Below are 57,671 nucleotides of genomic sequence, written 5' to 3'. Positions count from 1 at the left end.
CTTGACGCCATTGACTGCTGCCTTGACCTGCAGCAAGTCTTGACAGGTCTCAATCAAAAACGCATCCGCGCCACCGGAAATCATGCCGAGTCCGGCCTCCGTGTAAGCGTCGCGAAGCTGAGCGTACGGAGCGTGCCCCAAAGACGGCAGCTTCGTGCCCGGGCCCAGCGAACCGAGGACAAAGCGTCGCATACCCTCGCGCCCCGGCCCCATTTCGTCAGCGACCTTGCGGGCGATTGCGGTGCCCTTGTGCGCTAGCTCCTGGATACGGTCTTCAATGTCGTAATCCGCGAGGTTCGGGAAGTTGCAGCCGAAGGTATTGGTTTCCACCAGGTCGGCGCCGGCCTCGAAATAACGCCGGTGAATCGTCTCGATGATGTCGGGACGAGTGTCATTGAGAATCTCATTACAGCCCTCGTAGCCGAGGAAGTCCGCGTCAACGTCGAGGTCAAAAGACTGCAGCTGGGTACCCATGGCGCCATCGCCAATGAGTACACGGCTGTGCAGTGCGGTGAGGAACTCGGAAGAGTGGCGATCAGTCATGAATAGACACCTTAGTCTACTTTCATAACCGCGCCGTTAATCGGGCTGGTTATTCCATCTCAAAGTAGCTTTCCGCCTTCACCGCAGGCAGGTCCAAACCGACAGCCTTCGTTGCGGAATTGATAATCGCGAGAATCTCGTCGAGCTCCTCATCAAAAATCGAGCCACCGTGCTCATGCTCAATCGCAGCCACGCGCTGTAGGCAGTTCTCTACCGCCTGCGTTGCGGCTTCTTCTCGCTTATCGACGGCCAGTTCCGCCGCCTGATCAATACCAGCGGCGGCCTCACGGAGGGCTTCCCCGACCTGGTCGGCTACCGATTCGTCAAAAAGTGGCTCCCAGAACTCGCGTTCCTCGGGCTGCAGGTAGCTGCCGGTGGCAAACATGCGCAAATCGGCAACTAGCTTATCGATGTTCTCTTGCGTTACTTCGACAGCAGACAGATCTGAGTTGCTCATGCTCAAATTTTAACGCCAAGCAGCGCGTCCAGCGCGGCGGCAACGAATTCTCCGGCACCCGCTGCGCCGGTTACTGTGCCAGCATCTGCCTTGTTGCTGGTATCCGAGGACCACTCCGCAGCCCAGGCATCGATAGCGGCCAGAGCAGCCGGCGTATCCAGGTCATTGGCCAGGCTTGCGCGCACATCGGCAACCAGTGCCGCTGCTGCGCTCACAGCCTTCTCATCGGTGGCAGTCTTTGTAGTTGCGCAAGCCGCACGCCAGGCCTCGTGACGTGCCTTGGCCGCCTCCAGCACCTCGTCCGACCAATCGCGATCAGAGCGGTAATGGCTGGCGAAGACGCCAATGCGAATAGCACTCGGGTCGACGCCGGCGGCCACCAGCTTGGAGACAAACACCAGGTTGCCCAGCGACTTGGACATCTTCACGCCGTCGAGCGCAATCATGCCAGCGTGAACATAATGGCGCGCCATACGTGCACAGCCAGTAGCGGCTTCAGCGTGAGCCGCCGAGAACTCGTGGTGCGGGAACGCGAGATCCGAGCCACCGCCCTGAATGTCGAAGCTCTTACCCAGGCGGTTGGTGGCAATCGCCGAGCACTCAATGTGCCAACCCGGCCGGCCCGCACCAAAAGGAGCCTCCCAGCTTGGCTCCCCGGGGCGAGCGGCACGCCACACCAGCGCGTCCAGTGGGTCCTCCTTGCCCGGGCGATCCGGGTCGCCACCGCGCTCCGCAAAGAACTCCGCCATCTGCTCTGCCGAGTAATTGGACTCGTAACCAAAGTTCTCAGTGGCACTCTTGCGGAAGTACACATCCGGGTACTCGTCATCGGTGAGCTGGTAGGCCGAGCCATTCTCCAGCAGCTTCTCGACCATTTCCACGACCTCGCCCACGGACTCAATGGCGCCGATGTAGTCGCGCGGTGGAATCACCGACAGGTTTTCCATATCCGAGCGAAACAAATCAATCTGCGAGGTGCCCAGCTCGCGCCAGTCCACCCCATCGCGCTCCGCACGTTCGAACAACGGGTCATCGACATCGGTGATGTTCTGCACGTAATGCACCGAGTGTCCATTATCCAGCAGCTGACGGTAAATCAGATCAAAGGTGAGGTAGGTTGCTGCGTGCCCCAGGTGCGTGGCGTCATAGGGTGTGATGCCACACACGTACATGGTCGCCTCCGGTCCCGCTTCCACCTGGGAGACCTTCTGATCCGCGGTGTCGTAGAGGCGTAGGGGTACCGATGTTGAGCTTTCGTCGTCAAGCGAATGCGCCTTACCTGTATTGCTGGCGCGGTTGAACACATCGAAACGCGCATCGCCGAGACTGGGAACCTGTGGTTGGGGCCACGAATGCATTAAATACTCACTACCTCACTAAACAGCGTTGATCGTGCCGAAGCCGAGCAACACCATAACAATCAAACCGACCGGGATGCGGTACGCGGCGAACCAAGCGAAGGAGTGGTTCGACACGAACTTCAGCAGCCATGCAATAGACGCATAGCCGACGACGAAGGCAATCAGCGTACCGATGGCCAATTGCGCACCACTAGCGGCCTGTCCCGCCGCAGGGTCAAACGCGTCTGGAAGCGAAAAAATTCCAGCAGCGAAAACAGCGGGGATAGCCAGCAGGAAGGAAAAGCGCGTTGCAACCTCTCGGTCCAAGTGCAAGAACAGGCCGGCAGACACCGTACCGCCCGAGCGCGACACACCCGGAATGAGCGCCAGGCACTGCGCGAAACCCATGACGATGGCATCTCGCATGGTCAGCTCTTCATAGTTGCGCTCACGACGGCCGAACTTCTCTGCGGCGATAAAGACAAAGGAGAAAAGCACCAACACAGCGGCTGTAATCCAGAGATTGCGCAGGTTATCGCGGATGAGGTCCTTCCCCAGCACACCGATGATGGCAATCGGCAGCGTACCGACAATCACCATCCAACCCATGCGGTAGTTGAAACCGCGGGCTTCCTTATTGAACAGACCGGCAAACCAGCCAGTGAGGATCTGCCAGATGTCCTTGGCGAAGAACACCAACACAGCCAATTCGGTGCCAAGCTGCACCACAGCGGTGAAGGATGCACCGGCGTCCTGGCCCCACAGCAGCTCGGAGACAATCCGAAGGTGCCCCGAGGAACTCACCGGGAGAAATTCCGTCAGACCTTGCACTACGGACAGGATGATCGTCTGGGCCCAGGTCATACCGGTGCCGGCGGTATCGGCAGCGGTATCCGCTGAGGCGCTTAGTGTCGTCATGATAGTCACGGCTGTATAGGCTACTCGTCCGGTTTGTGTTGTGGCTATAGCGAGGTTTCGGTGCGGCGATAGCGAGACCTCTCCCGCGGAACTTTTCCCGCGACCGCACACGGGTGTCCTAAAGTAAAAATCGTGCAACAACGAATTCTGGGCAACAGCGGTTTACGCGTCTCCGCCTTGGGGCTGGGTACGGCCACCTGGGGTGCGGGTACCAGGCAAGACGAGGCCGGACGCATCCTGACGGACTTCCTCGACGCCGGAGGCAACCTTGTCGACGCTTCCCCACTCCACGGCGGCGACACTGTTGCCGACATGCTGGGTGCGGTCATCGCAAAGCGCGGCGTTGCCGACGAATTGGTGCTCTCGGTCGCATCTGGCATACACCCCGAGCGGCCCGTCGGCAGGCGCGTGGACTGCTCGCGTAAGACACTGCAAAAGGACCTCGACGAAACGCTCGGACGCCTCGGCGTCGAACACATTGACCTGTGGTCGCCCGGCTACTGGGATGGGCTGACCCCACCGGAAGAGGTCGCCGATACCCTGGAATGGGCTGTGCGCACGGGGAAAGTACGTTACGCCGGAGTGCGTGGATACAGCGGTTGGCAGGCAGCGGTGACGCATGCCGCCGCGGATCGAATCGCTCCGGTGTTCGCACAGCATGAGTACTCGCTGCTCCAGCGAAGCCCTGAGGCAGAACTGCTGCCCGCCTGTGAGCATTTGGGGCTCGGCTTTATCGGTGGCGCCCCACTGGCCCAAGGTGTTTTGACCGCCAAATACCAGCACATCATCCCCGAAGACTCCCGCGCTGCTTCCGAACACGCCGACGCAGAGGTACAGGACTATCTCGACACACGCGGCGTCACGGTTGCAGGCGCGCTGACCACCGCAGCCAAGGGGCTCGGCGTCAGTGCTGCCGTCGCAGCGATTTCCTGGGCACGCGATCGGCCGGGCGTCACCTCGATTCTCGTTGGCGCTCGAGACCGCGCTCAGCTACGCGAAAACCTCACCTCCGAACAACTCACGCTGCCACCGCAGATTTGCAACGCGCTTGACGACGTCACGCTGTAATCAGTAACGGCAGTCTTCTAAAGACTTATAAGGCACAACGAATGCGAGAACCTCCCACGGCTGGAGGCGTCCACAAAGTAATCAGGCCGGGGTGGTAGTTTCTATAGCGTGAGTGAAAACAGTCGTCGACGTGTCATAACCTCCCTTCTAGCGGGGCTTTCCGCTAGCGCAGTGGTCCTGGCAGGGTGCTCCTCCGATGTGGAAGGAGACATCGATGCCGGAATGGGCAACGCCACGCCAGTGCCGGCCGCTTCACCCGCTGCTCCCGATACTGCTATCGGTAGAGCCAAGAAGATTGATGAGGACGTTACCGATGCCGTGTTGGTCGGCGACCGAGTTGTCCTGAAGGCCGGGGACAAGATCTTTGCCGGTCCGCTGAATAACCCAATTGAGCGATCAATGAAGCTGGACGCGAAGTGTGGTGAGCTCGCGCCGGGCGGCCCTAACGCTCTGCTGCCGTGTGAAGATGGCATCCACGTCATTACTGACCAGGCTACGGAAACGGCCGTTGTCGGCCGTGGCACCAACTACTCCGCCGCAGTTGGCCTGGAAGGCGGCCGCATCATCGGTGCCCATGCGGATAGCAATGTCGTCGATGTGTTCGGCGCTGATGGCGAGTTGGCCAGTGACTTCAAGGCTGCCAATAACGGGTCGCAGCTCGTTGAGATTCCCAAAGCGGACAATGACGCGGACGTCAAGCTGTTAGAGGTCAACCGTCCGGAGACTTCGGTGCATGAGCTCAAGCTCGATGAGTCCCGCGCTGGCTCTGCGCTGCGTGCGGGCATCGGCGTCGGCAAGGTAGCTTCCGGTGATCATGTCATTGCTGCCGCAGACACCAAGGGCAACCAGCTTCTTATTTACACTGCCACTGACGTCATTCGCCTCCACCAGGCAGCTCCGGCCCCGGAGGCTCCGTGGGCGGTAGCGGTCGATGAATCGCGCGGAATTGTCTGGGTGACTTCGACGAAGGTGAACAAGCTGACTGGCTACGACATCAGCTCGGGTACCCCAGTCAAGGTCGCGGACATCAACACGGTTGCAGATCCACAGTCGATTGTTGCCACCGAGGATGGCCAGATTGGCGTCTTCTCGGCTACCGGTGACGGGGCCCAGATTTTTGACTCCGCGGACGTCGATAAGGCAATTGCTGATTTCAAGCAGGATGCAGAGAAGATCCGTGAGGAGATGTCGGTTCGGGAACCAGCCGATAAACTACCGACCGGTGCAGGTGACACCAAGGGAGCAGACGACTCCGAGGGAGAGACTAAGTAGATGCCTTCGAAACTTCGCGCCAAGTCTTATCAACTCGCGCTAAAGGCAATGTTCCAGGTTCCACCGGAGCAGATTCACGAGGCCATCTCGAAGACCCTGAAGGGGCTGCAGAAGTCGGAGAGTCTACAGCGGGCGGTGAGCAAGCTACTCGTTGTTGACGATGCTGTGCTGCGTCAAACCGTGTTCGGTGTGGACTTCCCGCGTCCGCTGGGGCTCGCCGCGGGCTTCGACAAGGCTGCTATTGCCCCGGATTGCTGGGGGCCAATTGGTTTTGGCTACGCGGAACTGGGAACCGTGACTGCCAAGCCGCAGCCGGGCAACGATCGCCCGCGTCTGTTCCGTCTGAAGGAAGACCGCGCCATTTTGAACCGCATGGGTTTCAACAACCCCGGCGCCGCTGCTGTAGCGGAGAACTTGCGGGCGCGTCGCAGTGACGACGTCATCGGTATCAACATTGGTAAGACAAAGGTGACTCCGCTGGAAGAGGCCGTCGATGACTATCGAGAATCGGCTAGCCAGCTCGGCGGCTTGGCGGACTACGTTGTTGTTAACGTCTCCTCACCGAACACGCCGCGTCTGCGCGACCTTCAGGCAGTGGAGTCACTGCGCCCGATTCTGGCAGCGGTGACTGAGGAGACCGACTCGCCGGTGCTGGTCAAGATTGCTCCTGATCTCTCCGACGATGATGTCATCGCAGTTGCTGACTTGGCGGTTGACCTTGGGCTGGCAGGCATTGTGGCTACCAACACCACCATTTCTCGCGAGGGCCTGCGTACGCCCGCGGATGAGGTCGCGGAGATGGGGGCCGGTGGAGTCTCGGGTGCTCCTGTGGCAGCTCGGTCACTAGAGGTGCTGAAGCTGCTGCACGAGCGCGTCGGAGACAAACTAGTTCTCATCAGCGTCGGCGGCATTGAAACTGCTGAGCAGGCGTGGGAGCGGATTGCCAACGGCGCTTCCCTACTGCAGGGCTACACACCGTTGATTTATGGCGGTCCGGACTGGATTCGTGACATTCACCAAGGGTTGGCTCGCCAGATTCGAGCTCAGGGATTCTACTCCATTTCGGAGGCAGTCGGCTGTGGTCTGCCGTGGCGTGGTTAACTGCTGAAAGCCGTTGAGGCTTCCTAACCCAATAAACACGTGACCCCGGGGCCAGCTGCCATGAAGGCGCTGGCCCCGGGTTTTCTGTATGAGTAGCGCGCCCGGTCGGTAGTTGCCCGTGTGGGCGTCGTATCCTTACTCCCCGACGTTCTCCCACCACGGCGTGATGATGGCACGCGCAATCGAGTGGAAGTACAGATTGAAGCCAAGCACGGTCGGCGTCGCATCTCCCGGAACTTCAAGCTTCTCCACGTCGACCGCGTGCACCGCATACATGTAACGGTGTGGGGCATGCTGCGCCGGTGGGTTAGCTCCGTAGTGACCACGCATGCCCGAGTCGCCGACAAGCTGGATAGCGCCTTCTGGCAGCTTAGAGCCGTCTTCGGAGCCAGCTCCCTGTGGCAGACCCTTTTCGGTCGCTGGAATGTTGAAGACAGCCCAGTGCCAGAAGCCCGAAGCGGTCGGAGCATCCGGATCGAAGCAGGTCACGGCAATGGACTTAGTGCCCTCCGGCAGATTTGCCCAATCCAGTTGTGGGGAAACATTCGACGGAGCGCGGAATTCATCCGCAATCTTCTCGCCGTCCTTGATATCTGGCGAGGACAGCTCGAAGGTTGGCAAATCCTTCAGCGGTGCGTACGGATCTGGTCCCGGGAAAACCGGAGCATTTGCGGTGTCGTTGGAATTCGTAGTCATAACTACCAGTGTGCCTACTTTATGAGCGCGCTGCAGGGACTTCACAAGACTCCCTATCTGCAGGGCCTGATTCTCAGTGCGAATCCAAGGCGGATGCGGGGCTAACACCGCTGATGTAATTACACCCAGGTTTGGCGCGCTAATACCCTGCTGACCTGCCAATTTGTGTTTCATTATGTAGTCGGGATACAGTATCACAGGTCAGCACGGAAGTGCTTCCTACCCGGTCCGGGTGGCGGAATGGCAGACGCGCTAGCTTGAGGTGCTAGTGCCCTATTAACGGGCGTGGGGGTTCAAGTCCCCCTCCGGACACAAGATAAATCCCGAGAAACTGCAATTAGTGCAGCTCTCGGGATTTTTGCTTTGTCTGTCGGACCAATGGGACTGCCCTATTGCAGCGCCGAGGTCAAGCGGAAAACAGAGTCCAGGTAGCGCTGGCGAAGGGGCCTGTCATTCCATTCCTCCTGGGTGAGCAGGAAAGATTTGTCACGGTACTCGTCGGCAAGCGTGATCAGTTTGTCCACGATGGAACCGGCGGCGGAAAGAAGCGTGATCTCGTAATTGAGGCCGAACGAGCGCATATCCAGATTGGAGGAGCCGAACATGGCCATGCGGTCGTCGATAACCATGAACTTGGAGTGCAGGACCGCAGGCGCCGGATAGCGGTAAATCTTCACACCAGCGGTTAGCAGTGCCTGGTAGTAGGACTGCTGCGCGTGGCCGACCATGAACTGATCGGACTCTTCGTTGACGTAGAGCTGGACGTCGATGCCTCCATATGCGGCAGAGGTCAGCGCCATGAGCATGGATTCGTCGGGGACGAAGTACGGGCTGACGGCGATAATCCGCTCGTGTGCCTGGTAAATCATGTTATTGAAGACGCGCAGGTTCGGCTCCGTGCTGAAGCCCGGACCCGACGGCAGCACCTGGACAACGTTGTAGTTGTCGTTGACTTCGGTGTTGTGGAGTGAATAGTCCCTGGTGGCGTCTGGGGTCTTGTATAGCTCGCTGGTCCAATCAACCGCGAAAATTGCGTCGAAGGCCAGCGCAATATCGCCCTCGAGTTCAATCCAGGTGTCCACCCATCGGCGGCCGATCTTATGGTTCTTTTTCTTCTGATATTCGGGCTCAATCAAATTCTGCGAACCCATGAATACAATGTCGCCATCAATAACTACGAGCTTGCGGTGATTACGCAGATCCAGGCGGCGCCAGGTGAGCTTCAGCAAGCTCACGGGCAGCATTGGGTGCCAGGAGATTTGGGACTGGTCCAGGCGCTTTTTCAACTTGTAGTAGCCGGGGTACTTCCACGAACCAATTGGATCGACCAGTACCTTGACCTCTAGTCCCCTGTCTTGCGCGCGCTCGAGAGCCTGTATGAAAGGCTCCGTGCTGTCATCCAGTGCAAAGATGTAGGACTGCACGTGGATAGATTTCTGAGCCGCATCGATGGTCTCAATCATGCGGTCAATGGAGGCATTGAATTCGGTGAAAAGTCCCTTTTCTGCGCTGGCAATTGCCGGCATTCCCGTGAGCTGACGCGAGAGCTTGAATACGTTGACAACATCATCTTCTATCTCGGCATCATCCGGTACGTCGGGAAGATGCTCGGTACGTTCCGCAATGAGCTCCTGCGCCAGTGCCTGTACCTCGTGCCTACGGCCCGTGATTTGCTGCGAGCCCAGGAAGAGGAACAGAGGTAGGCCGATAAATGGAATCAGCAGAATCAGTAGCAGCCACGCCGTCGAAGCCGATGGGCTTCGGTTTTCCGGCACCCACCCAATCGCGATGAACTTAATCGTGTAGTCGAGTGCGAAAAATAGTACTTGCCACCACGTTAAGTCCTCCACCAGCCACGGGAAGGTGCCCATCAACCAATCCATGCAGATGATATTACTGAAGGAATTTTCAGTACTTTTGGTCGCTGCCCCTTAGGTGCACTCTTCCCCTTTTCGTGACAGCCTATTGTGACATCTGAAATTGAATACTGGTATCAATACGTAGTAATGTTCAACTTATTGAACATAGTAAGCGTTTGGCATGTCGACTTCGAAAGGACTAACCCCTCCAAATGACTGAGAAGGCTCCTACGAGCACCGAGCTCGACGTTGCCACTAGCGTACTGAAGTTGATGGCAGACAAGACGCGTCTCTCCATCCTGTCGCTCCTTCGTGACGGGGAGATGACCGTCACCGCGATCGCTAGTACGCTCGATCGCCCCGTCCCCGCGATTTCTCAGCACCTGGCGAAGTTGCGCATGGCCAATATGGTGCAGACTCGCAAGGAGGGCACGTCTAGCTTCTACTCTCAGCCCGACGAGCACCTCACCAACCTCGTGGTCAACGCTCTCCACTTCGCCGAACACACGCTCTACAGCGATCCGCCCCATCACCGCGGTCAGTAGGCGCACACGGATACGCTCGCTTTACTCGCTTTACTCGCTTTACGACGAAAATCCCGCACCCTTCGGAACCTAGTTGGCGAGCCCGGCGTTCGATGCCCTTCCCTGGTCAAATGCCTCCATGATGCGCTGGGCGGCGAGCGTCGGTGTCAGCTGCCCCGAGCGGAGTTGTTTTTCCACCAGGGTGCTCTCTGTCTGCACAGCCTCGTTGGTGTTGAGTCGCTGCAAAAGCGTCTCGTGCACCATGGACCACATCCACTTAATCTGCTGGTTAGCGCGGTTTTCATCAAAGAGATGATTCTCATGCATAGCCTCGACATGGTCTTCGATGGCCTGCCAGAACTTGTCGATGCCGTCGTCTTCCAGTGCCGACATAGTCAGTACCGGTGGCGTCCAGACTTGGTCTGAGGAGCGAACCATCTTCATGGCCGTCATCAGATCACGCGCAGCGCGCTTTGCCGGGCGCAAGTTCTTACCATCCGCCTTGTTGATAGAAATCACGTCGGCCATCTCCAGCACACCCTTCTTGATGCCCTGGAGTTGGTCACCAGCGCCGGCGAGTGCCAGAAACGCAAACGTATCCACCATCTGGGCCACCGCGACCTCGGACTGACCGACGCCGACAGTTTCGACGATGACAATGTCGTAGCCTGCGGCCTCGAGCACCACCATGGCCTCACGCGTTGCCTTGGCGACACCACCGAGCGTGCCCGCAGAGGGCGACGGACGGATGAAGGCCTCATCCGCGGCCGAGAGCCGGGACATACGGGTCTTGTCGCCCAGAATCGAGCCACCGGACTTCGTCGACGACGGGTCGATGGCCAGCACCGCAACGCGGTGGCCTTCCTCGATCAGCTTTAGCCCGAGGGTTTCAATCGTGGTTGATTTACCGACGCCGGGGACGCCGGTAAGTCCGACGCGCATGGCCTTGCCGGAAAATGGCAGCAACTTCACCAGTAGCTCTTGAGCCAGCACCTTATGCGCCGGAGCAGTCGACTCCAGCAGCGTGATTGCCCGAGCCAACTTAGTGCGGTTTCCAGCCCGCACGCCCTCAAAGAGGTCGTCGACATCTATCCGTCGTCGCGCACGACGGACGACTTCGGGGGCTACAGCGGTCTTTCCCTCAACGACCGTGCCAGCGGTAGTGACGAGGGTGCCCAGGTTTTCTTCAAGATACTCGTTCATCGCTACTTCTCAATTCCGACAACGCGCTGAGCTGAACAGTCAGCCCAGCGCGGATGCGGTAGTTATTTAGGACTCTTCGTCAACGGCAAGGTCGAGGCCCAGCTCGTTAGAGAGCTTGGTCATCATGTCGATTGCCGAATCAGCGATGACAGTGCCCGGCGGGTAAATAGCCGCGGCGCCGGCATCGTAGAGCTCCTGGAAGTCGCCCGGTGGGATAACACCACCGACAACAATCATGATGTCCTCGCGCCCCAGCTTTGCCAGCTCATCGCGCAGGGCAGGAACGAGCGTCAGGTGTCCGGCGGCTAGTGAAGAAACACCGACGACGTGGACATCCGAGTCGACTGCCGATTTGGCGGCCTCCTCCGGAGTCTGGAACAGCGGTCCCACGTCAACGTCCATGCCGAGGTCCGCGTAGGCGGACGCGATGACCTTCTGGCCACGGTCGTGACCATCCTGGCCCATCTTGGCCAGGAAGATACGGGGACGGCGACCTTCCTGCTCTTCGAACTTATCGGCCATGGCGATGGCCTTGGAGACGTTGGACACGGCTCCCTCCTTGCCAACTTCGTCCTTGTAGACGCCGGAGAGAGTACGGATCTCGGCCTGGTGGCGGCCAAAGACCTCTTCCATGGCGTCGGAGATTTCACCGATGGAGGCCATGGCGCGAGCACAGTCGACAGCGAGCTTCAACAGGTTCTTGTCCAGGTCCCCCGGTTCACCCGGGTTACGGCAAGCGTCGGTCAGAGCGGCCAGTGCCTTCTGAACCTCTTCCTCGTCGCGCTCGGCGCGCAGGCGAGCCAGCTTGTCAATCTGCTCTTGGCGTACGCGGGAGTTCTCAACCTTGAGAACCTCGATGGCCTCGTCCTCTTCGACCTGGTACTTATTCACGCCGATGAGAGCCTGACGACCCGAGTCAATACGGGCCTGCGTACGAGCTGCGGCCTCTTCAATACGCAGCTTCGGAATGCCTTCGATGGTGGCCTGTGCCATACCGCCGGCCTCTTCGACCTCGTCGATGTGCTGGCGTGCACGCTTGACCAGCTCATTAGTCAGCCACTCGATGTAGTAGGAACCAGCCCACGGATCAACCGGACGCGTGGTGTTGGACTCCTGCTGAAGCAGCAGCTGAGTGTTACGAGCAATACGGGCTGAGAAGTCAGTCGGCAGTGCCAGGGCCTCGTCCAGTGCGTTGGTGTGCAGCGACTGGGTGTGGCCCTGTGTTGCGGCCATAGCCTCAACAGCAGTACGCGCGACGTTGTTGTAGACATCCTGAGCGGTCAGCGACCAACCGGAGGTCTGCGAGTGAGTACGCAGGGACTGCGACTTCGGGTTCTTCGGGCCAAACTTGCCAACTAGCTCAGACCAGAGGATACGGCCTGCACGCAGCTTGGCGATCTCGGTGAAGGTGTTCATCGAGATGCCCCAGAAGAAGGACAGACGCGGAGCGAACTTATCAACTTCAAGGCCAGCGTCAATACCGGCCCGCAGGTACTCGATGCCGTCGGCAAGCGTGTAAGCGAGCTCAAGGTCGGCCGTCGCGCCGGCTTCCTGAATGTGGTAGCCGGAAATCGAAATCGAGTTGAACTTCGGCATCTTTGCCGAGGTGTACTCGAAGATTGAGGAGATGATTCGCATCGAAGGCTTCGGCGGGTAGATGTACGTGTTACGAACCATGAACTCCTTGAGAATGTCGTTCTGGATCGTACCGCGCAGCTGCTCGGTCGAAACGCCCTGCTCTTCAGCGGTGACAATGTAGAAGGCCAGAATCGGCAGCACAGCGCCGTTCATGGTCATAGACACCGAGACGCCGCCCAGGTCAATGCCCTGGAAGAGCTCACGCATGTCGTAAATCGAGTCAATTGCCACGCCGGCCATACCGACGTCGCCGGACACACGCGGGTTGTCCGAGTCGTAGCCACGGTGGGTAGCCAGGTCGAAAGCGACCGAAAGGCCCTTCTGGCCGGCCGCGAGGTTGCGGCGGTAGAAGGCATTGGACTCAGCTGCGGTGGAGAAGCCAGCGTACTGGCGAATAGTCCACGGCTGGTTGGTGTACATGGTCGGGTACGGCCCGCGCATGAATGGGGCGATACCCGGGAAAGAATCTACCGGGTGGCCCTCGGCAGCAGCGGCGTCGCGGTCAGCGCGATCGTAGACGCGCTTGACATCGATGCCCTCTGGAATGGTCCACACTTCACCAGCTTCCGCGGCAGCTGCCTTGTTAGTGGCAGCGGCTGCGTCGTCGGTGTTGCGGGAGATGTCAGCGAAATTTGGGATGGTGGTCATTACTTCCTTCACGCTCCCAGTTCGTTCAGCAGTCGGGACAGCTCCGCGACAGCATCGATGGTCATGTTCAGGTATCCGTCGGGACGAGCGTCCTCAGCGGCATTAGCGAAGCTCTTCTCGGAGCCGGCCACCAAGACCTCCTTAGCGCCGGCGGCGCGGGCGGCCTTGACAGCGTCCTGGCCCGAGGTCTCGTACTCGCTGTCGGCTGCGCACAGCACGACAATCGGAGAGGCCTTCACTGCCTCTTCGAAACCGGCCTCGCCCGGCACAACCTGGCCGGGGTTGGCGACGGCGATACCGCCGGAAGCCAGCAGGTTGGAGGTAAAACCAGTGCGGATGTTGTGCTTGGCCAGCGGACCCAGCGGCAGCATGGCAATCAGCGGACGGTTGCCCTTTTCAGCCAGGAAGTCATCGGAGCGGTTGCGCAGCGCCTCGAAGTCGCTGGCCCAACGGCGAATCGGGTCGCCCTCCGGGCGGGCCTCAGGAGCCAGTGGGGCTTCAGCCAGGTTCGGGAACTCGTTGATAGCGGTGACCTTGGTGCGGCGGTGTGCGATGTCGGCGCGGCGCTTTTCCCAGGTAGCGTCCAGGGCGGCGCGAATATCGGCCTCCGCGGAGGCGAAACCGCCGCCGGCCTCAGTGGCGGTAAAAATCTCCCATGCCTTGTCGGCCATTTCTTCGGTCAGGTCTTCGACGAAGTAGGAGCCACCTGCTGGGTCGGCGACGTAACCAAGGTGAGACTCTTCCAGCAGCAACAGGTTGGTGTTGCGAGCGATGCGAGCCTTGAAAGTCTTGGAGACGTTCGGCATGCCGCCGACAACTGCGTAATCAAACGGCAGAACCTCAACTGAGGAGGCACCGCCGACACCTGCGGCGAAGGAGGCGACAGTCACACGCAGCATGTTGACCCACGGATCGCGCTGGCTGAACATGACCGGGGCTGTCACGGCGTGCATCGGAGCGCGGCCAGCTTCAGGGGCGCCGATAACCTCAGCAACGCGGGCCCAGAGAACGCGAGCGGCGCGGAACTTCGCAATGGTGTCGAACTGGTCGTCGGTAGCGGCAAAGCGGAAAGCGATCTGGCCGAGGGCTTCTTCAGCGCTCAAGCCCGCGTCGGTCAGCGCACGCAAGTAGGCGACACCAACGGCGAGACTGTAGCCAATCTCCTGGATGTTGTTTGCACCCAGGTTGGAGAAAACAACGCCGTCGACAAGCAGGGCACGGACGTCGCCCGGCTGCTTAGCCGCCTTGACGGCCAGCTGCGTGGCCTCGTCGAGAGAAACATCGTCAATACCGGCAAAAGCGGAGGTCAGCGGAGCCGCGGAAAGCTCGACTGCGACGGCGTCCGGATTAGTCGGGTTTGCCTGCTCGATGTAGGACGTCAGTGCTTCCGCAACCTGCGCAGTCTTCTTACCGGCATGCACGGCAATCGGAGCAAGGTCGACGTAGACGTTGTTGAGCAGAGCCGGCACATCAGCGGCTTCGAGGGAGCCGGTGAAGTCCAGGCGGATGTCCGTGGTGCCGTTTTCCAGGGCAGTCAGCAGAGTCTCGTTGACGGCCTTTGGGTCAAGTGCATCCTCACCTGGGTACTGGCGACCGAAGGTTTCCCGAACGCCCCAACCGTTGGTGTTGTCCGAAGTGACCTTTGCGCCACGGACGAATGGGAACTGGCCCGGAGCTGGGCTTTCCGCGAGCTCGTCCGCGCGGGTGTAGAGCGGGCGAACATCGACACCGTCATAGGTGGTCTGAATCAGTCGTTTCCAAATATCGAGCGGTACATCTGCAACGTCTTGCTTGTGCACCCGCGCGAATACCTTGGCCACGCCCTGATACCAGGAATTCTGCAATTCCTCGAAGTTTGGTGGCAGCGTGGAAGGTGATTCGGGGGTCGTTCGGTCAGTCACGACAGACCTTCTCCCTTACATGTTCTAAGCAACGCCTCTATCAATCCATGACCGAGGAAATTCGGCTGCGACAATTTCCGAATTCTCCGCGACGGAAAGGGATCTAAAGGCGTTGGCTTCCTCCAATAGTCAATAAGAGCCACTAGTCAGACGCTAAGACTCACCCGAGTGTCCATGCACTGAACTTTTCAGCTATTTGTGCAATACCCTTACGTTCGGTTTTGTGCTGACGGGCACGTCAAGTGCTCGAGCCAAAGGCATAGTGACCTTGGTTCCCATCCTAGTGAAATAAAGGGCAAACGCCTTTAGCCGCTGACTGCCCCTCTTCGCAGAGCCTCCAACTCGCAGGTCACACGCTTCCCCGCAATCCCCGGTAACCTCAAATGGGTGAACGTATCCGATGTGCGAATTACCCCTACACTCAAAAAGGTTCTGCTGGTGCTAGCCGTAGGTGCGGGGGTCGTCGTCACGCTGTACGTCGATGTTCCCACCGTCGCTACCATCCGGCAGTGGTCCATCGATGCCGGTGACTGGTTCCCGCTCCTCTACTTTCTCGCATACGTTGCACTGACTCAGTTCCCAATCCCCCGCACCGTATTCACTTTGGCTTCGGGAATCCTCTTCGGGCCAGTGCTCGGTTTCCTGCTGGCAATTACTGCGACAACGGTGTCTGCCCTTCTCTCCCTCTGTATTGTGCGGTTTTTGGGACGCGATTGGTTTCGCACGCACCTGACCAACCGCCGTCTTCTCAGTCTCGACCATCGGTTGGAGCAACGCGGCTGGCTCACAGTGCTCAGCTTGCGCATGATTGCTGGCGTGCCATTTTCGTTTCTCAACTATGCCTGTGGGCTGTCGTCGATACGCATCGTGCCGTATATCATCGCCACTGCCCTAGGTTCGGCGCCGAACACACTCGCCGTCGTTCTGCTTGGCGACGCGCTGTTGGTCGGCTTCGACGTGCGCTTTGCGGTGGCCACGGGAATTCTGCTCGTGCTTGGCTTGCTGGGACTTCTTGCGGACGCCAAGTTCCCTGTCGTAACCGGTTCATCGAAACGTTAAAACACCGTTCGGCGCTCTTGAGCTAGGCGTGATTTTTCGGCGAGCTGGTGTTGGGCGCCCGTGAGTGTGCGGAGGGAAGGAACGTGTCTTAGCCCAACTGTCAAGGGGTGGGGCTAGACTAGAGCGTATGTACTCAGTCTTTGCCAGGTATCGCGGTCGATCTACTCGCAGGGCAGATCACGTTCAGGCCTCTGCGCAGGCACTTTCCGGCCTGGAAGGCGTAGGAACTGTTGAGGTTGCAGGTATCGAAGAGCTTCACGCAGCTCCTGAAAATGCTGTGGGAGTCACCACGCTTGTGCTGGCGCTATTGGCGGCAGGTGACTGGGCGATAGGTATCGGTGTTTGTCCTCAGGACGACATTGAGCAAGCGCATCTGGCATCGAGCTCAGTCATCGGTAAGGGAGGCAGGGCCGGCACGGTAAAAACCCGCATTCGGACTAACAATCCGCGTGGTAAGGATTACTCGGAGGATATTGGTGCAGCATTCACATTGCTGCACCACGTTATCTCTCGCAGGTCCCCCGAAGGCCGCGAGGCAACTGGTTTGGTTCGCGCTGGTTTTTCACAGGTAGAGGCCGCGGAAGAATTGGGAGTTTCAAAGCAGGCCGTCAATCAGCGCCTCGCAGCAGCTGGCTGGCAGGCGGAGCTGGCCGGATGGAACCTGGCCGTCCACCTGCTTCAGCGAGCTGATGAGTTATAAAAGCTTACTGCCCATTTTCTGGGGCGTAAGGGTCACGTGACCATCCTGAAAAATCTGGACGCTCGGCGGAGCGCGCACCGCCGCCTGCATTGGTATTGCCGGCGCCAGGAGCCGAGGGCAGGTCACGTTTGCCGGAAGGAACCGACGGCGCAGCCGGTGTGGCCGGCGCAGCGGGCGCAGCCGGTGTCGCAGGTTCAACCGCTGCCGGGCCGTTCTGGCCACCCAACTGTTCAGGCTGAGCGGGCTGAGCCGAATCAGCGCGGCGATTCTTCTTCCTCTCAGGGGTATTACCAGCTGCTGCAGCCACCGGATCATCAACCGGGCGGTTAGCGACCTCGTTCGCCGCGGCAACTGCACGAGCCAACTCCGGGTTAGTCGACATGTCGAACCAGTTCTCGTCGCGGCCCTGCTCAGCCTCTTCCTTGGTCTCTCGGCTCACGGCCGGAGGCTCGTAGCGGAAGACACCGTCGGCATCCTTCTTGCCGAAAGCCCTAGCGAAGCTCTCGAGACTGTCGCCGAACTGCGACGGAATCATCCAAACAGTATTGCCGTCCTTATTTGCCAGCTCAGGCAACTTCTCCAGGTACTGCCAGGCAAGAATCTCAGGTGTCAACTGTGAAGCCTTAACAGCTGCGTTGACCTTCTGGATAGCGCGAGCATTACCCTGTGCCTCAAGGTAGGTAGCGGCGCGAGTACCCTCAGCGCGCAGAATGGTTGCCTGACGCTCAGCTTCAGCAGCCAGAATTGCTGCGTGCTTGTTACCTTCGGCGGCCAGAATCTGTGCCTGCTTACGGCCCTCAGCAGTTTTAATATCGGCTTCGCGGGTACCTTCCGCAGTCAGAATCATGGCGCGCTTCTCGCGATCGGCCTTCATCTGCTTTTCCATCGACTGCTGAATCGACGGTGGCGGCTCAATGGCCTTCAGCTCCACACGAGCGATACGAAGACCCCACTTGGCAGTGGCCTCGTCCAGCTCGCCGCGCAGACGGCGGTTGATGTAGTCACGGGAAGTCAGTGTCTCTTCCAGTGTCAGGCCACCCACGACGTCGCGAAGCGTTGCGGTGGTGATCTGTTCGACGCCGAAGATGTAGTCATCGATACCGTAAATTGCCCGATCCGGTTCATTGACCTGGAAGGTCACGACGGTATCGATAGCCACAGTCAGGTTGTCTTCGGTGATCACTGCCTGTGGCGGGAAGGTAACCATACGCTCACGGGTATCGACCTTCTCGCGCACTCGGTCAATGATCGGGATGATGAAGTTCAGGCCGCTGTTCAGTGTCTGCGTGTATCGTCCCAGTCGCTCTACGATTGCCGCTTCACCCTGAGGAACCAGGACAATCGCTTTGAGAACCAAGGTAACAACCACGAGAATGAAAACGACGAGGATGATAAAGCCTTCCATGGGATTCCCTCGTAGCTAGAAACTGTGTGGTCAGTTATTTAATGGTCAGTAACTAAGAGTGCTCCGAGCGCCCTTTAAGTGAGTCGGCTGCTCAGAGCAGCTTGTCCACTACTGCGGTATTGCCCGAAATCTCTACAATCGTGACTCTTTCCTTCGCATCGAAGGTCTGCGCAGTCAGAAGACTGCGCGCGCTCCACAACTCGCCATTGACCTTAATCAGACCCGCTGACGAGGAAACTGGCTCGATGACCTCAGCATGACGGCCCGCTAGCAGTTCCGGACGCGACTCCAGTTCTGCGGACTTGTCCGGTTTTGCCATCTTTTTGCGCAACACAGGGCGAACTGTCAGCACAAGTGCGGCGGACACAACGGCGAAGATAACCACTGACAGCCAAAGCGGCGCTCCAAGCTGGCTCGCACCGGACGCTGCCAGTGCACCACCTCCGAGCATTAACAGTGCTAAATCTCCGACTGCGAGTTCACCGAGAACCAGTAGGAGGCTTGCTCCGAGCCAAAGGAGAGGAATCACGCCCTCACCCTACCTACTTTGCAGAACAAATGTGGGGCGAGTGGAGCCAGTATTCCGGGGTCAGTACTGCATATGTGGCTCAGTGACGAAGTCGACCAGGCGCTCAACTGCGCCAATCAAATCTGACTCCAGATCACGGTAGGTGTGTACACCTGCGTAGACACGTCGCCAGCCCTCCTTGGGGTCGTCTCCCCAGCCCAAGCGACGGCAGATTCCTGTCTTCCAGTCCTCCCCGTAGGGAACTTCCGGCCATGCCTCGATGCCTACCGACGAGGGTTTGACCGCTTGCCAGACATCGATAAACGGGTGGCCTGTGACCATCACGTGCGGGCCGAGCTGCTGAGTCATGCGGCTTTCCTTACTGCCCTCCACCAAGTGGTCTGCCAGGACTCCGACGCGGCGCTTCGGACCCGGACCAAATTCGGCCAAGCGTTCTGGAAGGTTGTCCAAGCCCTCCAGATACTCCACGACTACGCCTTCGACACGCAAATCGTGGCCCCATACCTTCTCGACAATTGCCGCGTCATGAATACCCTCGACCCAAATACGGCTGGGGAGAGCAACTTTCGCCTTGACGTTGTGAACCTTGCGCGAGCCCGATGCCGATAGATCCTGTGAGGGCTTTTTGGGTTGTGCCTTCGGACGCACCAGAGTCACAGGTTTGCCGTCGATGAGAAATCCGCGCTCGTGCATGGGAAATAGCCGCGACTTGCCGTGGCGGTCCTCCAGCCGGACGCACCAGCCGTCGAAAGTTTTCTCCAACCCGATAATCGCACCGACGAATCCGTCATAGGACGCCTCGACGACAACACCATTTTCTGCTGTCACCTCGCGTGCCGGCTGTGGGATACGACGGCGGTGGCCACGTGCGCCAGCGAACACGTCCTGATTGCGGTACGGGTCTTGAAAGCTCATGGGTACTGAGATTAACAGCATCGGTTACGGGACCAACGACACGCTGCACTAGGATGAGCTGCACTATGCAGCGCAGTGTTCTCGACCAGGTCTGGAGTCCAACTCAGCACATCGCCCTTTGGCTGGGCGCGTGGTTGTCGGGTTTGGAAAACTACGATCATCTCCTCGACGCGCTAGACTCGCTCGGCGGACCCACGTCAGTTCCGGGGACGTTCGTGCTTGCCGACGCCACGGTTCCGAATGTCATCGATTGCGACGCTGATCTCGATCGAAGCGACATGCTCCGCCTTCTTCGAGCGGTTACTGAAGCGGGAGATTGGCACAGTGACCACCGTCCCCTCGTCCGCCTCATTCTCTCCGGGCCCGGTGATGCACCTGCACTGCCTGCGGGAACCGACGCCGCTGAAGCTGCACGCGCAGCAGGCTCGGCCATTGTGATTGCGGATGCGGAGCCGGGCTGGAACCATGTGCTCATACCAGTGACAACGCCGGTGCCAGGCCTACCGCAGTGGCATTGGTACACACTGGAAGGCCACATTCCCGAGCCGGCCTATCTCTCCCCTGGCGAGGCGGATTTACAGCTGGCAGATGCGGCGCGGGTTGCGGCTGCCACGATTGCGGCGATGCCGCGTTCACCGCTGACGTCGTCAAGCAGTGGTGCCCCGAAAGTGGATCCCCGGCTGATGGTCGGCATGCTCGATGACCACCTGGACATGGCCTTTGTGCCGGATGATGTGCCGCGCCGTGCACTGGGAGTGCTCGCCAGAGCTGATCGGGTGTCGTCGATTCTGGCGGTGGCACAGGGCAGCGAGTCCGGGCACGGCAGCGCCGCGTTTGACGCGCAGCTCATCCCGCTGTGGCGAAAGATCCGGCAGGCGCGGATGAGCGCGGTGGAATACGCGATTCAGGAGTGGACCCGCTAGAGATTTGCCCTGCCCCGAGGCCCGATTGAAACCAAAGGAATCAGTGTGGGCGGCGCTTTGCCGGGGTACAACAGGATGCGGCGCAGGGGGCGCCGTTGCAGGCCGAGCCGAGTAGCGGTTCACTTCCCAGATGGCGGGGCTTGACATCTGCGATGCGCTCTTCGATGAGCTCCACGAGCATGTCAGTGAAAGTAGCCGTCGGACCAGGCGTTGCGACCCGCTCGATGACGATGTCGTGATGAGCCATTTCATCCTGAAGCTCAGCATCCAAATCCCAGGCGACCTCAACATGATCCGAGATGAAGCCAATCGGGCACACTATTGCGGATCGGAGGCCGTTGGCGACCTTCGCTTCAACGTGGTCGACGATGTCAGGCTCCAACCACGGCACGTGCTCCGGGCCAGAGCGGGACTGCCAGACGACGTCAAAGTCGGTGATACCCACTGCGTCGGCGACGAGCCGTGCTGCTTCGTTGACCTGGCGGGAGTAAAGATTTCCGCCGAGCTCTACCGGACCGGATGCCTTGTCCGCAGAGACCGGAATAGAGTGAGCGGTGAAAATAAGCCGGGTGTCCTCACGGCGGTCATCCGGTAGCTTGGCAAACGCCTCACGCACTGCGTCTGCATAGGCTTTTATAAAGAGCGGATGATCGTAGAAGCTCCGGATTTTCTCCATGTCAAAAGCACGGTCGCCCAGAGATTCGCGCATCCGAGCAATGTCTTCGTGATACTGGCGGCAGCCGGAGTAGCCGCCCCAGGCGCTAGTGGCGAAAACGAGCGCTCGCTTAACACCGTCATCAGCCATCTTTGCCGCGGTGTCTTCAGCCATCGGATGCCAATTGCGATTGCCGAAATAAACAGGCAAGTCATAGCCACGGCGAGTGAGCTCAGCCTTAAGGTTGGAGACAATTTCGCGGTTTAAATCGTTGAGCGGGGACTTACCGCCAAAGTGCGCGTAGTGTGCACCGACTTCGTCCAACCTCTCCGGCGGAATTCCGCGGCCGCGGGTGACATTCTCCAGGAAGGGACGCACATCGGCCATCTTTTCGGGACCGCCGAAAGACAACAGCAAAATAGCGTCAAAATTATCAGAAGACATAGCTAATCATGTTAGTAGCGCAGTCTGAGGACTCCATAAGACGACTGCTCAATGCCCCCGGCGTCTCCTGCCAATCGGGTTCCATACAAATCGCTTTACGACGGCACCCTAACCCAGCCCTACTGCGGAATTCGACGATTGGTCACAAGCAGTGAGCCCACGGTCACTAGCAGCATCGCGAAGGCTGCGATCAGATAGGGCCTCGGATTCTCGGCCCGCTTGAGTTCGTAACCGATGTCATCTTCCAGTGAGCCATAGGCATCGCGGAGCTGCTCGAGGGAACCAGCGCTGAAGAACTCACCTTTTGTTCGACGGGCGATCTCTCGCAGCGAATCGTCGTCGTTAGGCACTGGAATCAATTCGCCCTGAACCGTGATTGCGCCTTGCGCGGTACCGAACGAAATCGTGTTGACAGGCACCCCGGCCTTGGCGGCTTCGGCGGCGGCGGTATATGCGCCGCGGGGATCGTCGAGTTCTTGTGGGACGGTCTGTTTGCCGTCGGAAAGCAGCACGATTGTAGCTGGTGGGGCGCCTTCTCCCCCGCCCTGAACTGAGTCGCTGAACTGATTGATGGCATCCAGCGCGGCAGCGATAGCATCACCGGTCGCAGTCGCCTGATCTAACTCAGCAGCCTGGAGCGCTCGATTCACGGTGTCATGGTTGGTAGTCGGGCTGACAGCAGTGCGAGCACGACCAGAGAACGTCACCAGGCCGATATTGAGGTCGTCGGGAAGGTTCTCCACGAACTCTTGGCCGGCTTCTTTAGCTGCAGTGATGCGGTCTGGCGCAACATCTGTGGCCGACATGGACAGCGAAACGTCGACCACCAGCATAACCGTCGCTCGGTTGCGGGCGACTTTGGTCTCCGAAATCGGACCAGCCAATGAAATGATGACCAGAACAAGTGACAACAGCGCACTGATAGCTACGACATGGCGCAGGCGTGCCGACGACTTATTCCCCAGTGACCCAACGATGGTGAAGTTGCCAAAGGCAATGGCACGTTGCTTTCGCTGCTTAGTGCTGATCCAATAGGCCACGGCTGCCACGAGAGGCAGAGCGAGTGCGAGCAGCCACCCTGGGTGCGCAAAAGTTGAGTTTAGGAACGTCATCGCGGTATCAGTTTCCTCACATCCAGTCGCCTAAACAGTCGCGTATAAACCAGTGGCTATAGCCGGTTAGTCGGTGGCCCAAAAAAGATAGCACTAACAAGCGGTTACTCAGACGCTAATGTTGGCCAATTTGTCGAGCAAAATCCAGTACCCAATCGGAATCCGTACGCAAGGTAATAACGCGAGCACGGCATTTGCGCAGTTCATTGATTACACGCTCGTGGTGGGCACGAGCCTGAGCTGCATACTCGGCGCGGGTCTTGTCGTTGATGTTGAGTTCAATGGTCTCGCCGGTAGCTGAATCCGCCATGACCACCGGGCCTTCGCCGGGTAAGGCTTCATCGGCTGGATCTACCAGGCGAATCGCCATAATCTCTGTCGAGGCCGAGGCAACGCGCAGCGGGCGCGCCCAATCGAGTGATCCAAGGAAATCCGAGATGACAACCAACAGCCCAGCGCGCGGAGCCTGAGTCATTACTGTGTCAATATCCGCTGCGAGGTTATGCTCAGCAGTCGCGTCAGCCAACTGCTTGAGCAGCATCAAGCTGTGGGCACGGCCCTGGCCCGCGGGCACTGGAGTGCCACCGGCGATTAATCCAGTTCGGGACCCCGGGGCGTCGTTAAGCATAGTCACAGCGCCGGCAGCGGCGGTGAGCAGATGTCGTTTGGTGGTATCGGCCAATCCCGTGGACAGACGTGCGGCGGGTTCGGCGACAATCCAGCACTCCAGCTCACGCTCGGCCTCGGAGGTGCGAACATGCGGCACTCCAGTACGGGCTGTCACTGCCCAGTTCATCTGGCGAACATCATCGCCGATGACATATTCGCGGGAGCCAACCGGCTCAGAGCCATCTCCAGTAGCGGTGGAGAGAAAGCTGCCGCGCAAAAGTCCGTTGAGCTTACGCGTAACAGTTAGCTCTAAGTACGCCAGGACGCGTGCAAGATCGTCTTCACGAGCTGACATTAGGAGGCAGTGCCCTCATCGGAGCCAGTGCTCGCGCCTTGGGGAAGGCGCACGTGAGACAACACGATGTCAATAATCCGTTCGGGAGTAACGCCATCGGCCAGGCCCTCATAGGACAGGACCAAGCGATGACGCAGCACGTCGGGAAGCACGGAAACCACATCGTCCGGCACGACATAGTCGCGACCGGAAAACAGCGCGTGGGCGCGGGCAGCCGCGACAGCACCAAGAGTTGCACGCGGTGATGCGCCATAGGAAAGCCAGCGGTCGACATCCTTCAACTCCGCCCGCATCGGATTGCGGGTGAGTTCGATGACGGCCACGATGTAGTCAATCAGTGTGTGGTGGACAAAGACTTCGCGGGTAGCGCGCTGCAGTTCCCGAACACTCTCTGGGGTGAGAATCTGCTGCGCGACTGGAGGGGTGGCTCCCATGCGGTAGACAATCTCCCGCTCTTCCGCCGGAGTGGGGTAACCCACGAGGACCTTAAATAGGAAACGGTCCCGCTGGGCCTCCGGCAGTGGGTAGACACCCTGGTTTTCGATTGGGTTTTGCGTGGCCAGAACCAAAAACGGCTCCGGTACTGGCGTGGACTCCCCTGCGATGGACACCTGGTGCTCTGCCATGACTTCCAGCAGAGCCGACTGCACCTTCGCCGGTGCGCGGTTGATTTCATCAGCGAGCACGATATTTGACATGACCGGGCCGGGCTCGACAATGAACTCCGAGGTGTCCTGGCGGAAAATCCGGGTGCCGACAATATCTGATGGCACCAAATCCGGAGTGAACTGGATACGGGAGTAGGACCCACCCATCACTGTGGCAAAAGTAGACACTGCCAGAGTTTTCGCAACACCCGGAACACCTTCGAGCAGGACATGACCTCCTGCGAGCATCGCGATGAAGAGCTGCTTAATCAGGTGCTCCTGGCCAACCACAACCTTCCCCAGCTCCGCGTATGCGCGCTCGAGGTCCGTGTGGTCAGTGGGCGTTGGGTAGGTCACAGAGAAACCCTTCTTTAGGTCGGTTGCCCGACCTGTAGAACACGTCGTTAGAAACTAGACGAGGCGGACAACGTTCGGTGTCATTCCGTTATAACGGACTGGCGAAATCTTAACCACAGAACCGGACTGCGGTGCCTCAATCATCTTGCCATCGCCCAGGTAGATAGCGACGTGGCCATGACCATTCGGGCCCCAGAACAGCAGGTCACCACGCTTCATCTGAGATGCCGGGTAGTGCTTTCCGCGCTGGTACTGGTAGCCGGTGTAGTGAGGCAGGTCAATGCCGACAGCGGCGTAGGCGTACAGAGTCAGGCCCGAGCAGTCGAAACCAATCTTGTTGTAGTCGCCGTGGGAGTCAGCTACTCCGCCGTCACGGATGCCCTTGGTCGGGCCGTTGGCGTTGCCGCCGCCCCATGCGTATGGGACACCGAGCTGCCCCATCGCGCGTGCGATGACAGTCTCGACCTTCTGGCTGGAAGAACCCGAGGTGCTCTGACCAGTCTCTGGATTCGTCGGCGCCACAGTCTGCGCCGGGGTGCCGCTTGACGACGAGCTGTCGGTGCTAGAAGATTCCGAGGTCTCGGTGGACTCAGAGGAGTCCGAAGATTCGGTCGTCTCAGAGGAACTGGTGGAGCCAGTGGAGTCGGTCGAGCTGCTAGAACCAGTCGAGCCAGTGGAGCCCGTAGAACCAGTCGAGTCGGTAGAGTCAGTGGAACCAGTCGAGTCAGTTGAGCTAGTGGAACCAGTCGAGCCCGTAGAACCAGTGGTGCTAGAGCTTTCATCTGTGGACTCAGAAGAGGAATCCTCATCAGTCTGGTTCGACTGCGCCTCGGCGCGAGTCTTAGCTGCGGCTTCCTCAGCGGCCTTCTTGGCAGCGGCGTCTTCCGCTTCCTTGCGGGCCTGCTCGTTCTCGTAATTCTGGCGCTGGGAGTTCAGCTCGTTGACCGCGTTTCGGGCTGCATCCAAAGATGCCTTTGCGGCATCGCGATCGACCTGAGCCTGCTGGTAATCAGCTTGCTCCTTTTGAAGCTCCTCGTTTGCCTCGGAGTACGCGTTCTGAGCATCGGTGTTTCGCTGGTTTGCGGTGGCTTCCGCCTGCTGAGCCTCGTCACTCTTCTTGCGAAGCGTGGACTCCTGGTTAGCAGCCTCGGTTCGATTCTTATCCAGGGAGTCAACGGTCTGCTCTTGACGATCAGCTTCGCGACGCAAAGCGGACAGGCGGTTAATAGCCTCGGATGCATCTCGCGCACCTTCGAGAATCGAGCCGCTGGAACGTCCCTGGCGCATGATGGTGCGTGCTAGCTCGTCGAACTGCTTCTGGGCACTAGCGAGCTCAGCGCGGGAACGGTCGAGTTGGATCCGTGCCTCGTCGACCGCCTCGCGCGCACGGTTAGCGGCATCTCGAGCGTTCTCAAGGTCTACCATGGCCTTGTTGACATCCTCGCGGAGAGTGCCCATGCGTAGCTCGAGGTCAGATACCCGGCGCTCGCTGGAAGTTACCTCGGCGACCAGGGACTGCAAGTACGACTCGGCGTTAGAGGCCGCCTCGCGCGCTTGACGGATCTGGGCGTCGCTCGGATTTAGTGGTTGTGCAGCTGCGACCTGAGTGTTCGTCGCCAGAAGACCCGCCGTGATAATACCGGCAATTGGACGAGTCCAATATGATGCACGGACTTTGCGATTACTCGGCACCGCGTTACTCCTACATTTCTCCTATGGGTGCGTTCACGCCTCAGAATCGACACCAGCGACTTCCCCATCGTTGGATATCTTCCTGTTGTTGCCTCCAGGTCTTGAGTGGAACTTCGAAAAACGTCGAACCGAAACCAGAACCAAAAGCAACAGCGGCGCTCCCGCGAGTTTTTCATTGGTCAATACTGGACCCTTGAGTCCACTATTGGCATCACGAAGCACTTTACGGGTCAAAAAGCTCTAAAAAAACATAAGTAACAAAATTACCAACTGTCCCCCACTTTGTGACCGTTTCGTTATATGTCGTGGCCTGCGGTTATGGTGAGCCCTAGGTTTCTATGTGAATTATGTCACTATTAGATGACTTATCGGCGTGCCGGAGTGTCGTGGGCCTTTACCTGGGGTACCGGACATAAGAAAAGGTCAAGCTTTAATGCTTGACCTTTGTGAAAATCGTTGACACGGTTACGGTGGCTGCAACAGTGTTATCCAATTCAGATAGTGGCTGATTTCTCCACTGCTACCAGTTTTTGGGGCATTTGCCCTGTCTTTCGCCTGGGGGTGGAAAACCGGGGACGGTGAATGTATTCAGTGAGACCGTTAGCTTCAGCGTCCGTCGTAAAGCGAACTCTTAAGCGGTTGGGCGTGTGCGTAGCCAGTAGAACGTCAGTCCGACGAAGAGTGCGACGATAACGACGCCTGCGATGAGGCTGTAAAGAGTCCACGGAACGACGTAGTTAGTGAGCTCGTGCAAATAGGCATCGAGGCCCGCCGGATAGTCTCGTGGAGTCTCCATCATTGCGTGGTCGGCGCGTTCAATGGCTGCGCGGGGGAAATCGGCAGATGCGGTGGCCACATTGCCCGGTGTGCGCACGACAGTGGTGCCGCCGACTTGGTCCGCTACTTGGCGGGCAAAGGAAAAGATGTCGGTGTTCTTTTGTTCGGCGACGGGGTAAATCTTCTCGCTATCTAGGTAGATGATATTGAAATTGGGCACCCCCCGATTTGCTGCATCGTCGACAATTGGCTGGACCGCTTCTCGGAGCTGTGGGTTATTTGTCACGATGTTGTCGGTGCGTAGCTGAGCGACCACCTTCTCGACGGTTTCTTTCGCTGCCTGTGAATCTGCTGGCGTATGCATTAATTGCCTTCCGTATCGTGCTCCTGTTTTGCGTGAGAATGGTTTCCACGCGCCCCAATTTGGCGGAGATGCTGCTTCGTTTGTCCTATCTATAATGGCCTGCTCTGGATGTGAACGGGGGTAGCGTGACTCGGCGCGCCGCGAGCAATCTACATACAGAACGTTCGTACTGTTATTGTTGATGCAAGGACGGTAACGCTTCCTTAAAAACGTGTGTGTGGGCTCGTGTGCCCCGCGTCGTGATTATTGCTTTAATTGGTTGATAAGGGGCGGCGTGATCGCACCTATGCCTTGTGGAGAGCCGAAATTCGAGTGCCGGACTCTTCAGTTAAGGCGACAATTCACCCGAATAGAAATGGAGCTGACTGTGGCTGAAAGCAAGAACTCTTTCAACGCCCTGCGCAAGCTTGAGGTCGGAGACAAGTCTTATGACTACTTCGCTCTTGACGCCGTGCCGGGTATGGAGAAGCTGCCTTACTCGTTGAAGGTTCTCGGTGAGAACCTGCTGCGCAACGAAGATGGCGCCAACATCACTGAGGAGCACATCAAGGCTGTCGCCAACTGGGTTCCTTCGGCTGATCCGTCGATCGAGATTCAGTTCACCCCTGCTCGCGTTATTATGCAGGACTTCACCGGCGTCGCCTGTGTTGTTGACCTGGCTACCATGCGTGAGGCTGTTAAGACTCTCGGCGGCGACCCGGATCAGGTTAACCCGCTGAACCCGGCAGAGATGGTCATCGACCACTCGGTCATCATCGAGGCCTTCGGTAGCGAAGACGCTCTGGCTAAGAACGTCGAGATTGAGTACCAGCGCAATGATGAGCGCTACAAGTTCCTCCGTTGGGGTACTGGCGCATTCTCCAACTTCCGCGTTGTTCCTCCGGGAACCGGTATTGTCCACCAGGTCAACATCGAGTACCTGGCTCGCGTTGTCTTCGAGAACAACGGCCTGGCATACCCGGACACCTGTGTTGGTACTGACTCCCACACGACCATGCAGAACGGCCTGGGCATCCTGGGCTGGGGTGTCGGTGGTATTGAGGCTGAGGCCGCAATGCTTGGCCAGCCGATCTCCATGCTCATTCCGCGCGTCGTTGGCTTCAAGCTGACTGGCGACATTCAGCCGGGCGTTACCGCAACCGACGTTGTGCTCACCGTCACCGATATGCTGCGCCAGCACGGCGTCGTCGGCAAGTTCGTAGAGTTCTACGGCGCTGGCGTTTCCAAGCTGCCGCTGGCTAACCGTGCAACCATCGGTAACATGTCGCCGGAGTTCGGTTCCACCGCCGCAATCTTCCCGATCGACGATGAGACCGTCAAGTACCTGGCCCTGACCGGCCGTGACAAGGAGACCCTGGAGCGCGTCGAGGCTTACGCCAAGGCTCAGGGCATGTGGTTGGACGAGAACACTCCGGAGGCTGAGTACTCCGAGTACCTCGAGCTGGACTTGTCCACCGTCGTTCCGTCCATCGCTGGCCCGAAGCGCCCGCAGGACCGCATCGAGTTGGCTTCCGCCAAGGAGCAGTTCCGCAAGGACCTGCACAACTACTCCGACGGCGAGATCAAGGGCGCTGTCAAGGCTTCCGCACCGACCTCCGAGCTGGCTGCAGACTACAACGAGTCCCGCGAGGGCCACGGCGAGTCCGCCGCTAACGGCGCTGAAGGTCGCCCGAGCTCCCCGATTACCGTCACTTCCCCGAAGGGCGGCGAGTACACGCTCGACCACGGTATGGTCGCTATCGCTTCCATCACCTCTTGTACCAACACCTCCAACCCGTCGGTCATGATTGGTGCTGGTCTGTTGGCACGCAAGGCAGTCGAGAAGGGTCTGCAGGCTAAGCCGTGGGTCAAGACCATTTGTGCTCCGGGCTCCCAGGTTGTTAACGGCTACTTCAAGCGTGCTGACCTGTGGAAGGACCTCGAGGCTCTGGGCTTCTACCTGTCCGGCTTCGGTTGTGCAACCTGTATCGGTAACTCCGGTCCGCTGCCGGCTGAGATTTCCTCCGCCATCAACGAGGCCGACCTGGCTGCTACCGCGGTTCTGTCCGGTAACCGTAACTTCGAAGGCCGCATCTCCCCTGACGTGAAGATGAACTACTTGGCCTCCCCGATCCTGGTTATCGCTTACTCTATCGCCGGTACCATGGACTTCGACTTCGAAACTGACGCCCTGGGTCAGGACGCAGAGGGCAACGATGTCTTCCTACGCGACATTTGGCCGTCCACCGAAGAGATCGAAGCAACCATCGAGGCCTCCATCTCCTCCGAGCTGTACGACGAGGACTACAAGGATGTCTTCGCTGGTGACGAGCGCTGGCAGAACCTGCCGACCCCGGAGGGCAAGACCTTCGCTTGGGACGACAAGTCCTCCTACATCCGCAAGGCACCGTACTTCGACGAGATGGAAATGGAGCCGGCACCGGTTTCCGACATCAAGGGCGCTCGCGTCCTTGCTGCCCTGGGTGACTCGGTGACCACCGACCACATCTCCCCGGCTTCCTCCATTAAGCCGGGCACCCCGGCTGCTCAGTACCTCGACTCCATGGGCGTTGAGCGCAAGGACTACAACTCCCTGGGTTCCCGTCGTGGTAACCACGAGGTCATGGTGCGCGGCACCTTCGCTAACATCCGCCTGCAGAACCAGCTGCTTGACGGTGTTACCGGTGGCTACACCCGCGACTTCACCCAGGAGGGTGGCCCGCAGGCCTTCATCTACGACGCTGCCATGAACTACAAGGAGGCTGGCACTCCGCTGGTCGTCGTTGGTGGTAAGGAATACGGCACCGGTTCCTCCCGTGACTGGGCAGCTAAGGGCACCCTGCTGCTGGGCGTCAAGGCTGTTATCGCTGAGTCCTTCGAGCGTATCCACCGCTCGAACCTCATCGGCATGGGCGTTGTTCCGCTGCAGTTCCCGGAGGGTGAGTCCTGGAAGTCCCTGGGCATCGATGGCACTGAGACCTTCGACATCGCTGGTCTGGAGGAGCTGAACAACGGCTCCATCCCGAAGACCGTCAAGGTTACGGTTACCAAGGAAAACGGCGAGTCCTTCGACTTCGACGCTGTGGTCCGCATCGATACCCCTGGTGAGGCTGACTACTACCGCCACGGCGGTATTCTGCAGTACGTCCTGCGCAACATGATCAAGGGCAACTAGTTTCCCTTTGACTCGTGCGCGCTAGGGCTTGTTACAAGCAGCGCTTCTAGAGGCCGGTAGGTAGCGCTAGCCCGCGGATTCATACCCCACGGGCTAGCGCCCTGCCGGCCTCGGGTTTCTCTACCCCAACCAAAATGAGGCTTGGGAAGTATAGGAATGGCGCTGCCACGTCATGCAGTGAAACATGTCCCTGGGCGTCGCCGGCAAGAAAAGAGTTTCCTTATGCCAAAAGTGAGTAACCAGGATTTAGCTCAACGGCGGCACGAAATTCTCGACGGCGCTCGGCAGTGCTTTGCAGAATTCGGCTACGACGGCGCAACGGTCTCTCGTCTGGAGTCCGCTACCGGTAAGTCTCGCGGTGCTATTTTCCATCACTTCGGATCCAAAGAAGGTCTGTTCTTAGCATTGGCCGAAGAAGATGCCGCAAATATGGCGGAAGTCGCGGAGGCTTCCGGCTTAGTGGAAGTAATGCGTGACATCGTGGCGAACCCAGACAAGCATGGCTGGCTGGGAACTCGCCTTGAGATTGCCCGTCGCCTTCGCAGCGATCCGGAGTTTAAGGGCCAATGGTTGGGCCATCAGGATCAATTGGATGACGCTGTTGCCCACCGATTGACCCAGACATCCTCATCCGGCTCCCTACGGTCGGATTATTCGGTTCGCACGATGCAGCTTTTTCTCGAGCTGATGCTCGATGGCATCATCGTTCGTCTGGCATCTGGTCGCACTGTCGACGAATTGGATTCCGTGCTTGATTTAGTTGAAGACAGCTTACGGCGCAAGGACTAGCCACTCAGGCTAGGCCTGATAGCGTTACGTACCACCCGCTCCCCTAATACGGGAGCGGGTTTCGGCTTTCTGCCGTGCATTTACCCCGTTTGACCGGTGAAGATGCATAGATTTCACTCAATATGGACTAAGCTGTCTATTTATGAGTGTGGGTAAGTTTTTGTTGGTGGCGCTCCGCCCCGCAGATGGTGCGGGGCAAGCCGAGTACCAGGACTTTCTGGATTCCACCGGGCTTGAGCCCAGCCAGTTGGATCTGTTTACCATCGACGCTGTCGGCGCTAAGTTGCCCGACCTGACCTCCTATGACGGCGTATTTGTCGGAGGCAGCCCATTTAACATCACCGACCTTGAGCATTCGGGTTTGCAGAAGTATTCGCACGATGTGCTTTACGACGTACTTAGGAGTCCTGTCCCCGCACTGCTTATCTGCTACGGCGCTAGCTACACAGCCTTTACTTCGGGTGGTTTGGTTAACCTGCGCCACGGCGAAGTAGCGGGTTCTACCCGGGTAGAGCTCACCGAAGCCGCCACTCAAGATCCAATAGCTTCGGTGTTGCCTCCGGTTTTTTATGCGTTGACTGGCCACAAGGAATCCGTTGCGGAACTTCCCAATCACGCAACTTTGCTTGCCACAGGTCCAACCTGTCCGGTGCAGATGTACTCGATCGGATCGAATAACTGGGTTACCCAATTTCATCCGGAGATGAATGCTAACGGACTGCTCCGCAGAATGTCTTTCTACACCGACGTCGGTTACTTTGACCCGTTGGAAGTCGACGCGATTCGACTAAAGGTATCTGATGTGGACCTCCAGGCCGTCTCGTCAATCATCCCCCGATTTATGCACGTATGTACGCATGCAGCCAATCCGAGCCTGCTAGTGGTGCAGTAGTCTCCGTCCCCCTCTAGCTCCCTTTTTCACGAAATTTGTTCCCGCAAATGTCTACCTCCGCCAAGCCCTTCCTCTTGCTTTCCACACGCGGCGAAGATGCCGCAGCTCACGCTGAACATCTCTCATTTGCCAGGAGGTGTGCATTGGCGCCGGCAAAGTTGCATCAAATTCGCCTGGAACAGTCTCGTCCGGGGAATCTGAATCTAGATAACTACTCGGGCGTAATCGTTGGCGGAGGACCCTTTAACGCCTCTGATGACGATAAGAGCTATCTACAGAAGGAAGTCGAGACCTGGTTCGAGGATTTGTTGGCAGAAGTGCTCGAACGAGACTTCCCCTTCTTCGGAGCTTGTTATGGCGTCGGCCTGCTCGGTACTGCTGGCCATGGCCGTGTCTCCCGCAAGCACGGGGAGCAGGCAGCTGTAATCGAAGTAGCTGCAACTCCAGATGGCGAATCAGATCCAATTCTTGATGGTTTACCGGCCCACTTTCACGCCATCGTCGGCCACAAGGAGGCCATCGAAGAACTGCCTGGCGACGCTACGTTGTTGGCAACTGGTAAGGACTGCCCCGTACAGATGTTTCGGTTGGGCCGCAATGCATATGCGACGCAGTTTCACCCGGAATTAGATGCCAACACATTTGCCCAGCGTCTCCAGATTTACGCAAATGAGGGCTACTATTTACCAGGAACAGATCTTAAAGCGGTGTCGGCCGCGCGACAGTTGGATGTTGCTCGAAGTGGGCGTATTCTTCAGAATTTCGCTCGGCTCCATACCGCATGTAGAGACTAATTAGTTTTATCTAGTGGCAATAAGCAAAAGGAATGTGATTGTCGCATGGAGAGGTGGAATCCCGATTCGGCACTTGCCGGACAGTCACCATCAATTGAAATGTCTGTGCTGCGATCCGGCGCGATTATTATTGCCGTCACCGGCTTTTTGTGGCAGGTTGAATCGGCTGTTCGTTCTGTCCCCTTTGAAAACTTTCTGAGCCACTGGTTCCCTTTTGCATCACTGCTCATATTCATTCTCAGCGATATGTTGCTGATTTGGGCTGTGATTAATAATACGCGGCGAGGCCTTATTACCGCACTGCGTGTGCCGATGTACATCATGTTGGTTTTCCTGATGTTGGTTTCAACCTATTGGGATCTCCCTCATAACCTCGTTGGAAATGCGCTCTGGTATAGCCCATTTTCAGGTTTAGCCCTCGCTGCATTTGCTCTGACAGTGCCACTCCACATCAGTTTGTCCGTGATGGTATTTGTTCCCGGACTTATTGCGGTCATTAATTCGTGGTTGCTGGGACACACTTTTTGGCTCGACATGTTGTCGGATGTTGGTTTCAATCTCATCAACACTTTTCCATTTGTGATTATTGCAGGCTCTGCACAACCCGTCGCAAGGCTTATTGACTTCACCTACGAGAACTCTCGGAAGGTCAATGAGAGAGCGGAGCGTATGCGTGTCCGCGGCGAGGCGATGAGCAGCTTCAACGCCTATGTCCATGACTATGTATTGGCCGCACTGTCTGCAATCGGTAAGGGCTCTAAGATTGACTTCTCGCTAGACGAGCAGACTGGGCTGTTTTTCTCGCCTCGGCAAACAGTAAGCGGTAGAACTTTTGCTGAGGCTGTACGGGCGCAATTGATGTCGGTGAGCCCCGACATTTCGGTAACGCTAGACACCAGCGAAGAAGGCGGTCCAGTTCGGCTGCCAGGAGAAGTTGCTAACACGTTCCTATTAGCCGCAACCGAGGTGGCAAATAATGCCAAGCGTCACGCAGGTGCCGCAGCGGAAAAGAAATGCCACATTCGTGTTGCCTCGGGAGAGGTGTCCATTGATTTTCGTGACGATGGCACCGGGTTCGACCCCGAGGGAATTGACCCGCATCGTGCAGGTATCCGGTTGAGCGTTAAAGGGCGAATGGAGGCCCTTCGCGGTGGAGATGCTCTCGTTAACTCAAAGCCTGGGAAAGGTACTCAGGTTATTCTCAAATGGCACGGTAATACCTCTCCTGTGGAAGAGGAAGATGTAGTCGATTCCTCCGCTCACACGACATCGCTGTATGACCTCATGGGAATGTCAATTGTTTTTTCCTGGCAGTTCTACGGCGCGATCGTCGGCGTGTTGTTCATGGTTCTAGTCAGTAATGGACAATTATTTACCGCGGCCGGGCAAATCAGTCTGGCATTAGCGATCGGCCTTCTCGGGCTGATTATGTATGGCCGCCATTCACAATTGCCGTTAGCCCGTGCAATCGTAACTGGTGTCGCGATCGTTGTATTAGCTGTGGTGGGGCTCTACCAGCCCATTCCAAATAATTTGGAATGGTCGTATTTCTGGCACTTTAGCTTAATTTCTTTTGCATCTGCATTGCTCGCCATCCGCGGCCGCCCCTGGGTTGCGCTGAATTCAGTGCTCGGTGGCGCGATCATGGTGGAGCTTCTCAAGTTCTTCCCCTTTGCCCCCTCGGATACGACCCACATCAGTATCTCTGGAGTTGACCTGTTAGTTCGCTCCGTGATGTTGGTCGCGGGAATTTTGACGTCCATCATGGTCCGCTTTTTTATGCGCACCGTTCCGCAGTCTATTCAGGATTATAATCGTGCGCTGTACGCTGCCGGGGCCGCAAAAGAGTACGAAATTAGCAGCCAGAGTAACTACGAATGGCTGCAGCGCCGGGTCGGCCCCATTTTTAGCGCCGCTGCAGTTTTGGAAGAACCGACCCCGCGACTGCAGTTGCGTGCGCGGCTTACAGAGCAGCTTCTCCGAGACGTCCTACGTTCGCCGCATCTAAATGTTGGGTCCCTTCACCAAGCTGTTTGGGATGCCCGCGCAAGAGGTGTTCATGTCCGGCTCCTCGATGACCGCAATCACACGCAGGCCGTTTCCGATAGCACCGATGTGCGCCGTATTCCGCTTGTCGACGACGATTCCGCGGTGGCCAAGTTGATGCCGAACTTCCTCGAAGCAATCGATAACGCCGAAGAAGGATCGGTAACAATTCGCCTATTGCCCCCGGGCAGACGTGCATTTGCATCTATTTCTGATGACAATGGAGTGCAAAGGTTTGATGAAGCCGGTGAGAGGATAGTGATGTCACGTGACTAGGGAGAATATTGCGGGAATGAGCAATGCTTCCATCGACGTCTCGGCTGCAATTGACTCCGACAACATCGGAGATTACAGCGTGCAGTCGGATCGTTTGCTTCGCGTTGCTGCGATTGATGATCATGCCTTGACTCTGCAGGGGCTCGAAACCCTGCTTTCTGCAGAGCCAGACTTTGAGCTCGTCGGCTGTTATCAAACTGTGCCGGAGCTACTGGCCGATGTGGGCACCGATGACCGCCTGGATGTGGTCGTGCTGGATCTACGGCTGGCGGATAATTCAGATCCAGCGCAGAACGTTCTGTCGCTGGAATTGGTTACCGATCACGTGCTCATCCTCTCGTCAGCTGAAAGCCCATACCTTGTCCGAAAGGCAGTGCGTACCGGAGTGATGGGGGTTGTGCAAAAATCGGAAACCCCGGAGACAATCGTGTCTGCAGTACGGCTGGCGGCACTTGGCAAGGGTGCGCTGACTACAGAATGGGCATCGGTAGTTGACTCTGATCCCCTGCTCGACTCTGTCGATTTGTCAGAACGCCAGCGTGAGGTACTGGAGCTTTACGCCTCCGGTGAGTCGACGAAGCGAGTCGCGTCGATGACAGGGCTGACACCGAACACCGTGTTGGACTACTTGGGTCGTATTCGAGCCAAGTATGCGGCAGCTGGCCGGGCCGAGAACAGCCTTAACAAGTCGGAGATGTATAGGCTCGCTCAGCAGGACGGTTACCTGCCAGGGCCAATGGATCCGTCTTAAGCCAGCTCGACGATTTCCATGTAGTCGTCGCTCCAGAGGTCTTCGGTGCCGTCGGGAAGCACGATGACGCGCTCGGGCTCTAGCGCCTTGACCGCACCTGGATCGTGGGTAACCAGAACGACGGCCCCGGTGTAAGTGCGAAGTGCATCGAGAACCTGTTCGCGGGACTGCGGGTCGAGGTTGTTAGTGGGCTCGTCGAGAAGCAGGACGTTTGCGCGGGAGCTAACCAGCGTCGCCAGCGCCAGACGTGTCTTCTCACCACCGGAGAGGGTTCCCGCTGGCTGCTGCAGCTTGTCGCCGGAGAACATAAAGGCACCGAGCAGGCTCCGCAGTTCCGGCTCGTTGACGTCAGGGCAGGCGTAGACCGTGTTTTCCCAGACAGTCTTGTCCGGGTCAATCGTGTCATGCTCCTGGGCGAAGTAGCCGATGCGCAGGCCGTGGCCGGAGACAATGCCGCCTTCGCCATCGGTGCGCTCCACACCGGCGAGTAGCTTCAGCAGCGTCGTCTTACCAGCGCCATTGAAGCCGAGGACAACCACGCGGGACCCCTTGTCAATCGCAAGATCCACACCGGCGAAGACTTCCAACGAACCATACATCTTGGTCAGTCCCGTGGCGTTGAGCGGAGTCTTGCCACAGGGCGCCGGTTCTGGGAAGGAAATATGAGCGACCTTATCCTCGACACGGACCTCGTCGAGACTGTCCATCATGCGCTCAGCACGAGCCACCATCTGCTTGGCCGCACGGGCCTTCGTCGCCTTCGCGCCTAGCTTCTCGGCCTGCTTGCGCAGTGCGCTGGCCTTCTTCTCCGCGTTGGCGAACTCACGGCGACGTCGAGCCTCATCGGTCGCGCGTGCCGACAGGTAGTTCTTCCAGCCCATGTTGTACACATCAGCTTCGGCGCGCACCGCATCGAGGAACCAGACTTTGTTACACACGGCCTCGAGCAGCTCGACATCGTGCGAAATCATAATCAAGCCGCCCTCATGCTTACTGAGGAATTCGCGCAGCCAGGTAATCGAATCCGCATCGAGGTGGTTCGTCGGCTCGTCGAGAAGCAGCGTCGTGGCGGACTTGCCCGAGCCTTCGGTAGCGGCGAAGAGAATCTGAGCAAGCTCGACGCGGCGGCGCTGACCACCCGAAAGCGTCTTCAGCGGCTGGTCGAGTACGCGCTCCGGCAACCCCAGCGCGTCGCAAATGCGGGCTGCCTCGGCGTTCGCCTCGTAGCCGCCGAGGTCGTGGTAGCGCTCCTCGAGACGCGAAAACTTCCGAATCGCCGCATCGCGTTTCGTGTCAGTGGTCGCGGTCTCCATGATCTCCTGTTGGCGATCCATGCTGCGGCGGATTTGGTCAAGACCTCGCGCCGACAGCACACGGTCGCGGGCGGAGATGTCGATGTTGCCCTCGCGCGAGTCCTGTGGCAGGTAACCAATCGAGCCAGAGCGCACTACTGAACCGCCATAGGGTTCAGTTTCACCGGAGAGAATACGCATAGTCGTCGTTTTGCCAGCACCATTTCGCCCGACGAGTCCAATCCGGTCTCCCGGCTGGACGCGCAGCTGCTCACCCGGAGCAGTGAGCAGGGTACGGGCGCCGACTCGGACTTCAAGGTCATGGGTCACAATCACGAACGAGTAGCCTACCAGTTATGACTTCATTTCCCGTGACCGCCTCCGTCGTCGGCCTCGGGCCCGCCGGAAGAATCGCCGCCCACCGTGCATCCGCTCGCGGCTGGGATGTCACCGCTTATGACCCAGCCGGTGGCACACTGCCCTCGACGATTGGTCTCTGGTGCGACCAACTCCCCGACTGGTTGCCCAGCGACTTCCTCGCCGCCACTTTTCAACCCAGCGTCATTCTTGCCGACGGCACCGAACGTCAGCTTGCCCGCAACTACGGCGTTGTTAACAAGGACTGCCTGCAAGAACTTGGCGGTTTCCACATCGAACGCCGCGCACTCACCGATTCCGAAACCACGGGTACTGACATCACAATTGTCACCACCGGGCGCACGCACGCCGCAGTCGGGCGAGGTGGGCAGGTACGGCAGCTCGCCATCGGGCACATCTTTTCGCTTGACGACGTCCCCAGCGCCCACCGCCGCGCAGTCCTCATGGACTTCACTCCGGCCGAACCGGTTGACCCAGCGGCAGAGCCGGCTAGTTTCTCCTATCGCATTTTCTTGGATGACAGGACCTTCCTCATTGAAGAGACCATTCTCGCTACTCCGACTCCTATGGTTGACGGGTATCGTGGCGAAGCCGGTGCTGCAGTCCGGATCGGCGGTGAGGCCGATGACTCCGCACTTTTAGCGCTGTTGCGTAGACGCCAAAGTGCACGGTTGAAGTCCCTGGGGCTTTCGGAAGATCTGGCCATCGATGAAGAAGTGGTGTCCTTTCCCCTACTGGCAAACTTTCCCTCTCGCCGCGGTAACTTCTGGCACAGTGGACCATCCATGGGCACCCTCTTCGGCTTTGCTGGTGGTTGGATGCATCCTGCCACTGGTTACTCGGTGGGTTCGGTTATCGAAGATGTCGACCGCTTCTTGGCCGATATGGAAAAGAAGGGAAGCCGGACGCTGGGGACGTCGTTAAGCATGCGATTGCAGCGATGGCTACGCGAACGTGGGCTCGCGGCGTTGCTGGGGTTCGATGCACGACAGACGGGTGCGTTTTTTCGGGCGTTCTTTTCGTTGCCGGAAAAGGACGTGTTTGCCTATTTGATAGGGACATCCCCACTGACGACGCTTCGCGCTATGGCGAAAGTGGCCGTGCCTTTGCTGAAAATGAGTCCGCGTACGTGCGGAAAGCTCATCGCAGGGTTTGTGTGGGGACCTGGGAGATGGAGATCTCGTTGACCGGGAGCATATACATCAGCCGATTTGTGGGGTGATACCAACAATTAAAGCGGTGTGGTTTTTGCATTCACCGGAGTACAAACGCTTATGATAAATGAATGACTTCGACGCAATCTGAGGAGACTTCCTCACAAAACCATAAGCTTCAGCGCAGGCTGAGAGCTCGCCACCTGAACATGATTGCCATTGGTGGTGCCATTGGTACGGGCCTGTTTGTTGCCTCCGGTGCGACCATTTCGCAGGCCGGTCCAGGCGGTGCGCTTATCGCTTACGCTCTTATCGGCATCATGGTGTGGCTGGTTATGCAGTCTCTCGGCGAGATGGCCGCTTACCTGCCGGTGCCCGGTTCCTTCCAGGAGTACGGTCGCCGATACGTCTCAGAATCCTTCGGCTTTGCCATGGGCTGGAACTACTGGTTTAACTGGGCGATTACTGTGGCCGCAGAGCTCGTCGCTGCTGCGCTGGTGATGCGCTATTGGTTCCCGGATGTGCCTTCAATCATCTGGTCCGCGCTCTTCCTCGCGATTCTATTCGGGCTGAACGCCCTGTCCGCACGTGCATTCGGCGAGGGTGAGTTCTGGTTTGCGACCATCAAGGTCATTACCGTCATCGTCTTCCTCGTTCTTGGTGTCGGCATGATTTTCGGTATCTTGGGCGGCTCCTCCCCCGGCTTCGAAAACTGGACCACGGGCGACGCCCCATTCGTCAATGGCGGAATGGGACTGTTGGCTGTCTTCGTTGTAGCTGGATACTCCTTCCAGGGCACCGAGATGGTTGGCGTAGCAGCAGGTGAGGCTGAAGATCCTGAGCGTACGATTCCCCGCGCGATTCGCACTATCTTCTGGCGTATCCTGCTGTTCTACATCGGTGCCATCGCTGTTATTGGTTTCCTTATTGCGTACACGGACCCGAATCTTCTGAATGCCGCCGAGGACAATATTTCCATTTCACCGTTCACCCTGGTCTTTGAACGCGCAGGTATCGCGATTGCCGCTGGCCTGATGAACGCCGTTATTCTGACTTCGGTGTTGTCCGCGGGTAACTCCGGTATGTATGTGTCCACTCGTATGCTGTTTTCCCTGGCCCGTCAGGGACACGCTCCGCGTTACTTTGGCAAGCTTTCTGGGCATGGCGTTCCGCTGCGCGCTCTGATTGCCACCGCTGTCATCGGTATGGCTGGCTTCATTACCTCATTGGTAGGCGATGGTGTGGCGTACACCTTCTTGCTGACGCTGTCTGCGCTCGCGGGCTTTATCACCTGGTTTGGTATCTCTTTCAGCCACTACCGCTTCCGCAAGTGTCTGAAGGCCCAGAATATCCCGTTGGATTCGCTTCCCTACAAGGCGAACTTTTTCCCCGCCGGTGCTGTGCTGGCACTGATTATGTGCTTCTTTGTGGTGGCCGGACAGGCACTTGATCCGATTCGCACTGGCGAGAATATCTTCGCTATCCTCACTCCGTACCTGGGTATCCCGGTCTTCGTCCTGCTGTGGTTTATCCATAAGAAGGTCACGGGCTCCAAGCTCGTTGACCCGGCCACCGCAGACATGACTCGCGAATAGCTGCGAAGAGCTGTGAATAGATGCGAGTAGCTATGCATCTCGCATCTAACTCTCACAACTTGGATTAGCAGTCGAAGACAATAGCGACCCCGCTTGGCACTTTTCAGTGCCAGGTGGGGTCGTTTTTAACTCCGAGTCGGACAGCTTGAAAAAATTGCGGGGATGCTCGTGTGAATACGGGCTGCAGATGTGAAACTGTGCAAGTTTATGACGCTTTCAGGCCATTTTTTGAGCCATTTTTGACATAAATGCAGTCAGTAACTCGCATCGCCCTACCGATCCCGGCCATAAACGCAGTCAGCAACTCAAAAACAAACGAAAAAGTGCCTAGCTGAACGAGCCAGGAGCTCGTCGCCAAGCACTTTTAACGTAGCGGTTCCCTAATCACCGCTGTCACTGATCATCTAGACCGAGAAACCGAGAGCGCGCATCTGCTCGCGGCCGTCCTCAGTGATCATGTGAGGGCCCCATGCCGGGGACCAGACCCAGTTGAGGCGGAAGTCGCGGATACCCTCGACCTTCATAACCTCGGAGGCAGTCTGGTCGGTGAGCATATCAGTCAGCGGGCAGGCCGGGGACGTGAGTGTCATGAAGATAGCGGCAATGTCGCCTTCTTCAATCCAGATGTCATATACCAGGCCCAGGTCCACGACGTTGACTCCGAGTTCCGGGTCAACAACCTCGTACATTGCCTCTTCAACCTGGATGGCCAGCTTGTTATCGGCTTCGGTCTGCTCCGGTGCCGGCGGGACGGTGATGGACTCGTACGCATCCCCCTCATCAGTCGGAGCACCAGTGGTCATGGTGTCCTCGTCGACAGCATCAGGCTGTGCGGGCGAGGTGGCGTCATTAGCGATTGGTTCAGTCATGGCGATGGCCTTCCTCGTCATCGGTAACGGTTACAGTCGCGGTACCAACGCCGTTGCCTTCAGCGGCGTTGGCCAGAGCCTCAGCGGTCGCGGCCTGGAAAGCCTTCCAACCGAGAAGAGCGCACTTCACGCGGGCGGGGTACTTAGAAACACCAGCGAAGGCAATCCCATCGCCGATAAGGTCCTCATCGCCCTCAATCTTGCCTCGGGACGTTACCATCTTCTCGAACTCGGCAAGCTTGGCCATGGCCTCGTCGACAGTCTTGCCGACAATCTCCTCAGCCATAACTGAGGTAGAGGCTTGCGAGATAGAACAGCCCACGGCGTCATAGGAGACGTCATTGACGACAGTGAGGTCGTCGTTCAGAGTGACGCGAAGCGTGAGTTCATCGCCACACGACGGGTTGACGTGATGAACTTCCGTATTGAAAGGCTCCCGCAAACCCGCATGCTGCGGATGCTTGTAGTGATCCAGGATAACTTCCTGGTACATCTGCTCGAGCTTCATGTCCTTCTCCTTTCTTAAAGTTACGGGGTGACACCGAAGAACTTCTGTGCATGGCGCACTGCGTCGGCAAGCGCCTGAACGTCCTCTTCCGTGTTGTAGATGTAGAAGGATGCCCGGGCGGTCGACTGGGCGTTGAGGATTTGGTGAATTGGCCACGCGCAATGGTGACCGACGCGGATGCACACGCCTTGGTCGTCTAAAACCTGGCCAAGATCGTGCGGGTGAATGCCCTCGACCTTGAAGGAGACTGCAGAGCCACGCTGTTCTGGAGTAGTCGGACCGATGATGGTCACGCCATCAATTTCCTGCAGCTTCTCCAGTGCGAGCGCGGTCAGGTGGTGCTCATGAGCAGCTACCTTATCCATACCGATGGCATCCAGGTACTTCACCGCAGCCCCCAGGCCGACGACCTGGGAGGTCATCATGGTACCCGCCTCGAAGCGCTGCGGAGGCGCCGCGAAGGTGGTCTTCTCCATGGTGACGACCTCAATCATCGAGCCACCAGTGAGGAACGGCGGCAGTGCCTCGAGCAGTTCCCGGCGACCGTAGAGCGCGCCGACCCCGTTGGGGCCGAGCATCTTGTGGCCGGAGAACGCCAGGAAGTCCACATCGAGCTCCTTGACGTCGACAGGCATATGCGGCACCGACTGGCAGGCATCGAGGACTACCAGCGCTCCGACCTCGCGAGCACGGCGCACCATTTCCTTCACATCGGTTACTGCACCGGTGACGTTTGACTGATGGGTAAAGGCCACAACTTTGGTCTTCTCGCTGAGCTCCAGCGAGTCCATATCAATGCGGCCGTCTTCAGTCACGCCATACCAACGCAGTGTCGCACCAGTGCGGCGAGCCAGCTCCTGCCACGGCACCAAGTTCGCGTGATGCTCCAGCTCAGTGACGACAATCTCGTCACCCTCGCCGACCTGGTACTGACCTGCGCGGTCGTCGCCAAGCACGAATGCCACTGTGTTCAACGCTTCGGTGGCGTTCTTGGTGAAGACCAGCTCGTCATAGTCGGCGCCGATGAAGCCTGCAATGGCTTCGCGGGCATCTTCGTAGGCGTCCGTGGCCTCCTCAGCAATCTCGTAGGCACCGCGGTGCACCGGTGCATTGTGGTGGGTTAGGAACTCCACCTCAGCATCGATGACTTGCTTGGGGCGCTGCGAGGTCGCTCCGGAGTCCAGGTAGACCAGCCGCTTTCCGTCACGGACAGTGCGCGACAGAATCGGAAAGTCCTCGCGGAGTGATGGGCTGAGTAGTTCGGCGTTAGGCATTGATGTACTTCTCGTAGCCGTGCTCTTCCAGCTCGTCTGCAAGCTCCGGGCCACCGGAGGTGATGAAGCGACCATCGTGGAAGACGTGGACGAAGTCCGGCTTCACGTAGTTCAGGATGCGCTGGTAGTGAGTAATGATCAGAATGCCGCCGTCGTTTTCGTCCTGGTAGCGGTTAATGCCGTCAGAGACAACGCGCAGAGCGTCGACGTCCAGGCCGGAGTCGGTCTCGTCCAGGATGGCGAACTTCGGCTTCAGCAGGTCGAGCTGCAGAATCTCGTGACGCTTCTTCTCGCCACCGGAGAAGCCCTCGTTGACGGAGCGCTCGGAGAACGACGAATCGATCTCCAGGTCAGCCATTGCCTCACGGACCTCCTTGACCCAGTGGCGCAGCTTCGGAGCCTCGCCGCGGACAGCGGTTGCTGCAGAGCGCAGGAAGTTGGACATGGACACGCCGGTGACCTCGACCGGGTACTGCATTGCCAGGAAGAGGCCAGCGCGAGCGCGCTCGTCGACGCTCATCTCCAGCACGTTTTCGCCGTCGAGGAGAATCTCGCCCTCGGTGACTTCGTAACGCGGGTGACCTGCGATGGTGTAGCTCAGGGTGGATTTACCAGAGCCGTTCGGCCCCATCACAGCGTGGGTTTCGCCGGAGTTGATCGTCAGGTTGACGCCCTTCAAAATCTCCTTGGGCTCGGCGGACTCGTCGGTCGGCAGCACCTGCGCGTGGAGGTTACGGATTTCCAAAGTGCTCATAGTGAAATCTTTTCCTTTAATCGGTGTAAGTGGCCTGTCCCCCGGCACTTCCGGGGTGACAGGACGGAAAGGGTGAGAAAGAAGATAAGCGGTTAGAAGCCAGCGGTGTTGAGCTCTTCGTCAACGAGCTTTTCAAGCTTCTCGCGAACGGACTCGACCGGAATCAGGTTGATGACCTCGCTGAAGAAGCCGCGAACCACCAGACGGCGAGCTGCCAGCTCCGGAATACCACGCGAGAGCAGGTAGAAGAGCTGTTCCTCGTCGAAGCGGCCAACGGTGGCAGCGTGCCCAGCACCAGCGATTTCGCCGGTTTCAATTTCCAGGTTCGGAACTGCGTCGGCACGCGCGCCCTCGGTGAGCAGCAGGTTGCGGTTGAGCTCGTAGGTGTCGGTGCCCGTAGCTTCTGCACGAATGAGCACGTCTCCCACCCACGCGGTGCGGGCCTCACGATGAGCGACATTCGGCTCGCCCTGCAGCGCGCCCTTGTACATCACGTTGGAGCGGCAGTTCGGCACAGCGTGGTCGACCAGCATGCGGTTTTCAAAGTACTGACCGGCATCGGCGAAGTACACGCCCAGCAGATCGACGTCGCCGCCGGGTGCCGTGAAAGCAACGCGCGGAACGATACGGACAACCTCGCCGCCAAACGTTGCGACAGTGTGGCGCAGCGTAGCATCCCGGCCGACACGAACATGGTGCGCCGAACCATGAACGGCATCTTCGTTCCAGTTCACCATGGTCACGACGCCCAGCTTGGCGCCGTCGCCGATTACGAACTCGATGTTGTCCGCGAACGTGCCACCGCCTCGGTAGTTAATGACGCAGACGGCCTCGGCGTGAGACTGCACGTCAATGACGATATGGCCGTAGGACACGTTGTCCTCGCCCGGACCGTCGATGTCGATGACGACAGGCTCCTTGGACACCGAGTTCTTCGCGAAGGTCACGATGTGCGCATCGTCGAAGTTGGAGTACGCCTGTGCTGCCACGCGGTCCGTTGGGGCGCCGGCGCGACCAAGGCGCTCGTCGTCACGCTTGACGACGTCCACAGCGACGCCATCCTGACCAGCAGTCTCGACCGAAATTGAGGCTGCAACCGGCTCTGCTGCGGTGCCGTTGTGGAGACCGCGGAGCTTACGCAGCGGCGTGAACTTCCACTCTTCATCCTTGCCATGTGGCACGGCGAAGTCCTCCACGTTGAAGGATGAGAAAACGTCGCCCTTGTTCGCCAGCACGCGGCGGCTATGAGCAGCCTGGTTTTCGTTGTTAATCGTCGTAGTCATTGGTATTAACCGACCGAACCTTCCATCTGCAGTTCAATGAGGCGGTTGAGCTCGAGGGCGTATTCCATCGGGAGCTCCTTGGCGATGGGCTCGACAAAGCCGCGCACGACCATGGCCATTGCATCTTCTTCCTCGATGCCGCGGCTCATCAGGTAGAAAAGCTGATCGTCAGAGACCTTGGAAACCGTTGCCTCGTGGCCGAGGGTGACGTCGTCCTCGCGGACATCCACGTATGGGTACGTGTCCGAACGTGAAATCGTGTCCACCAGGAGTGCGTCACACTCGACGTTGGAGTGCGAGTGCTTGGCACCCTTGTTGACCTGCACCAGACCGCGGTAGGCAGCGCGTCCACCGTTGCGGGCCACGGACTTGGACACGATGTTGGAGCTCGTGTGCGGAGCCATGTGCACCATCTTGGCGCCGGTGTCCTGGAACTGGCCCTCGCCAGCCATAGCCACGGACAGCACCTCGCCCTTGGCATGCGGACCGGTCATCCACACTGCCGGGTACTTCATGGTGACCTTGGAACCGATGTTGCCGTCAATCCACTCCATGGTTGCGCCCTCTTCGCACTTGGTGCGCTTGGTAACCAGGTTGTAGACGTTGTTCGACCAGTTCTGGATCGTGGTGTAGCGGCAGCGGCCACCCTTCTTCACGATGATCTCCACAACAGCCGAGTGCAGCGAGTCGGACTTGTAAATCGGAGCGGTACAGCCCTCGACGTAGTGCACGTAGGCATCTTCGTCGACAATAATGAGCGTGCGCTCGAACTGTCCCATGTTTTCCGTGTTGATACGGAAGTATGCCTGCAGTGGGATGTCCACGTGGACGCCCTTCGGCACGTAAATGAAGGAGCCGCCGGACCAGACTGCGGTGTTAAGAGCGGAGAACTTGTTGTCACCGGACGGAATGACGGTGCCGAAGTACTCCTTAAACAGCTCCGGGTGCTCCTTGAGAGCGGTGTCGGTGTCCAGGAAGATAACGCCCTGGGCCTCCAGATCCTCGCGAATCTGGTGGTAGACAACCTCAGACTCGTACTGAGCGGCGACACCTGCGACCAGGCGCTGCTTCTCAGCCTCCGGAATGCCGAGCTTGTCGTAGGTGTTCTTAATATCCTCCGGCAGGTCTTCCCAGGTCTGGGCCTGCTTCTCGGTGGAGCGAACGAAGTACTTAATGTTGTCGAAGTCGATGCCCGACAAATCCGCGCCCCAGGTGGGCAGCGGCTTGCGGTCGAAGATTTCCAAAGCCTTCAAGCGACGTTCAAGCATCCACTCCGGCTCGTTCTTCTTAGCCGAAATATCGCGAACGACCGCTTCAGACAGGCCACGCTTCGCGGAAGCGCCAGCGGTATCCGGGTCGTGCCAACCGAACTGGTAGGCACCAATGGACTCGATAATCTCTTCGTCAGTCTGCGGAGTGGCAGCCTTCGTGGATTCAGCCACGTCGGTGGAGTTCTCATGGGCGAGGGTCATTCTCCGCTCCTTTCTTGTGGCGATTCAGTAAGTGTCTTTGTTACGGGAGTGAGTGGGATATTCGTAGTGCAGATACCGTTTCCATCAGCGATAGTCGCCAACGGTTGGGTGTGCTGACCTAATAATTTACTAACGGCTTCATGCTCCGCCGCGCAGAGCTCCGGAAACTCGGAGGCTACGTGGCTAATTGGGCAATGGTGCTGGCAAATTTGCACGCCGCCAGTGTTCTGGTTGATAGTTGCCGCGTACCCGGCCCGTCGGAAAGCATCGACGACGGCCTCTACGACCTCTTCCTTCTCTGCGTCCTGCCCCACTGGCGTGACGCCGAGCAGAATGTCATCAATGCGCTGACGGGCAAACTGGGCAACTGCCTGCTCACCACCGGCCTTGCGCAGTGCGGTCAGAGCTGCACTGGCAAGATCGTCGTAAGCGTGCCCGAATCTAGCGCGGCCCCGATCTGTCAGGCGATAGGACTTTGCTGGCCTGCCTCGGCCCCGGGGGCCGGTGCTGGGTGCCGGAGCGGTTTCGGCAAGACCTTCGTCCACCAGAATGTCAATATGACGGCGGACGCCTGCAGCGGATAGTCCCAGGGTGTCTGCGATAAAAGTCGCGGACGCCGGGTTGTGTTCCAGAAGCAATTGGAGAATGCGCTTGCGCGTATCACCATCATTGACTGTCGGCTTCCGATCTGCCATGACTGGTGAGTCACCTCCTGCGATTGGACTGCTGGATAATAATGGGTGTCTAGGTGGCTCAGCGAGGCAAGTATCCCACTTGCGCCGCTGGTGTATTAGACAACATAATTGTGTCGTAATTGGGTCACAATGTCCAACGCATTTAAATATCAATGCAACGTCGCTGATTAGAACGCCCTTTCGGCGTGTCGAATCGTCTACTATGTGACCTTGTGAAAACTAACCGACCTACCCCGCGCCGCTCGTCCACCTTCGACGACGCTCTCGGGGTGCGTGACGCCATTCCGAAGATTGGTCTGGCCGGTTCTAGGTCGGCAACCCTCCACCAGGGCTCAGAACAGCCGCTCCAACACCGCATCAATTACCGCGAACTCCGACGCTTCACCTGGCTGCGTTGGCTGGGTGCTCTCGGGGCGGTCTTTATTATGGTCGCCGGGATCGGCGCAGGCGCGACACCGGTGGTTGGAAATGAGTTTTGGGGTACACCACTTGGGCTAATCCTCGGTCGAATGTTGGTGGCAACGACAATCGTCACCTTCGTGGGCATTGGCATGTTAGTCACAGCCTGGTTGGGTGTCGGCGCTTTCGTTCTGGCCGGTGCGCGGACTCGCGTCACCGCAGTGACTACTCCGATGCTCATACGCACCTACGCGGCATGGGTATTGCCCTTGATGTTTACCGCTCCCCTGTTTACGCAGGATATCTATTCCTATTTGGCGCAGGCTGCAATTGTGGAGCGGGGTATGGATCCCTACCTCGCAGGGCCTGTTGACCTATTGGGAGCCAACGACCCACTTGCCCGATCGGTGCCATTGATTTGGTCGCACTCTCCGAGCCCATACGGTCCCACGGCCCTCGCAGTGGCATGGGGTATCGCCAAGATAACCAGCGACGGGGTGATCGCTTCCGTCTTTCTGCATCGACTCGTCGCCATTGTTTCGCTTCTCGTGGTGTCCTGGGCGCTGGTGCAGCTTGGTCGCCGCTGCGGCGTTAGCTCTCAGTTCACCCTCTGGCTGGGCACGCTCAATCCGCTGGTATTGCTGCACCTGGTGGGCGGTATCCACAATGAGGCCCTGCTGCTGGCACTCCTGCTTGTTGGTCTCGAACTGTGTCTGCGCGCTATCCACGGCCCTGCGCAATCGATGGTGCCCGATGAGCTGCCAGAACCCGGACCAATCGGACACGAGAACCAAAGCCGAGGTAGATCGTGGGCAATGTATGCAGGCGGTATTGTGCTCATCAGTCTCGCCGGAATGGTCAAAGTCACTGGTTTCGTGGCGCTCGGCTTCGCCGGCATGTGGCTGGCTCGAAAGTTTGGCAGTACCTGGAAGGCCGTTGCTCTTTCCGCGGTAGTGACGGGCGCAATGACCGTCGTCACGGCAGTCGTTGTTTCCTTAGGAACTGGTCTGGGCTTTGGTTGGATCACCGCGCAGGGTGGCGCCGCAACGGTGCGCAGTTGGATGTCGTTGACTACCCTGCTCGGGATCATCGCTGGTTTCTTCGGCAGGCTTCTGGGGCTCGGCGATATCAGCGACAGTGCTTTGCTGTTTACCCGCGGCATTGGCGTAGTGCTGGTGGCTGCCTGGCTCCTGCGCATGCTGTTAGCGACGTTCCGTGGGCGCATTCACCCGCTCGGCGGCTACGGCCTCGCGATGTTCGCTCTAGTAATCCTCTTCCCCGTCGTGCACCCCTGGTACCTGCTATGGGCCATCGTGCCCCTGTCCGCTTGGGCCAACCGGGTACAATTTCGCATTGCCGTGGTTCTGTACTCGGCAATTTTCAGTTTTGTAGTACTACCACGCGGCCTGGGGTTGCCTCCGGGCACCGTCGCTCAGATTTACCTACTGGCGTTGGTATTCTTCGTCGCAGTCATGTTCGTCATCTTGGCGTACTCGACGCGATCTAAGGTATTTCGCCTTCATTAAAACTGTGAGATTAGACTGACTAACCGTGAATAACGCTGCCAATTCTCCTGCTCTGCGCCTTGAGAACGTAACGAAGAAATTCGATGACGTTGAGGCTGTATCAGACCTTTCGCTTTCCCTGGATCGAGGTAGGGTTCTTGCGCTCCTCGGCCCCAACGGTGCTGGTAAGACCACAACCGTTGAAATGTGTGAGGGCTTCATCAAGCCGGATGAAGGGCGAATTCGCATTCTCGATCTCGACCCGGTCGCTCAAACCACAGCACTGCGCAGTCGCATTGGCATCATGCTCCAGGGCGGAGGCGCCTACCCCGGTGTTCGCGTTGGCGAAATGCTGAACCTCGTTGCCAGTTACTCCGCAAACCCGCTGGACACTGATTGGCTTCTTGAAGTCGTTGGCCTAGAACGCCATCGTAAGACGAACTACCGCAGGCTCTCTGGCGGTCAGCAGCAGCGACTGTCGCTCGCATGTGCCCTGGTCGGACGCCCGGAGCTTGTGTTCCTCGACGAGCCGACAGCAGGCCTCGATGCTCAGTCCCGTCTAGCCGTCTGGGATCTCATCTCGTCGCTGCGCCGTGATGGGGTCACCGTGGTCCTGACAACGCACCTCATGGACGAGGCCGAATCGCTTGCCGACGACGTTGCGATTATCGACCGGGGCCATTTAGTTGTGGCCGGTACCACCGAGGAGATCACTAGCGCAGGCGCATCGGCTCTCCAGGGAACGTCGTCAAGCACTGCTATGAAGATCAGCGTTCGAGGCAGCCTTGACTTCGAAGAGGTCAACCGCAACTTCAGCGAGTCCGGTCTTCCACAGCGTCTGCAGCGTTCTGGCGGTGGAGAGTTTTCCCTGATTGGTGAAGCTTCACCGCGCGCCTTGACTGTCTTGGCGCAGAGTTGCGAGCAGCAAGAGGTGTTGATCACCTCGTTGAATAGGGCGACGCAATCGCTTGAAGATGTCTTCTTGCAGATCACTGGAACGGAGATGAGGAGCTAATGACTACCGCACCGAGGGCCGATGCTTCCCGCTTTGCAAAGGGCACTTTCGCCCCAGCGCCACAGCGTTCGGACATGGCGAAGTTGGTCATGTCGCAGGCGTGGTTGGAAACGAAGCTCTTCTGGCGACATGGTGAGCAAATGCTCCTCACCATCATTATCCCGTTGGCGATGCTCATCGGCCTGGTGATGGTGCCGGTGTTGGAGCTCGATGATCCGCTCGAGCGTATCTTCCCCATGGTGCTGGCGATTTCCGTCATGTCTGCAGGGTTTACCGGACAGGCAATTGCCGTGGGCTTTGACCGCCGTTACGGAGCCCTGAAGCGCATCGGCGCCTCAGGCGTGCCACCCTGGGGCATTATCGCAGGCAAGATTGTGTCGGTCTGCACCACCGTCACGTTGCAGTACGTACTGTTTAGTCTCGTGGGGCTCGCCCTTGGCGCAGAGCTGTCGATTGGCGGCTGGCTGCTGGCTTATGTGGGGATGCTTCTGGGAACGTTCGTCTTTACCTCATTGGGCTTGCTCATGGGCGGTACGTTGGGAGCCGAGCTAATCCTAGGTCTGGCCAACCTGATCTGGTTCATCCTCATTGGTGCTACTACGTATGTGGCCGTTGCGCCATCGTTAGATGACATCAGCTCTGTACTGCTACACCTCTTGCCGTCCGTCGCGCTTACCGACGTGATCTCCGCGGCATTGGCCATGTCCGTCCATTGGTCAGCTGTCGGGGTGCTGATTGTGTGGGGTGTCCTTGGCGCTGCACTGGCGGCTCGCTGGTTCCGTTTTGATATGCCGAATGACTAGGAATCTATCGGGGAGTCTGCATAGAAAAGCGCAGCCCAACGCAGGGGTTTCGCTTATTACCATTTTCCGCCAGCATGGGTAGAATTTCTTAATGTGAATACTGCAGATCGAAGTTTGCCCCTATCGTTTTTGCCGCTGACACCAATCGGGCGCCAGAAGCTCTATGCCCTGCTGGTTTTGATTGCACAGGCGGCAATTGCGGTAACCGGTTCTATCGTCCGTGTTACTGGTTCAGGTCTCGGTTGTGCTTCGTGGCCTGAATGTCACCCAGGCAGCTTCGTTCCTGTCGCGGGGGAAGCAGAAATGCTCCATCAGATTATTGAGTTTGGCAACCGGCTGCTCACCTTTGTGCTGGTTGCTCTGACACTTCTGCTCTTTCTTTCGGTTATGCGTGTCGGTCGCCGTCAGGAAATCAAGTTGCTGGCCTTCCTCAACGGTCTCGGCGTTATCGTCCAGGCTGTTATCGGCGGTATCTCCGTTTGGGTTGACCTGAAGTGGTACGCCGTAGCGCTGCACTTCCTGCCTTCGATGATTCTGGTCTGGCTCGCTGGCATGCTTTTCGTCAAGATTTCTGAGCCTGACGACGGCACTGCTACCCGCATGTACCCGCGCTATCTGCGCTATCTGGCTGCCGCCTCCGGCTTGGCCCTGACGATGACGCTGATTACCGGAACTATGGTCACCGGTGCCGGACCACACGCTGGAGATGCTTCGGTGCTCCCGGAGGATCGCCTCCAGCTACCGATTGTTGACCTGGCGCATATCCACGCTGGTTTTATGTACCTCTACCTTGGCCTGGTTATCGGCCTCATTTTCGGTCTGCTGGCCTCGGAAGCCTTTGCACCTGTGCGTAAGGTTGCCATCGCACTCGTTGTGTTCATTTTGGCTCAGGGCGTAGTTGGAATGATTCAGTATTGGTCCGGTGTACCGGAGGCATTGGTGCCGGTTCACGTTGCCGGATCTGGTATCTGCACCGCTTTGACTGCAGTACTTTTCCAGCACGGTTACCGCACTGTCGGTGGGAGCGCAGAAGTCACTGGCTCGCTTGAAGGCGATGCGGCTGCCGCCACTGTTGCTTCGGAGAAGAACGTCGAGGTTACCGCGTAGCTAGCTGCCGGTCAGCGGCTGTATTAACCACTGTGGTTACCGGCTGTTGATTCCTGCTTGAACCGCCTAAACACGCGCTTTGGTTGTGCGTGTTTAGGCGGTTCTGCTGTCTGCTCGGCTCCGTGTGCTCGGATGTGCGTTTCCCAGTGGCTAGCGGGCTGCGCGGGCGGTGCGGGCTGCGCGGGCGGTGCAAGGGGGCGGTCTGCCCACCTATCGATCCGAGTTACTGACTATGTTTATGACAGAAATCGCGCGAAAAATGGCCTGAAAGTGTCATAAACTCGCACAGTTTCACATTTGCAGCCCGTGCCCATCTCCACACACAAAAAGAGGCCCTTCCCGCAACCGGAAAGGGCCTCTTCAAAGGAGCTCAGCAGCTGACCTAGAACATGCTCGAAATTGTCTGCAATCCGAGTACGGCATCGAGAGAAAGCGCCACACAGACGATAGACAAGTAGTTGTTCGACATGAAGAACAGCTTCATCGGCTTGATCTTGCCACCGGTCTTAACGTGGCGGTGCAGGTCAATGGCGCCCCACAGGAACCAGGCACCAGCGCCAACGGCGCCAATCAGATAAATCCAACCCGCGTACGGAACCAACAGCAGAGTGGTAATCACGGTCGCGGCGGTGTAGTAAATAATGCGCTTGGAAACGACGATTGCCGGCTTGACCACTGGCATCATCGGCACGCCAGCGGCCTTGTAGTCCTCCTTGTAGCGCAGGCCCAATGCCCAGGTGTGCGGCGGAGTCCAGAAGAAGATAAGCAGGAACAGGATGAATGCCTGCCACCAGTGAGCGAGCCCCGTAATCTCCGGGTTGTTGTCAGTGATTACGGCCCAGCCGACCATCACCGGCATACAACCCGCAGCGCCACCCCAAATTACGTTCTGATCAGTACGGCGCTTCAGCCACAACGTGTAGACGAAGATGTAGAAGGCAATCGTAATCAGAATGAAAACGGCGGCCAGCAGCGAGTTACACAGCAACCACAGCCATAGGAACGACGCAATCATCAAGACAGTGCCGAAAATCGCTGCCGCTCGACGGCTAACCTGGTTGCGCGCGAGCGGGCGACGGCGAGTACGGCGCATCTTCTGGTCAATGTCGTAATCCATGACCATGTTGAAGGTGTGCGCAGCTGCGGCACCCAACCAACCACCGAACAAGGTGAGAAGAATCAGTCCAACGTGAACATGACCGCGATCAGCCTGAAGCATTGCGGGAATGGCCGCGACGAGCAGGAGCTCGATAATTCTTGGCTTAGTCAGTGCAATATACGCCTTGACTGTTTCCAACAAAGCAATGTCCCTTTCACGCGCCATAAACAAACCCCCCGTTTACAGATAGTCGGATGTAACGGTCGGAAAGTTCCCGACGAGTTTTTCCGCAAAATTAAATGAGGGGCAGGCAATCAGTTTACCGGTAATCATAACGGTTCCAATAATGACCGTCGTAAAGCATGTGCGGCGCGCCCTCTGAGACTTATCTCTCAGCTATTCGGCCCGGTTTGAACCCGGAGCGCGCAATCCTAGTTAGTATGGAAGAGAATTTTACTAATCCATTTGGATACTAGGAGTCATTCACGTGACACTGTCGACTGAGCATGAAGCACGGGTTGTGCGCAACTACCCCTCGGACTGGTCTGACTTGGATACGAAGGCCGTAGATACGGCCCGTGTGCTGGCTGCAGACGCCGTTGAAAAGGCAGGTTCGGGGCACCCCGGCACTGCGATGAGCCTCGCACCGCTGGCTTACTCTCTTTACCAGCGCGTTATGCGCCATGACCCGAAGGATACGAAGTGGATCGGCCGTGACCGTTTCATTCTCTCCTGTGGTCACACCTCTCTGACGCAGTACGTCCAGCTGTACCTCGGCGGTTTTGGCCTGGAGCTCGATGACCTGAAGGCGCTGCGTACGTGGGACGCTCTCACCCCGGGTCACCCGGAGTACGGCCACACTGACGGCGTGGAAATCACCACTGGCCCGCTGGGTCAGGGGCTGGCGTCGGCTGTCGGTTTTGCCATGGCTTCGCGACGGGAACGTGGGCTGTTCGACCCGGAAGCTGCTCCGGGTGAGTCTCCGTTTGATCACTACGTGTACGTCATCGCTTCTGATGGTGACGTTCAGGAGGGTGTCACTGCCGAGGCCGGCTCGCTGGCCGGCACTCAGCAGCTGGGCAACCTGATTGTCTTCTGGGATGACAACGGCATCTCCATCGAGGACGACACCACCATTGCTTTCACCGAGAATGTCGCGGACCGCTACCGTGCTTATGGCTGGCAGGTCATTGAGGTTGACGGCGGCGAGGACGTCGCGGCACTCGAGGCTGCTGTCGAGGAGGCCAAGAAGGATACGGAGCGTCCGACCTTCATTCGCGTTCGTACTGTGATCGCTTACCCGGCTCCGACGAAGATGAACACCGGCGCATCGCACGGTGCTGCTCTTGGTGGCGAGGAGATTGTCGGCATCAAGGAAGCTCTCGGCTTCGATACCGACAAGAGCTTTGACGTCGCTGACGAGGTCATTGAGCACACTCGCAAGCTAGTTGAGCGCGGTGCTGAGGCTCATGCACAGTGGCAGGTCAAGTTCGACGAGTGGGCTGCGGCTAACCCGGAGCGCAAGGCTCTGCTGGACCGTCTGACCGCTGGTGAGCTGCCGGAGGGCTTCGACGCTGAGCTGCCGACTTGGGAGCCGGACGAGAAGGGCGTTGCTACCCGCAAGGCCTCTGAGGCCGCGCTGCAGGCACTGGGCAAGACCCTGCCGGAGCTGTGGGGTGGCTCGGCTGACCTGGCTGGCTCCAACAACACCGTCCTGAAGGGTGAGCCGTCCTTCGGCCCGAAGTCCATCACCACCGGTACCTGGACCACCGACCCGTACGGCCGCAATCTGCACTTCGGTATCCGTGAGCACGCCATGGGCTCGATCCTCAACGGCATTCTGCTCCACGGTGGCACCCGTCCGTACGGCGGCACCTTCCTTATCTTCTCGGACTACATGCGTCCGGCTGTCCGCCTAGCATCGCTGATGGGCATCTCCCCTATTTACGTCTGGACTCACGACTCCATTGGTCTGGGCGAAGACGGTCCGACGCACCAGCCTGTTGAACAGCTGGCTTCGCTGCGCGCTATCCCGGGTGTGTCCACTGTCCGCCCGGCTGACGCTAACGAGACCGCTCAGGCTTGGGCCGCTGTTCTTCAGGGCGAGGCAGGCCCGAAGGCTCTGGCCCTGACCCGCCAGAACGTTCCGGTCTTGGAAGGTACCAAGGAGAAGGCCGCTGAGGGCGTCCGTCGTGGTGCGTACGTGCTTGTCGACGGCGCCAAGGAGACCCCGGACGTCATCCTGATGGCTACCGGTTCGGAAGTTCACCTCGCTGTCGAAGCTGCTGACAAGCTGGCTGAGGAAGGCGTCAGCGCCCGCGTTGTCTCCGTTCCGTGTCTTGACTGGTTCGAGCAGCAGGACGATGCCTACCGCGAGCAGGTTCTGCCGAAGTCCGTCCGCGCTCGTGTCTCGGTTGAGGCCGGTATTGCAATGCCGTGGTACCGCCACCTGGGTGATGCTGGTCGCGCTATCTCCCTGGAGCACTTCGGTGCATCGGCTCCGTACAAGGAGCTGTTCGAGAAGTTCGGCATCACAGCAGAGGCTGTTGTCGATGCCGCCAAGGAGTCCATCGAGGCTGCTAAGTAAGTTTGTTAAAACCTGGCGCTATCGGCCGTTGTCGGGACGGGATTTGTGAAAACCGTACCGCGCTCCGGTAGCGCCAGTATTGTTTGTGACGCACAGTAGTTTAAGGACATACAACTTTTAGCGAAGTCTTTAGGCAACGAAGCGGTATTGACAGAAAGGCGTTAAACACTATGGGAAACACCACGATGGAAGCGCTCGCCAAGGTAGGGACTTCGGCGTGGCTCGACGATCTTTCGCGCCAGCGCCTCACCTCGGGCGATTTGAAAAATCTTATTGAAGAGCTTCGGGTTGTCGGTGTCACTACTAACCCGGCAATCTTCTCTTCGGCGATGACCGCCGGTGAGGATTACGACTCTCAGCTGGCGCAGCTCACTGCAGAGGGTGCGAACCCGGCAGATGCTGTGTTCGCGATGGCAATCGACGACGTCCGCGATGCCTGTGACCTTTTCGCTGGTGTATCCGAAGAAACCGACGGTGTCGATGGCCGTGTGTCCATCGAGGTCGATCCTCGCTACGCCGACAACTACGAGGCCACGATTGCGCAGGCCCGTAAGCTCTGGGAGCGCGTCGGCAAGCAGAACGCGATGATTAAGATTCCGGCGACCGATGCTTCCCTGCCGGCTGTCACCCAGGCTCTGTCCGAGGGAATCTCGGTAAACGTCACCCTGATTTTCTCGGTGGAGCGCTACCTGCAGGTCATTGATGCGTTCATCGAGGGCATTGAGCGTGCGAAGGACAACGGCGTAGACCTGGCTTCGGTTCACTCTGTTGCGTCGCTGTTTGTTTCCCGCGTTGACACCGAAATCGATGCTCGCCTGGACAAGATCGACTCCGAGGAGGCCCTGGCTCTGCGCGGCAAGGCTGGTCTGGCCAATGCCCGTGCAGCTTACGCCAAGTTCGAGGAGACTTTCTCGGCGCAGAATATTCGCTGGGCACAGCTGGAAAACGCCGGTGCTAAGCCGCAGCGCCTGCTGTGGGCTTCGACCGGTGTGAAGAACCCGGCTTACCCGGACACCCTCTACGTCACTGAGCTGGCTGCACCGCAGACTGTGAATACCATGCCGGAGAAGACGCTGCGTGCTGCCGGGGGCTTCGAGGGCGAGGTTCGCGACGCCGTCAGCGGCCAGGGGGAAGCAGCCAATGCCGTTATGACTCAGCTCAGCGAGATTGGCATCGACCTCGATGACGTCTTCGCTGTCCTGGAGCGCGAGGGCGTGGAGAAGTTCGTGGACTCCTGGCAGTCCTTGCTCGAGTCGATTGCACAGCGCATGGAGCAGCTGAAGTAAGCCTGCTGATTATCTAGGTGCCTGTTGGTAGTGGCTGCGTTTCTGGCTGGCGCCAGCAGGTCGCCTGGCGCTCCGAGTTACTGACTGCGTTTATGTCAAAAACGGCCCGGTAGGTTCAGGCGGTGAATGCATCACCACTTTCGACCAGGAGAAGTAGTGAAGCAAACCCGCCGAACGAAATAC

The 57,671-nt window shown here is 58.3% G+C and carries 48 protein-coding genes and 1 tRNA gene (1 of these 49 running past the window's edge); 22 read left to right on the top strand and 27 right to left on the bottom strand.

The window, feature by feature from the left end:
* The 4 genes in view from metH to QP978_RS07550 are tightly spaced (at most 49 nt apart) and all read right to left on the bottom strand, a layout consistent with a single transcriptional unit that may run on beyond the window.
* Positions 1-543, bottom strand: the beginning of a protein-coding gene (gene metH / locus QP978_RS07565; protein ID WP_187401165.1) for a methionine synthase. 3,117 nt of this gene lie to the left of the window's left edge; the window shows 543 of its 3,660 coding nt (coding positions 1-543); the start codon lies at positions 541-543; its stop codon lies beyond the left edge, outside the window.
* Positions 544-592: 49 nt separating this feature from the next.
* Entirely contained in the window at positions 593-1,000 is a 408-nt protein-coding gene (locus QP978_RS07560) for a hypothetical protein (protein WP_016422788.1), read from the bottom strand.
* A gap of 2 nt (positions 1,001-1,002) precedes the next feature.
* Entirely contained in the window at positions 1,003-2,358 is a 1,356-nt protein-coding gene (mshC, locus tag QP978_RS07555; protein WP_070604591.1) for a cysteine--1-D-myo-inosityl 2-amino-2-deoxy-alpha-D-glucopyranoside ligase, read from the bottom strand.
* Positions 2,359-2,376: 18 nt separating this feature from the next.
* Positions 2,377-3,258 carry an undecaprenyl-diphosphate phosphatase gene (locus tag QP978_RS07550; protein WP_040361409.1) on the bottom strand — a complete coding sequence of 294 codons (882 nt, stop codon included), beginning with the start codon at positions 3,256-3,258 and terminating at the stop codon, positions 2,377-2,379.
* Positions 3,259-3,390: 132 nt separating this feature from the next.
* On the opposite strand from QP978_RS07550, the gene QP978_RS07545 reads away from it, so the two are divergent.
* The 3 genes from QP978_RS07545 to QP978_RS07535 all read left to right on the top strand — a co-directional run bounded on the left by QP978_RS07545 (position 3,391) and on the right by QP978_RS07535 (position 6,699).
* Positions 3,391-4,326, top strand: a complete 936-nt coding sequence (locus QP978_RS07545; RefSeq protein ID WP_070429711.1) for an aldo/keto reductase — start codon at positions 3,391-3,393, stop codon at positions 4,324-4,326.
* Between the two features lie 108 nt (positions 4,327-4,434).
* Positions 4,435-5,598, top strand: a complete 1,164-nt coding sequence (locus QP978_RS07540) for a hypothetical protein (RefSeq protein WP_187401166.1) — start codon at positions 4,435-4,437, stop codon at positions 5,596-5,598.
* Positions 5,599-6,699, top strand: coding sequence for a quinone-dependent dihydroorotate dehydrogenase (locus QP978_RS07535; RefSeq protein ID WP_049193506.1), 1,101 nt, complete (start codon positions 5,599-5,601; stop codon positions 6,697-6,699).
* Positions 6,700-6,834: 135 nt separating this feature from the next.
* On the opposite strand, the gene QP978_RS07530 is transcribed toward QP978_RS07535, so the two are convergent.
* Complete coding sequence (locus QP978_RS07530) at positions 6,835-7,395, bottom strand: YbhB/YbcL family Raf kinase inhibitor-like protein (protein ID WP_049193504.1); 561 nt, start codon at positions 7,393-7,395, stop codon at positions 6,835-6,837.
* A gap of 226 nt (positions 7,396-7,621) precedes the next feature.
* On the opposite strand from QP978_RS07530, the gene QP978_RS07525 reads away from it, so the two are divergent.
* Positions 7,622-7,707, top strand: a tRNA-Leu gene (locus tag QP978_RS07525).
* A 77-nt stretch (positions 7,708-7,784) separates the two neighbouring features.
* Here QP978_RS07525 and cls read toward each other — a convergent pair.
* On the bottom strand, positions 7,785-9,278 hold the full coding sequence (cls, locus tag QP978_RS07520; RefSeq protein WP_042388706.1) for a cardiolipin synthase: 1,494 nt from the start codon (positions 9,276-9,278) through the stop codon (positions 7,785-7,787).
* Positions 9,279-9,466: 188 nt separating this feature from the next.
* Between cls and QP978_RS07515 the strand changes: the two genes are divergently transcribed.
* The gene (locus tag QP978_RS07515) at positions 9,467-9,799 is read left to right on the top strand and encodes an ArsR/SmtB family transcription factor (RefSeq protein WP_016422780.1); all 333 of its coding nucleotides are present in this window, start codon (positions 9,467-9,469) and stop codon (positions 9,797-9,799) included.
* A 69-nt stretch (positions 9,800-9,868) separates the two neighbouring features.
* Here QP978_RS07515 and meaB read toward each other — a convergent pair whose 3' ends face one another.
* The 3 genes from meaB to QP978_RS07500 form a co-directional block, all read right to left on the bottom strand.
* Entirely contained in the window at positions 9,869-10,981 is a 1,113-nt protein-coding gene (gene meaB / locus QP978_RS07510) for a methylmalonyl Co-A mutase-associated GTPase MeaB (protein ID WP_070547122.1), read from the bottom strand.
* A gap of 66 nt (positions 10,982-11,047) precedes the next feature.
* Positions 11,048-13,267, bottom strand: a complete 2,220-nt coding sequence (gene scpA, locus QP978_RS07505; RefSeq protein WP_005510731.1) for a methylmalonyl-CoA mutase — start codon at positions 13,265-13,267, stop codon at positions 11,048-11,050.
* An 8-nt stretch (positions 13,268-13,275) separates the two neighbouring features.
* Positions 13,276-15,168, bottom strand: a complete 1,893-nt coding sequence (locus QP978_RS07500) for a methylmalonyl-CoA mutase family protein (protein ID WP_088611541.1) — start codon at positions 15,166-15,168, stop codon at positions 13,276-13,278.
* Positions 15,169-15,555: 387 nt separating this feature from the next.
* Between QP978_RS07500 and QP978_RS07495 the strand changes: the two genes are divergently transcribed.
* Together QP978_RS07495 and QP978_RS07490 are read left to right on the top strand one after the other, a co-directional pair.
* On the top strand, positions 15,556-16,227 hold the full coding sequence (locus tag QP978_RS07495) for a TVP38/TMEM64 family protein (protein WP_070429713.1): 672 nt from the start codon (positions 15,556-15,558) through the stop codon (positions 16,225-16,227).
* A gap of 127 nt (positions 16,228-16,354) precedes the next feature.
* Positions 16,355-16,927: a DNA-binding protein gene (locus QP978_RS07490; protein ID WP_070429714.1), complete on the top strand. Its 573-nt coding sequence runs from the start codon at positions 16,355-16,357 to the stop codon at positions 16,925-16,927.
* A gap of 4 nt (positions 16,928-16,931) precedes the next feature.
* Here the strand turns inward: QP978_RS07490 and QP978_RS07485 are convergent, their stop codons facing one another.
* The 3 genes from QP978_RS07485 to QP978_RS07475 all read right to left on the bottom strand — a co-directional run bounded on the left by QP978_RS07485 (position 16,932) and on the right by QP978_RS07475 (position 19,776).
* Positions 16,932-18,332, bottom strand: a complete 1,401-nt coding sequence (locus tag QP978_RS07485) for an SPFH domain-containing protein (RefSeq protein WP_070429715.1) — start codon at positions 18,330-18,332, stop codon at positions 16,932-16,934.
* 91 nt (positions 18,333-18,423) lie between these two features.
* Positions 18,424-18,861, bottom strand: coding sequence for an NfeD family protein (locus QP978_RS07480; protein WP_042388696.1), 438 nt, complete (start codon positions 18,859-18,861; stop codon positions 18,424-18,426).
* Positions 18,862-18,921: 60 nt separating this feature from the next.
* Positions 18,922-19,776, bottom strand: a complete 855-nt coding sequence (locus tag QP978_RS07475) for a DUF3097 domain-containing protein (protein ID WP_048734135.1) — start codon at positions 19,774-19,776, stop codon at positions 18,922-18,924.
* A 65-nt stretch (positions 19,777-19,841) separates the two neighbouring features.
* Between QP978_RS07475 and QP978_RS07470 the strand changes: the two genes are divergently transcribed.
* The gene (locus tag QP978_RS07470; protein WP_016422771.1) at positions 19,842-20,699 is read left to right on the top strand and encodes an Rv1486c family protein; all 858 of its coding nucleotides are present in this window, start codon (positions 19,842-19,844) and stop codon (positions 20,697-20,699) included.
* Positions 20,700-20,739: 40 nt separating this feature from the next.
* Here QP978_RS07470 and QP978_RS07465 read toward each other — a convergent pair whose 3' ends face one another.
* The 6 genes from QP978_RS07465 to QP978_RS07440 form a co-directional block, all read right to left on the bottom strand.
* Positions 20,740-21,798: a ferrochelatase gene (locus QP978_RS07465; protein ID WP_070429716.1), complete on the bottom strand. Its 1,059-nt coding sequence runs from the start codon at positions 21,796-21,798 to the stop codon at positions 20,740-20,742.
* Positions 21,799-21,917: 119 nt separating this feature from the next.
* Positions 21,918-22,910 (bottom strand): VWA domain-containing protein, encoded by a 993-nt coding sequence (locus tag QP978_RS07460; protein ID WP_049190713.1) that lies wholly within the window; start codon positions 22,908-22,910, stop codon positions 21,918-21,920.
* A gap of 115 nt (positions 22,911-23,025) precedes the next feature.
* Positions 23,026-23,874 (bottom strand): DUF58 domain-containing protein, encoded by an 849-nt coding sequence (locus QP978_RS07455; protein ID WP_016422768.1) that lies wholly within the window; start codon positions 23,872-23,874, stop codon positions 23,026-23,028.
* Positions 23,874-24,878: an AAA family ATPase gene (locus QP978_RS07450; protein WP_016422767.1), complete on the bottom strand. Its 1,005-nt coding sequence runs from the start codon at positions 24,876-24,878 to the stop codon at positions 23,874-23,876. The genes QP978_RS07455 and QP978_RS07450 overlap by 1 nt, the downstream gene beginning before the upstream one ends.
* 54 nt (positions 24,879-24,932) lie before the next feature.
* On the bottom strand, positions 24,933-26,570 hold the full coding sequence (locus QP978_RS07445; protein ID WP_070429717.1) for a DIP1281 family NlpC/P60 protein: 1,638 nt from the start codon (positions 26,568-26,570) through the stop codon (positions 24,933-24,935).
* 631 nt (positions 26,571-27,201) lie between these two features.
* Complete coding sequence (locus QP978_RS07440) at positions 27,202-27,711, bottom strand: Rv1476 family membrane protein (RefSeq protein WP_048734147.1); 510 nt, start codon at positions 27,709-27,711, stop codon at positions 27,202-27,204.
* A 367-nt stretch (positions 27,712-28,078) separates the two neighbouring features.
* On the opposite strand from QP978_RS07440, the gene acnA reads away from it, so the two are divergent.
* The 6 genes from acnA (at position 28,079) to QP978_RS07410 (ending at position 36,413) form a co-directional block, all read left to right on the top strand.
* Positions 28,079-30,865, top strand: coding sequence for an aconitate hydratase AcnA (gene acnA / locus QP978_RS07435; RefSeq protein WP_080971469.1), 2,787 nt, complete (start codon positions 28,079-28,081; stop codon positions 30,863-30,865).
* Between the two features lie 222 nt (positions 30,866-31,087).
* The gene (locus tag QP978_RS07430) at positions 31,088-31,654 is read left to right on the top strand and encodes a TetR/AcrR family transcriptional regulator (protein WP_016422763.1); all 567 of its coding nucleotides are present in this window, start codon (positions 31,088-31,090) and stop codon (positions 31,652-31,654) included.
* Between the two features lie 142 nt (positions 31,655-31,796).
* On the top strand, positions 31,797-32,546 hold the full coding sequence (locus QP978_RS07425; protein ID WP_016422762.1) for a glutamine amidotransferase-related protein: 750 nt from the start codon (positions 31,797-31,799) through the stop codon (positions 32,544-32,546).
* Between the two features lie 47 nt (positions 32,547-32,593).
* Positions 32,594-33,340: a glutamine amidotransferase gene (locus QP978_RS07420; protein ID WP_080969614.1), complete on the top strand. Its 747-nt coding sequence runs from the start codon at positions 32,594-32,596 to the stop codon at positions 33,338-33,340.
* 45 nt (positions 33,341-33,385) lie between these two features.
* Positions 33,386-35,662, top strand: coding sequence for a sensor histidine kinase (locus tag QP978_RS07415; RefSeq protein ID WP_016422760.1), 2,277 nt, complete (start codon positions 33,386-33,388; stop codon positions 35,660-35,662).
* Positions 35,655-36,413: a response regulator transcription factor gene (locus QP978_RS07410; RefSeq protein ID WP_224433497.1), complete on the top strand. Its 759-nt coding sequence runs from the start codon at positions 35,655-35,657 to the stop codon at positions 36,411-36,413. The genes QP978_RS07415 and QP978_RS07410 overlap by 8 nt, the downstream gene beginning before the upstream one ends.
* Here QP978_RS07410 and QP978_RS07405 read toward each other — a convergent pair.
* Entirely contained in the window at positions 36,410-38,041 is a 1,632-nt protein-coding gene (locus QP978_RS07405) for an ABC-F family ATP-binding cassette domain-containing protein (RefSeq protein ID WP_038625400.1), read from the bottom strand. The two genes, QP978_RS07410 and QP978_RS07405, sit on opposite strands and share 4 nt — an antisense overlap.
* Positions 38,042-38,061: 20 nt before the next feature.
* On the opposite strand from QP978_RS07405, the gene QP978_RS07400 reads away from it, so the two are divergent.
* Entirely contained in the window at positions 38,062-39,270 is a 1,209-nt protein-coding gene (locus QP978_RS07400; RefSeq protein ID WP_284857020.1) for a lycopene cyclase family protein, read from the top strand.
* Positions 39,271-39,368: 98 nt separating this feature from the next.
* The gene (locus QP978_RS07395; RefSeq protein WP_049190722.1) at positions 39,369-40,832 is read left to right on the top strand and encodes an amino acid permease; all 1,464 of its coding nucleotides are present in this window, start codon (positions 39,369-39,371) and stop codon (positions 40,830-40,832) included.
* A 404-nt stretch (positions 40,833-41,236) separates the two neighbouring features.
* On the opposite strand, the gene QP978_RS07390 is transcribed toward QP978_RS07395, so the two are convergent.
* The 7 genes from QP978_RS07390 to QP978_RS07360 form a co-directional block, all read right to left on the bottom strand.
* The gene (locus tag QP978_RS07390) at positions 41,237-41,701 is read right to left on the bottom strand and encodes a metal-sulfur cluster assembly factor (RefSeq protein WP_284857019.1); all 465 of its coding nucleotides are present in this window, start codon (positions 41,699-41,701) and stop codon (positions 41,237-41,239) included.
* A complete protein-coding gene (sufU, locus tag QP978_RS07385) occupies positions 41,694-42,209 on the bottom strand; it encodes a Fe-S cluster assembly sulfur transfer protein SufU (RefSeq protein WP_070567113.1) in 516 nt (171 codons plus the stop codon). Before sufU ends, QP978_RS07390 begins: the two co-directional genes overlap by 8 nt.
* Positions 42,210-42,229: 20 nt before the next feature.
* The gene (locus QP978_RS07380; RefSeq protein WP_016422753.1) at positions 42,230-43,483 is read right to left on the bottom strand and encodes a cysteine desulfurase; all 1,254 of its coding nucleotides are present in this window, start codon (positions 43,481-43,483) and stop codon (positions 42,230-42,232) included.
* Entirely contained in the window at positions 43,476-44,237 is a 762-nt protein-coding gene (gene sufC / locus QP978_RS07375; protein ID WP_016422752.1) for a Fe-S cluster assembly ATPase SufC, read from the bottom strand. Before sufC ends, QP978_RS07380 begins: the two co-directional genes overlap by 8 nt.
* Before the next feature lie 92 nt (positions 44,238-44,329).
* The gene (gene sufD, locus QP978_RS07370) at positions 44,330-45,520 is read right to left on the bottom strand and encodes a Fe-S cluster assembly protein SufD (protein WP_284857018.1); all 1,191 of its coding nucleotides are present in this window, start codon (positions 45,518-45,520) and stop codon (positions 44,330-44,332) included.
* A gap of 5 nt (positions 45,521-45,525) precedes the next feature.
* Complete coding sequence (gene sufB / locus QP978_RS07365; RefSeq protein ID WP_016422750.1) at positions 45,526-46,992, bottom strand: Fe-S cluster assembly protein SufB; 1,467 nt, start codon at positions 46,990-46,992, stop codon at positions 45,526-45,528.
* Entirely contained in the window at positions 46,989-47,687 is a 699-nt protein-coding gene (locus QP978_RS07360) for a helix-turn-helix transcriptional regulator (RefSeq protein WP_048734176.1), read from the bottom strand. Before QP978_RS07360 ends, sufB begins: the two co-directional genes overlap by 4 nt.
* 185 nt (positions 47,688-47,872) lie before the next feature.
* Between QP978_RS07360 and mptB the strand changes: the two genes are divergently transcribed.
* The 4 genes from mptB to QP978_RS07340 all read left to right on the top strand — a co-directional run bounded on the left by mptB (position 47,873) and on the right by QP978_RS07340 (position 52,516).
* Positions 47,873-49,612, top strand: coding sequence for a polyprenol phosphomannose-dependent alpha 1,6 mannosyltransferase MptB (mptB, locus tag QP978_RS07355; protein WP_070854075.1), 1,740 nt, complete (start codon positions 47,873-47,875; stop codon positions 49,610-49,612).
* A 25-nt stretch (positions 49,613-49,637) separates the two neighbouring features.
* Positions 49,638-50,606, top strand: coding sequence for an ABC transporter ATP-binding protein (locus QP978_RS07350; RefSeq protein ID WP_049193479.1), 969 nt, complete (start codon positions 49,638-49,640; stop codon positions 50,604-50,606).
* Positions 50,606-51,409, top strand: a complete 804-nt coding sequence (locus tag QP978_RS07345) for an ABC transporter permease (RefSeq protein WP_049190730.1) — start codon at positions 50,606-50,608, stop codon at positions 51,407-51,409. Before QP978_RS07350 ends, QP978_RS07345 begins: the two co-directional genes overlap by 1 nt.
* A gap of 93 nt (positions 51,410-51,502) precedes the next feature.
* Positions 51,503-52,516: a COX15/CtaA family protein gene (locus tag QP978_RS07340; protein WP_016422745.1), complete on the top strand. Its 1,014-nt coding sequence runs from the start codon at positions 51,503-51,505 to the stop codon at positions 52,514-52,516.
* A 382-nt stretch (positions 52,517-52,898) separates the two neighbouring features.
* Here QP978_RS07340 and QP978_RS07335 read toward each other — a convergent pair whose 3' ends face one another.
* The gene (locus QP978_RS07335) at positions 52,899-53,813 is read right to left on the bottom strand and encodes a heme o synthase (RefSeq protein ID WP_172954651.1); all 915 of its coding nucleotides are present in this window, start codon (positions 53,811-53,813) and stop codon (positions 52,899-52,901) included.
* Between the two features lie 289 nt (positions 53,814-54,102).
* Here QP978_RS07335 and tkt point away from each other — a divergent pair, with 289 nt between their 5' ends.
* Both tkt and tal read left to right on the top strand, forming a co-directional pair.
* Complete coding sequence (gene tkt, locus QP978_RS07330) at positions 54,103-56,202, top strand: transketolase (protein ID WP_048731889.1); 2,100 nt, start codon at positions 54,103-54,105, stop codon at positions 56,200-56,202.
* 170 nt (positions 56,203-56,372) lie between these two features.
* Entirely contained in the window at positions 56,373-57,488 is a 1,116-nt protein-coding gene (gene tal / locus QP978_RS07325; protein WP_070602604.1) for a transaldolase, read from the top strand.
* Positions 57,489-57,671: the final 183 nt, after the last annotated feature.

It is taken from the genome of Corynebacterium sp. MSK035 (genome assembly GCF_030232615.1).
GTDB classification, from domain to species: domain Bacteria; phylum Actinomycetota; class Actinomycetes; order Mycobacteriales; family Mycobacteriaceae; genus Corynebacterium; species Corynebacterium jeikeium_D.
Note: the sequence above shows the minus strand (reverse complement) of the source record. Positions and strands in the feature narration are given on the sequence as shown.

Bases quoted from the DNA above. Each gene is read 5' to 3' on its own strand.
- sufD (WP_284857018.1), bottom strand. From the start codon at position 45,520: ATGACTACGACGATTAACAACGAAAACCAGGCTGCTCATAGCCGCCGC.
- QP978_RS07515 (WP_016422780.1), top strand. From the start codon at position 9,467: ATGACTGAGAAGGCTCCTACGAGCACCGAGCTCGACGTTGCCACTAGC.
- QP978_RS07345 (WP_049190730.1), top strand. From the start codon at position 50,606: ATGACTACCGCACCGAGGGCCGATGCTTCCCGCTTTGCAAAGGGCACT.
- tal (WP_070602604.1), top strand. From the start codon at position 56,373: ATGGGAAACACCACGATGGAAGCGCTCGCCAAGGTAGGGACTTCGGCG.
- QP978_RS07430 (WP_016422763.1), top strand. From the start codon at position 31,088: ATGCCAAAAGTGAGTAACCAGGATTTAGCTCAACGGCGGCACGAAATT.
- sufC (WP_016422752.1), bottom strand. From the start codon at position 44,237: ATGAGCACTTTGGAAATCCGTAACCTCCACGCGCAGGTGCTGCCGACC.
- QP978_RS07400 (WP_284857020.1), top strand. From the start codon at position 38,062: ATGACTTCATTTCCCGTGACCGCCTCCGTCGTCGGCCTCGGGCCCGCC.
- QP978_RS07460 (WP_049190713.1), bottom strand. From the start codon at position 22,910: ATGACGTTCCTAAACTCAACTTTTGCGCACCCAGGGTGGCTGCTCGCA.
- sufB (WP_016422750.1), bottom strand. From the start codon at position 46,992: ATGACCCTCGCCCATGAGAACTCCACCGACGTGGCTGAATCCACGAAG.
- meaB (WP_070547122.1), bottom strand. From the start codon at position 10,981: ATGAACGAGTATCTTGAAGAAAACCTGGGCACCCTCGTCACTACCGCT.
- cls (WP_042388706.1), bottom strand. From the start codon at position 9,278: ATGGATTGGTTGATGGGCACCTTCCCGTGGCTGGTGGAGGACTTAACG.
- QP978_RS07420 (WP_080969614.1), top strand. From the start codon at position 32,594: ATGTCTACCTCCGCCAAGCCCTTCCTCTTGCTTTCCACACGCGGCGAA.
- QP978_RS07440 (WP_048734147.1), bottom strand. From the start codon at position 27,711: ATGCATACGCCAGCAGATTCACAGGCAGCGAAAGAAACCGTCGAGAAG.
- QP978_RS07455 (WP_016422768.1), bottom strand. From the start codon at position 23,874: ATGTCAGCTCGTGAAGACGATCTTGCACGCGTCCTGGCGTACTTAGAG.
- QP978_RS07360 (WP_048734176.1), bottom strand. From the start codon at position 47,687: ATGGCAGATCGGAAGCCGACAGTCAATGATGGTGATACGCGCAAGCGC.
- sufU (WP_070567113.1), bottom strand. From the start codon at position 42,209: ATGAAGCTCGAGCAGATGTACCAGGAAGTTATCCTGGATCACTACAAG.
- QP978_RS07425 (WP_016422762.1), top strand. From the start codon at position 31,797: ATGAGTGTGGGTAAGTTTTTGTTGGTGGCGCTCCGCCCCGCAGATGGT.
- QP978_RS07550 (WP_040361409.1), bottom strand. From the start codon at position 3,258: ATGACGACACTAAGCGCCTCAGCGGATACCGCTGCCGATACCGCCGGC.
- QP978_RS07465 (WP_070429716.1), bottom strand. From the start codon at position 21,798: ATGTCTTCTGATAATTTTGACGCTATTTTGCTGTTGTCTTTCGGCGGT.
- mshC (WP_070604591.1), bottom strand. From the start codon at position 2,358: ATGCATTCGTGGCCCCAACCACAGGTTCCCAGTCTCGGCGATGCGCGT.
- QP978_RS07535 (WP_049193506.1), top strand. From the start codon at position 5,599: ATGCCTTCGAAACTTCGCGCCAAGTCTTATCAACTCGCGCTAAAGGCA.
- QP978_RS07490 (WP_070429714.1), top strand. From the start codon at position 16,355: ATGTACTCAGTCTTTGCCAGGTATCGCGGTCGATCTACTCGCAGGGCA.
- QP978_RS07390 (WP_284857019.1), bottom strand. From the start codon at position 41,701: ATGACTGAACCAATCGCTAATGACGCCACCTCGCCCGCACAGCCTGAT.
- QP978_RS07560 (WP_016422788.1), bottom strand. From the start codon at position 1,000: ATGAGCAACTCAGATCTGTCTGCTGTCGAAGTAACGCAAGAGAACATC.
- QP978_RS07380 (WP_016422753.1), bottom strand. From the start codon at position 43,483: ATGCCTAACGCCGAACTACTCAGCCCATCACTCCGCGAGGACTTTCCG.
- QP978_RS07415 (WP_016422760.1), top strand. From the start codon at position 33,386: ATGGAGAGGTGGAATCCCGATTCGGCACTTGCCGGACAGTCACCATCA.
- QP978_RS07475 (WP_048734135.1), bottom strand. From the start codon at position 19,776: ATGAGCTTTCAAGACCCGTACCGCAATCAGGACGTGTTCGCTGGCGCA.
- QP978_RS07530 (WP_049193504.1), bottom strand. From the start codon at position 7,395: ATGACTACGAATTCCAACGACACCGCAAATGCTCCGGTTTTCCCGGGA.
- QP978_RS07395 (WP_049190722.1), top strand. From the start codon at position 39,369: ATGACTTCGACGCAATCTGAGGAGACTTCCTCACAAAACCATAAGCTT.
- scpA (WP_005510731.1), bottom strand. From the start codon at position 13,267: ATGACCACCATCCCAAATTTCGCTGACATCTCCCGCAACACCGACGAC.
- QP978_RS07470 (WP_016422771.1), top strand. From the start codon at position 19,842: ATGCAGCGCAGTGTTCTCGACCAGGTCTGGAGTCCAACTCAGCACATC.
- QP978_RS07485 (WP_070429715.1), bottom strand. From the start codon at position 18,332: ATGGAAGGCTTTATCATCCTCGTCGTTTTCATTCTCGTGGTTGTTACC.